The organism is Xanthomonas prunicola (genome assembly GCF_025266575.1).
GTDB classification, from domain to species: domain Bacteria; phylum Pseudomonadota; class Gammaproteobacteria; order Xanthomonadales; family Xanthomonadaceae; genus Xanthomonas; species Xanthomonas prunicola.
Map to the genome: position 1 here is coordinate 4713258 of NZ_CP096142.1, position 57671 is coordinate 4770928.

The 57671-nt window shown below is 64.0% G+C and carries 31 protein-coding genes and 4 pseudogenes (2 of these 35 cut by a window edge); 18 read left to right on the forward strand and 17 right to left on the reverse strand.

The features are described from left to right. The 3 genes in view from M0D43_RS20115 to M0D43_RS20125 are tightly spaced (at most 40 nt apart) and all read left to right on the forward strand, a layout consistent with a single transcriptional unit that may run on beyond the window. Positions 1–127 carry the 3' end of a DUF1629 domain-containing protein gene (locus tag M0D43_RS20115; RefSeq protein ID WP_227972196.1) on the forward strand. Its footprint begins 515 nt before the window's first position, so the window shows 127 of its 642 coding nt (coding positions 516–642); its start codon lies off the left edge, out of view; its stop codon occupies positions 125–127. Positions 128–159: 32 nt separating this feature from the next. Next, the gene (locus tag M0D43_RS20120; protein WP_425510706.1) at positions 160–4152 is read left to right on the forward strand and encodes a hypothetical protein; all 3993 of its coding nucleotides are present in this window, start codon (positions 160–162) and stop codon (positions 4150–4152) included. Between the two features lie 40 nt (positions 4153–4192). Next, positions 4193–4843: a hypothetical protein gene (locus tag M0D43_RS20125; protein ID WP_260807533.1), complete on the forward strand. Its 651-nt coding sequence runs from the start codon at positions 4193–4195 to the stop codon at positions 4841–4843. Between the two features lie 238 nt (positions 4844–5081). On the opposite strand, the gene M0D43_RS20130 is transcribed toward M0D43_RS20125, so the two are convergent. From M0D43_RS20130 to ptsP, 4 genes are all read right to left on the reverse strand, one after another. Further along, positions 5082–6359, reverse strand: a complete 1278-nt coding sequence (locus tag M0D43_RS20130) for a carbohydrate porin (RefSeq protein WP_260807534.1) — start codon at positions 6357–6359, stop codon at positions 5082–5084. Positions 6360–6538: 179 nt separating this feature from the next. Further along, positions 6539–8275: a PTS fructose transporter subunit IIC gene (locus M0D43_RS20135; RefSeq protein ID WP_260807535.1), complete on the reverse strand. Its 1737-nt coding sequence runs from the start codon at positions 8273–8275 to the stop codon at positions 6539–6541. A 154-nt stretch (positions 8276–8429) separates the two neighbouring features. Further along, positions 8430–9386, reverse strand: coding sequence for a 1-phosphofructokinase (gene pfkB, locus M0D43_RS20140; protein ID WP_260807536.1), 957 nt, complete (start codon positions 9384–9386; stop codon positions 8430–8432). Further along, positions 9383–11899, reverse strand: coding sequence for a phosphoenolpyruvate--protein phosphotransferase (ptsP, locus tag M0D43_RS20145; protein ID WP_260807537.1), 2517 nt, complete (start codon positions 11897–11899; stop codon positions 9383–9385). Before ptsP ends, pfkB begins: the two co-directional genes overlap by 4 nt. Positions 11900–12059: 160 nt before the next feature. Between ptsP and M0D43_RS20150 the strand changes: the two genes are divergently transcribed. Continuing rightward, positions 12060–13055, forward strand: a complete 996-nt coding sequence (locus M0D43_RS20150) for a LacI family DNA-binding transcriptional regulator (protein WP_101363787.1) — start codon at positions 12060–12062, stop codon at positions 13053–13055. Positions 13056–13455: 400 nt separating this feature from the next. Here the strand turns inward: M0D43_RS20150 and M0D43_RS20155 are convergent, their stop codons facing one another. The 3 genes and pseudogenes from M0D43_RS20155 to M0D43_RS20165 form a co-directional block, all read right to left on the reverse strand. After that, positions 13456–16626 carry a multidrug efflux RND transporter permease subunit gene (locus M0D43_RS20155; RefSeq protein WP_260807538.1) on the reverse strand — a complete coding sequence of 1057 codons (3171 nt, stop codon included), beginning with the start codon at positions 16624–16626 and terminating at the stop codon, positions 13456–13458. 12 nt (positions 16627–16638) lie between these two features. Next, positions 16639–17945, reverse strand: a pseudogene (locus M0D43_RS20160) (efflux RND transporter periplasmic adaptor subunit). Between the two features lie 14 nt (positions 17946–17959). After that, positions 17960–18619 carry a TetR/AcrR family transcriptional regulator gene (locus M0D43_RS20165; protein ID WP_252162758.1) on the reverse strand — a complete coding sequence of 220 codons (660 nt, stop codon included), beginning with the start codon at positions 18617–18619 and terminating at the stop codon, positions 17960–17962. Positions 18620–18897: 278 nt separating this feature from the next. On the opposite strand from M0D43_RS20165, the gene M0D43_RS20170 reads away from it, so the two are divergent. The 9 genes and pseudogenes from M0D43_RS20170 to M0D43_RS20210 all read left to right on the forward strand — a co-directional run bounded on the left by M0D43_RS20170 (position 18898) and on the right by M0D43_RS20210 (position 34869). Continuing rightward, entirely contained in the window at positions 18898–23907 is a 5010-nt protein-coding gene (locus tag M0D43_RS20170) for an NAD-glutamate dehydrogenase (protein ID WP_252162759.1), read from the forward strand. 502 nt (positions 23908–24409) lie between these two features. Next, positions 24410–24709: a hypothetical protein gene (locus M0D43_RS20175; RefSeq protein ID WP_252162760.1), complete on the forward strand. Its 300-nt coding sequence runs from the start codon at positions 24410–24412 to the stop codon at positions 24707–24709. 232 nt (positions 24710–24941) lie between these two features. Beyond that, on the forward strand, positions 24942–25343 hold the full coding sequence (locus tag M0D43_RS20180; protein WP_252162761.1) for a hypothetical protein: 402 nt from the start codon (positions 24942–24944) through the stop codon (positions 25341–25343). Between the two features lie 252 nt (positions 25344–25595). After that, a complete protein-coding gene (locus tag M0D43_RS20185; RefSeq protein ID WP_252165137.1) occupies positions 25596–26225 on the forward strand; it encodes an imm11 family protein in 630 nt (209 codons plus the stop codon). Positions 26226–26544: 319 nt separating this feature from the next. Further along, a pseudogene (locus tag M0D43_RS20190) lies at positions 26545–28200 on the forward strand (hypothetical protein); the annotation flags it as partial. A gap of 989 nt (positions 28201–29189) precedes the next feature. Next, positions 29190–29753, forward strand: a complete 564-nt coding sequence (locus tag M0D43_RS20195) for a hypothetical protein (RefSeq protein WP_260807539.1) — start codon at positions 29190–29192, stop codon at positions 29751–29753. A gap of 196 nt (positions 29754–29949) precedes the next feature. Further along, a pseudogene (locus tag M0D43_RS20200) lies at positions 29950–30288 on the forward strand (phospholipase effector Tle1 domain-containing protein); the annotation flags it as partial. A gap of 843 nt (positions 30289–31131) precedes the next feature. Further along, positions 31132–34205, forward strand: a pseudogene (locus M0D43_RS20205) (hypothetical protein); the annotation flags it as partial. Next, a complete protein-coding gene (locus M0D43_RS20210) occupies positions 34123–34869 on the forward strand; it encodes a hypothetical protein (protein ID WP_260808300.1) in 747 nt (248 codons plus the stop codon). The pseudogene M0D43_RS20205 and the gene M0D43_RS20210, both read left to right, overlap by 83 nt. 462 nt (positions 34870–35331) lie before the next feature. Here M0D43_RS20210 and M0D43_RS20215 read toward each other — a convergent pair whose 3' ends face one another. From M0D43_RS20215 to M0D43_RS20245, 7 genes are all read right to left on the reverse strand, one after another. Then, positions 35332–36759 (reverse strand): DHA2 family efflux MFS transporter permease subunit, encoded by a 1428-nt coding sequence (locus M0D43_RS20215; protein WP_252162765.1) that lies wholly within the window; start codon positions 36757–36759, stop codon positions 35332–35334. A gap of 532 nt (positions 36760–37291) precedes the next feature. Continuing rightward, entirely contained in the window at positions 37292–38278 is a 987-nt protein-coding gene (locus tag M0D43_RS20220; RefSeq protein WP_260807540.1) for an HD-GYP domain-containing protein, read from the reverse strand. Positions 38279–38313: 35 nt separating this feature from the next. Then, complete coding sequence (locus M0D43_RS20225; protein ID WP_260807541.1) at positions 38314–42408, reverse strand: CHASE domain-containing hybrid sensor histidine kinase/response regulator; 4095 nt, start codon at positions 42406–42408, stop codon at positions 38314–38316. 141 nt (positions 42409–42549) lie between these two features. Then, positions 42550–43854 (reverse strand): DUF445 domain-containing protein, encoded by a 1305-nt coding sequence (locus tag M0D43_RS20230; protein WP_260807542.1) that lies wholly within the window; start codon positions 43852–43854, stop codon positions 42550–42552. Positions 43855–44033: 179 nt separating this feature from the next. Continuing rightward, complete coding sequence (locus tag M0D43_RS20235; protein ID WP_260807543.1) at positions 44034–44891, reverse strand: plasmid replication/partition related protein; 858 nt, start codon at positions 44889–44891, stop codon at positions 44034–44036. A gap of 141 nt (positions 44892–45032) precedes the next feature. After that, on the reverse strand, positions 45033–46385 hold the full coding sequence (gene aptA / locus M0D43_RS20240) for an omega-aminotransferase AptA (protein WP_260807544.1): 1353 nt from the start codon (positions 46383–46385) through the stop codon (positions 45033–45035). Between the two features lie 218 nt (positions 46386–46603). Continuing rightward, a complete protein-coding gene (locus tag M0D43_RS20245; protein ID WP_260807545.1) occupies positions 46604–46771 on the reverse strand; it encodes a hypothetical protein in 168 nt (55 codons plus the stop codon). Positions 46772–46913: 142 nt separating this feature from the next. On the opposite strand from M0D43_RS20245, the gene M0D43_RS20250 reads away from it, so the two are divergent. The 5 genes from M0D43_RS20250 (at position 46914) to M0D43_RS20270 (ending at position 53848) form a co-directional block, all read left to right on the forward strand. Further along, positions 46914–48593 (forward strand): OFA family MFS transporter, encoded by a 1680-nt coding sequence (locus M0D43_RS20250; RefSeq protein WP_252162770.1) that lies wholly within the window; start codon positions 46914–46916, stop codon positions 48591–48593. A 6-nt stretch (positions 48594–48599) separates the two neighbouring features. Continuing rightward, the gene (gene fdhD / locus M0D43_RS20255; protein WP_260807546.1) at positions 48600–49445 is read left to right on the forward strand and encodes a formate dehydrogenase accessory sulfurtransferase FdhD; all 846 of its coding nucleotides are present in this window, start codon (positions 48600–48602) and stop codon (positions 49443–49445) included. Beyond that, on the forward strand, positions 49442–51790 hold the full coding sequence (locus M0D43_RS20260) for an FdhF/YdeP family oxidoreductase (RefSeq protein ID WP_260807547.1): 2349 nt from the start codon (positions 49442–49444) through the stop codon (positions 51788–51790). The genes fdhD and M0D43_RS20260 overlap by 4 nt, the downstream gene beginning before the upstream one ends. After that, a complete protein-coding gene (locus tag M0D43_RS20265) occupies positions 51780–52058 on the forward strand; it encodes a hypothetical protein (RefSeq protein WP_260807548.1) in 279 nt (92 codons plus the stop codon). The genes M0D43_RS20260 and M0D43_RS20265 overlap by 11 nt, the downstream gene beginning before the upstream one ends. A gap of 509 nt (positions 52059–52567) precedes the next feature. Next, positions 52568–53848, forward strand: coding sequence for an MFS transporter (locus tag M0D43_RS20270; RefSeq protein ID WP_252162773.1), 1281 nt, complete (start codon positions 52568–52570; stop codon positions 53846–53848). A 307-nt stretch (positions 53849–54155) separates the two neighbouring features. Here the strand turns inward: M0D43_RS20270 and M0D43_RS20275 are convergent, their stop codons facing one another. The 3 genes from M0D43_RS20275 to M0D43_RS20285 form a co-directional block, all read right to left on the reverse strand. Continuing rightward, on the reverse strand, positions 54156–55454 hold the full coding sequence (locus M0D43_RS20275) for a diguanylate cyclase (RefSeq protein WP_260807549.1): 1299 nt from the start codon (positions 55452–55454) through the stop codon (positions 54156–54158). A gap of 84 nt (positions 55455–55538) precedes the next feature. Beyond that, entirely contained in the window at positions 55539–56858 is a 1320-nt protein-coding gene (locus tag M0D43_RS20280; RefSeq protein WP_260807550.1) for an NAD(P)/FAD-dependent oxidoreductase, read from the reverse strand. Further along, positions 56855–57671, reverse strand: the 3' portion of a protein-coding gene (locus tag M0D43_RS20285) for a glutamine synthetase family protein (protein ID WP_260807551.1). 563 nt of this gene lie beyond the right edge of the window; 817 of the gene's 1380 nt are visible here — the last part of the coding sequence; the start codon falls outside the window, past its right edge; the stop codon is at positions 56855–56857. Before M0D43_RS20285 ends, M0D43_RS20280 begins: the two co-directional genes overlap by 4 nt.

Genomic DNA, 57671 nt, shown 5'->3' on the forward strand with positions numbered 1-57671 from the left:
GTTCCGGTTGCCGTTCAACCCGTCTGTTTTTTGTGACCAGGTGTTTAAGGACGCGGTTCACGAAGCCGGAATACCTGACGTGGCAGAACTAAGCGGCATCTCTTTCATTGACGCATCGGATATCTGATCCAATCAGCTGACAAAGACGGACCCTAGATCATGGCAGGCAAGCCCCTCTTTCAGCAGCACCACGGCGTCGATCAGAAGTCATTTGAGATTGATCCTTTATTACAGGTGCTTGTCGACAACGGTCGGTTAAATAAGGATGCGGCCACTAATCTGATTAATTTGCCAAACGACAAGGCTCTTGCCCGTGCCATTGGGGTTACGCCACATACAGGACGCCATATCAAGGAATATTCCCTTGGTATGAAAGATGCCCTCGAAGACTTGGCGTCCACGAAAGACGGGCAGGCGATATTGCTCCAAAAGCCTGATCCTGATGCCTTAGATCGAGTTGCGCTTAAGGTTCAGCGATTGAGCGACACCGTGCAGGTTGCGCTGATCAATGGCGACTTGCGCACCAACAAAGCGCTGGGGCAAAAGATAGACCAAACTCGAGCTGTCACCCGGGCATTCTTCGGCGGCCCGGACGGCTACGCCGCCCAGAACGCGACGCAGTTGGATGCACACGCCCAGGCCAGTGCCAATGCACGCCAATGGGGCGGAGTGACACACAACGAAAGCCGTATCGTGTCCACGTTGCAGCACTTTCACAGCTCTGGACAGCCGCTACTGGCTGGCGGCAACCTCGATCTTCAGCGCCATGGGCTATCCCAGGCCATCTCCGACGCTTACCACAATGGCCGCTTGACCATGTCACCCGGTGGCGTGGCTGTAGTGGAGAACACCTTGGGCGAGGAAGCCGCCAGACCTTTGCGAGTTCCTCGCGGTCAAAGCGGTGCCGCGTCCATGGAAGTGTTGCTCGGCAATGCCTCGGCCAGCACCCTGGTGCGTTCGGGTGGCTTGCTGGCGACGGGGGCAGACGCAGTTATTACTGCTCGCCGTTCGGCTGAGCTGCTGGAACAAGGCAACGCAACCGCCGCGCAATCCGAGGTCACCCATGCTTTGGCCCGCAACGCGGGCGGCTGGGCCGGTGGTGCGTCCACTGCGGTGGCGCTGGGCGGTAGCGGCTTCGTGCCTGCGGCCTTGGTTGTGGGCGACGCGCTGTTGATGAGCAAGGCGTTCGACAAAGGCGCCGACTTGCTGGACAACCGCGCTATCTACCACCAGACCGACAAGGCCGGGGTGGAGTGGCAGTTCAATGAGCGGGATTGGGAGCGCCAAGCCGCGTTCGACCTATCCAGTGGACATCCCACCCAGGAAGCGGTGGGTGCCAGCTACGCCAAATCCCAGGAACTGGGGGCCATGGCCAACGCCAAAGCCGCCGAGTTCGCGCTGGGCAAAGCGCCCCCGCCGCAGGACCCGTTCAACTTGCCTGCCCAGCCGGGTGACCGGATTGGGTTGGACAATCAAAATTGGCATCGCAATCCAGCCACAGAGACGTGGGAGCGCCAGGTCAAGACCGGCGTGGCGGGTGCGGATGATCGCGGCGTCTACGAGCCACAAATCGCAAGCGCGGAGCAGACACAACGCTTGAATCAGGAGGCTCTGGCCCGGATCGAGACCAACATAGGCACCGGCCGTGAGGCAATTGCGCAGGCCTACATCGAGAGCCATGCCGCCCAGCGCGGGCGAGACTATGGGGTGGGCGTTCCTGCCGCCGTGGAAAGTGCTCTTGCCAAGCCGGATCGGGTGCAAGGCCACGATGGTCAGACCTACCAGCGCAACGAGTCAGGACAGTGGGCCGGCAAGGATGGCGTCGCCAGCGGCAACCTGGCGGCGGAGCTGGAGCTCACCAACCAGATGCGCCAGTCTTCGCTGGAGCGCGCTCAGGAGACCCTGGCGGCGATTGAAGCGCGTCCGGCACCCACGGCCGCAGAGATGGAGCACAACGAGCTGCTGCACCGTTACCGGGCCGCAGGCGTTGATTTGAACGTCAACCCGCAGACCCAGCAGGCCGTGGAGCTGGCCGCGCAGCGGACCAGGGACGCCAACGGCATCACCGGGCCGACCATGCAGCAGTTGCGGCGCAACGAGGCTGGGCAATACGGCTATGACAGCCCCATCGCACACCTGCAGCAAGGGCCCGATGGCATCGCACGCGTGGTGGCTGTCACCAGCAGCGATGACATTCGGCAGGCGCTGAGTGAGACGCAAGGCAATCGGCGAGAATCGCCGACCCTTGGGCGCGTGCTTGAGGGAACGGCAGACGCGGACACCTCGACCTCCGAGTCGTCCAATCCGCAGCAAGTGCTGGATATCCAGGCACGCATGCAGGCCTCTGTCGCGGCACAGGCGCGGCAAGAGCGCGAACAGCAAGATCGCCTTGCACAGGAGCAGCATGCCGCACAGGTGCGCGAGCACCTCCATCAGGCACAGCCTGAGCACGAAGACAGGTCACAAAGCGAACAAGCGGTCCAGGCGCACGCGGTGCTGGAAGGTCAACGCCAAGCCGGGCAGCAACGCGAACAGGAAGAGCGCCAAGTGCAGGAGCGCCAAGCACAGACCAGCCAGCAACGCGAGCTGCAGGAACATGAGGAAAGGGACGTCCAGCAACGTCAGGCGCAAGAGCGCCAGGCTCAGGACAACCAAGAGCGCGAGCAGCAGCAATACCGCCAGGTTCAAGAAGCAACGCGAATTGAGGTCCAGGAACGTCAGGCTCAGCAAGCGCAGGGGCAGGACGAATTTCAGCAAGCCTCGCAGCAACCAGACACTCAGCCGAATGCTCAAGATGCCGCGCTGGCTCACCAAGTAACGAGTCCTCAGTCGCAACAGGAAAACGCGCGCCAGCGGCCAGAGACACAGAACCAACAGGCAGGCGAAAATCTGGCGCACGACACACCTGACCCACTGAAGCAGACGCCCGGTCCAGGTGACGCGCAGCCGCATCAAGCACTAGAGGCAGAGCGCGCGCTGGAAATGCAGGCAATGGAGAGCCGCGCCGCCGCCCGCGTCCAAGTGTCTTCCTCCGAAGGCCCGGAGCAGGACAGCCAACCTTCCCAGAGCGTGCAGGCCGATGCGGGGCTGTCAGCGCTGTCTCGCCACGTGCAAACGCAGCAGGTTGAGATGGAGCAAGCGTCGGTCCGCCAGCAAGATATGGCGCGTGAGCAGGAGGCAGCGCCGGTTCGGGTCATGGCCCAAGCAACGCCTGCGACAGCAGAGCCGTTGATTGCATCGCAGTCCGCAGCGTCTAGCAATCCTGAGCAAGAAACGAAGTCAGAGCAGAACCGTCCTTCGGACATGTTTCTCGCTGAGCATGACGCGCCAGCGCTATCGCCTGCATACCTCGCGCAGGCATACGGGCAATCGCTGGGAGGTAGCGTAGAGAATCGCTTTCCCAAGGAGCCAGCAGACGCGGAAAACCAGCAGGCCCAATCGATCCCGGCCCAGGATCGCAGCGCCGCAGACCCGGGTGGCGCCCTGTTCCTGGAAGAGACCATGCGGTCGTTGCGTCAACTGCAACAGGAAATTGAGGCGGCGGATCGGGAAGACGAACGTTTCCATCAAGAATGGAAGGAGTATCGCGAGCGCGGAGAACCCTATCCCTTCGTTCGCGACGGCGCGCGGGACCAGGAGAGTGGGAGCATTGATGCATTCAGCGCGCAAGAACAAGGCCAGCGCTCTCCCAGTGAAGCGGCTCAGCAAACCGATGCCTTTCCACCCCTAGCTCAGCGCTCCACCGGTCCAGGTGGAGGGGATGGGCCAGACCATTCTTCGCAAACCGAGCGGAAATCCATCACCGGCGACCCGGATGTGGACGAGGTGCTCTACGCGCTCGACAGCAAGAACGAGTTGGCGATTGAGCAGGCGCTAAATCGTGTGGCCAACAGCGCAGCCACGCAGGCGTTGTTGAAAAAAGGCAATGATTTCCTGGAAGCGCAGGCCCAGCAAGAGGCCCAGGAGCACGTCGCCACACGCCAGGCACTGGGGATGGATGTCTCACCGGAAATCAACACCAGCCGCGGACCGGTGATGGTGATGACACTGCCAGAGTTTGCCAAGGGGCCGATGCAGAGCGGTCCCCAAGGGGACGGCGGCGGCGGTGGAGACGGCGGTGGGGGCGGTGGTGGTGGAGGGGGCGGCGGTTAGTCAGAATCTCTTCCGTGACCAGCCGAGTTTAGGAGACCTCATGGACAGGCAAGACGCTGCCGCAATAGCGGAAATGATGGCGACGTTGAACGCATCCAATGCGTCTTTGCAAGAGACCATCACGGTGCTGACGACGTTGATGGCATCCATGCAGCAGCGCGAACAACGGTTGCGCGATGTGGTTGCCGAGCAACTTCAGGTAGTCCAACACGCGGCCAGCAGCGCCGATGCCAAGGTCAGCCGGGTGCTTGAGAATGCATTGCCGAGGCTGACGCAGCTGACCAATCAGGCGTTAACGCAGACGCTGGAGCCAGCCGCCAAGCGATTCAACAAAGAAATGGCCACGGCGGACGAGACGTTGCAACAGGCCACCCGGCGTTACGCGAAAGCGCAGCAGACGTTGGAGACGCGGATCACGCGCCGCATGGGAATCGCATCCGCCACGATGCTCGTGGCGGGCGTGCTAGGGCTGGGGGCGGTGGCCTACTCGGTTGGCATCATCACCGAAAAGCGAACCGAACTCGCACAGCTTCGAGCGTCCATCGACTACCTGGATCGCGTGTCGCGTGCCGACCTAGCTCCCTGTGGCGAAGGCCGGCTCTGTGCCACCTTGGAGAAGAATGGGCCGCGTTACGGCAACCAAAGACAGTACAGAGCGATCAATCTGCGCGCGATACCAGATTCGCAATGATGCGACGTCGTCATTACAGCCACTGGCTTGCGCGCGACAGGGGCGGCCGAAAAAGCCACATCGCGTGCGGTCGCGCGCCTAAGCGGCTCATCGAACTCATTGGTTATATCCGGCAATGCCCAACCCAACCGAGTCGACGAAATGCATTGCACTGTAGTCAAATGCAACGCACCCGCCACTCACTTCAGGCAGTGGTGCCCGCCAAGCATGCGCGCAACGCGCGCAGCCTCTCCGCAACTCACAGATTCCAATCGATCCGCAGGCCGGCGATCAGCGCGTTCTTCAGATCGTTGGTGCGGGTCGGTTCGTTGAACTGGTCGGGATTGATCACGTAGTGCAGGTTCGGCGCGATGCGCAGTTGCTTGGTGACCTGGATGCCGTAGCTCAGCTCCATCATGATCTGGTTGTCGGCCGGGGTGCCGGTGCCGCCGGCGGAGGCGCGCGCCAGTCGCAGGTTCTCGATCGCGGCGTCGCTGTACTTTTGCTGGGTGATCACAAACGCAATGTTGTCCTGCGGGCGGCTGGCGAAGGTGCCTTTCTGCACCAGGCCGAGCTGGATGAAATGGTCTTCGATGGCCTGGCCGCCGGTGCTTTGCAGCACGGCGCCGAAGACGGTGAGGCCGCGCGCGCTCGACGGGTCGGGGTTGGTCACCTGCTGCTCGAAGCGCGCGAACAGGCCAGAGCGGCCCTGCTTGTTTTCATACGACAGGCCGGTCAGCACGGCCGGGTTGCCGTTGCGGTCGCGCAGCGGGTCGGTGTAGTCGGAGTTGTCCTGCCAGCCGCCAAGTTCGTACATGGCCGCCATGCTGCCGTCGCCGCCCTTGTTCTTGTAGCCAACGGCATAGGGCACCACCACGCCGGTCGTGTCGTTGGTGCTCCAGTTCAAGCCATGCTGGCCGTCCTGGGCCTGCACCGGGTTCACCTCGTAGGCGCCGACGTGGACGTAGACCTTGGGCGTGACCCATGCGGTTGCATCGGCGGCCCAACTGGAGACCGGCCAGTAGGTGAAGTTGCTGGTGCGGAACACGAAGGTCGGGTTGCCGCAGGCCGAGTTGCCCTGGAAGTACTGGCACAGGTCCGAGCCGAGGAAGTGGATGTTGGCCACGCTGCGGCCGGCTTCCAGTTCCAGGCGGTCGTTGAAGAGCTTCTGCAGCAGGGTGAAGTTGGCCAGGCGCGTGCCCTGGCCGCCGTAGATTTCCTGCACCGAGGTGCTGTTGCCGATGCTGCTGTTGGCCAGGTTGGTGCCGTGGCGGTTGGTGACGTACAACTTCACCGTGGCGCCGTTCCAGCCGAACAGGCGGTCCATGTCGACATCGGTGCCGACCATCAACTGGCCGGCGTAGGCATCGCCGCTCTTGCGGCCGCCGTCGATCATCGAGGCCGCTTCGCCGGTGTAGCCCAGTTTGAGCTTGAAGGCGTCGGCGGCGTCTTGCGCGTGGGCGAGCGGGGTCAGTGCCAAGGTCAGCGTCAGGCACAACAGGCGGGGGCGGGCACGGCGGGGGGCGAGGGCGGTCATGGCAGGACTCCGGACGAAAGGGGCGTGGCCGTGGGGTGGCGAACGCGACAAGAAGGGGATGGGCAAGCCGCTGGCGGCGCACCTGGGTGCGCAGCGCAGCGGGAGAAGCAGGTCAGGGCACGCGCGGTAGAGCGCAGGCGCATCGGGTGCGGCGGCAGGTCCGTGCCGCCGTTGCTGGATCAGGCGACGACCTCGGCAACCGGCTTCTTGAGCAGGCGCAGCGCGATCGCCGTGACCACCACGCCGACCACCAGAGCCAGCACGTAATTGAGCAGGTGGGTGACGGCGTTGGGGATCAGCAGCACGAAGATGCCGCCATGCGGGGCCTTGAGTTCGGCACCGGCCGTCATCGAGATCGCGCCGGCCACGGCCGAGCCGATCACCAGTGCGGGGATGGTGCGCAACGGGTCGCGTGCGGCATAGGGGATGGCGCCTTCGGTGACGAAGGCCAGCCCGAGCACGCCGGCCGCGGTGGCCGAGCCGCGTTCTTCGGCGGTGAAGCGGTTGCGGAATACCCAGGTCGCCAGCGCGATGCCCAGCGGCGGGGTCATGCCGGCCACCATGGCAGCGGCCATCGGGGTATAGACCTGGCTGGCGATCAGGCCAGTGGAAAACGCATAGGCCGCCTTGTTGACCGGCCCGCCCATGTCGAAGGCCATCATGCCGCCGAGCAGCAGGCCGAGCAGCAACGCGCTACTGCCTTGCATGCCGCGCAACCAGGCGGTGAGCCAGGCCAACAGGTCGGCCACGGGCTGACCAAACACGTACATCATCGCCAAGCCGACCAGCAGGGTGCCCAGCACCGGCAGGATCAGCACCGGCTTGAGACCTTCCAGGTTGCGCGGCAGCTTGATGTAGCGGTTCAGCGCGGCCACGCCGTAGCCGGCGATGAAGCCGGCAATGATCCCGCCGAGGAAACCGGCGTTGAGATTGGCCGCGACCAGGCCGCCGATCATGCCGGGCGCGATGCCGGGGCGGTCGGCGATGGAGTAGGCGATGTAACCGGCCAGGGCGGGCACCATCAGGGTGAAGCCGGCCTTGGCGCCGATCTGGAACAGCGACCAGGCCAATGTGCCTTGATGCGCATCGTCGCCGGCGTAGATGCCGCCCAGCGCAAATGCCAGCGCAATCAGCAGGCCGCCGGCAGTGACGAACGGCAGCATGAAAGAGACGCCGGTCATCAGATGCCTGTAGGCGCCGGTGCGTCCGTTGCCCTTGCTCGCCGTTGTGCTGGCAGCCGTGCCGCTGGCAGGTGTCGGCCCGCCATGCACGCCGGCGTCGGCCAGTGCCTTGTTGATCAGCGCCGGGCCATCATTGATCGCCGGCTTGGTGCCGCTCTTGAAGACGCGTTTGCCGCCGAAGCGGGCCAGGTCCACTTCGCGGTCGGCGGCAATGATGACGACGTCTGCTGCGCGGATTTCATCGTCGGTCAGTGCGTCCTGCGCCCCCACCGAGCCCTGGGTTTCCACCCGCATCTGGTAGCCGAGCTTCTTGGCGGCTTGCTGCAGGCCTTCGGCAGCCATGAAGGTGTGCGCGATGCCGGTGGGGCAGGAGGTGATCGCAACGATGCGCTTGCTGCCGCTGCCGCTGGGACTGCTGGCGACGGCCGGGTCGGCGTGTGCGGCCAGCTTGCCGATCGCAGCGGCCGGGTCGTCCAGCACCGCACCCAGGCTCAGGCGCACCAGTTGCGCGTCGCCAAAGCGGGCGGTGTCGGCATCGGTGTCGCCGACCACCAATACCTGGGTGGCTGTGCTGGCGAGCTCGCCCGGCAAGGCGCCGAGCACGCCCTGGTCGCTGCGGATTTCGATCGTCACGCTGCGCCCGGCGGCGGTAGCCGCACGGCGCAGCGCTTCGGCCGCCAGGACGGCTTCGGTGCTGCGTTCGCCGGCGGCGATGACCACGATGGAAGAGGACATGGCAAAACTCCTGCTGTGTTGCGATCGCCGGTATCGCCGGCGGGGGAATTCAAGCGTTATGCGTGGCGTTGACGCGCATGAGGTGTGCCGCTGCCTGTCATTGTCACAACCCACGCACATCTGGGTGCCGGCATCGGCGGCAGCGACTGGCTGCTCATGACAGCGCTTGGATCACGACGTCGGTTGCGGCGCGGCGCACGCTCTCGGGCGTGATCCGACGCGCCTCGCCGCTTTCCAGCCGGCACATCGAAAATGCCGTGGCCAGCCGCGCGCATTGCTCTAGTGTTGTTGCCTCGTCCAGCAGCGCAGCGGCCAATCCGGCCACCATCGCATCGCCTGCGCCCACGCTGCTGCCCTGCGCCAAGCGTGGCGGGCGGGCGATCAAACGTTGGTCGCGCTGCACGAACAGGGCGCCGTCGGTGCCCATCGAAATGACCACCAACTGGACGCCACGTGCGATCAGTTCGTGCGCGGCGGCGCTCAGTGCGGCGCGGTCGTTCAACGGGCGACCGGTCCAGGCTTCGAGCTCGTGCCGGTTCGGTTTGACCGCGTACGGCAGCGCATCGCCTGCAGCATTCAGCGCCGTCACCAACGGCATGCCGCTGGTGTCCAGCAGCACGCGCGCACCGGCGGCACTGGCCTGGGCCTGCAACTGCGCCCAGCTGTCGTCCGGCAGCCCGGACGGCAGGCTGCCGGACAGCACCACCGGCAGGCCGGGGCACAGCAGCGGAGCGAGGTGGTCGGCCACGCCCTGCAGATGCGGCTGGCCCAGGCACAGGCCGGGCAGGTTGATATCGGTGGTGTCGTTGCTGCGTGCGTCGACCAGCTTGAGATTGGTGCGGGTTTCGCCGGCCACACGTTGGCAGTGATCGGTGATGCCGCGTTCGCGGAACAAGGCTTCGAACACGCCGGCATTGCCGACCCCGAGTACGCCCAGCGCGGCGACCTGGCTGCCCCAGTCGGCCAGGCAGGCGGCCACATTGATGCCTTTGCCGCCGGCATCGTTGCGCACGCTGCTGGCGCGGTGCACGGCGCCCGGCTGCAGATGATCGAGCTGGATGGTTTGGTCGATCGCCGGATTCAGCGTGACGGTGATGGCCTGCAGGCTCATGCCGCGTCCTCGCGCTTGGCTTCCAATGCGCGCACTTGTTCGGCGGTTTCGCAGTTCAGCGCCTGCTCGGCGAGCTGCTGCAATGTGCTCAGCGCAGCGCCGCGCAGGCGCGCTTTCACTGCGGGGATGTCGTTGGGCGTCATCGACAATTCCTGCACGCCCAGGCCGGCCAGCAAGCTGGCGCCGAACGCGTCGCCGGCCAGCCCGCCGCACACGCCGACCCAGCGCTCGTGCTTGCGCGCGCCTTCGATCGTGCTGCGGATCATGCGCAGCACCGCCGGGTGCAGGCTGTCGGCTTCGGCAGCCAGTTCCGGGTTCTGGCGGTCGATCGCCAGCACGTACTGGGTGAGGTCGTTGGTGCCGATCGAGAAGAAGTCTGCGTGACGCGCCAGCACGTCGGCCTGCGCGGCGGCGGCCGGCACCTCGATCATGATGCCGATCGGCACCTCCGGTGCGTCGAGGTCGGCGCGGATGCGTGCGCAGATCTCGCGCAGCGCGATCAGTTCCGGCACCGACGTGATCATCGGGAACATGATCGACAGCCGCGCACCGTCCTTGGCGGCGCGATACAGCGCACGCAGTTGCGGCTCCAGCAGGTCGGGGCGACGCAGCAGCAGGCGCGCGCCGCGCACGCCGAGGAACGGGTTTTCTTCGTGCGGCAATTCCAGATGCGCCACTTGCTTGTCGCCGCCGATGTCCAGCGCACGCACGATCAGCGGGCGGCCATCCAGCGCCTGCGCCATTGCCAGATAGGTGGCGTGTTGTTCGTCTTCGCTGGGGGTTCGGCCGCTTTCCAGGAACAGGAATTCGGTGCGCATCAGGCCGACGCCTTCGGCACCCTGGGTCAGTGCCATCGCGACCTGGTCGGGCAGATTGACGTTGGCGCCGATGTCGATGTGGTGGCCGTCGGTGGTTTCGGCCGGCAACGCGCGCTGCGCGGCTTCGCGCTCGCGGATGGCCTGCTGCTCGGCGATATGCGTGCGTGCGGCGTCCAGGTCCAGTTCGGACGGATTGATGTACAGGCGCCCGCTGCTGCCGTCGATGATGGCAGTGACGCCATCTTCGATCTCCAGCAACTGGCCGCCGGCCGCGACCAGCGCCGGCAGGCCGAGCGTGCGCGAGAGGATGGCGGTATGCGAGGTCGGCCCACCCTGCGCGGTGGCCAGGCCGAGTACGCGGGCGGTGTCCAGATTGGCGGTGTCCGACGGCGACAGGTCGCTGGCGAGCAGGATGCACGGCTGCTCGGGCAGGTCGGTGAGACCGGCACCGGCCGCGGCCGGATCGAGCTGGGCCAGCACGCGGCGGCCGACATCGCGCAGATCGGCAGCGCGACCGGCCAACACCGGGTTGCCCAACGCAGCCAGACCGGAGGCGATCTGTTCCACCGCCTGATGCCACGACCACGCCACGCCGTGGCCTTCGACCATCAGCTGGCAGGTGCGGGTGATCAGGTCGGTGTCGTTGAGCAGCTCGGCCTGGGCCTTGAAGATGGCCGCGTCCGAGGCGCCGAGGCGGCGCTGGGTGTCGTCCTGGATCGCCGCCAGCTGCTGGCGGGTGCGGGTCAGCGCGTCGTGCAGCAATGCGCCGCCATCGCCCAGGCCGACCGGTTGATCGGCCACTTCGGTCTGCGCCGCGCGCAGGCGATGCACGATGCCGATCGCCACGCCCGGGCTGGCGCCGATGCCGACGATGGCCGGCTGTGCCTGCGGCGGGGTCCAGCCGGCGACCGGGGCGGCGCGACGTTGCGCAGCACGCTCGGCATCGGCCTTTTCCTGCGCGGTGAGGCTGTCCATTACCGCCCGCAGGCGCTTGAGCAGGGCGGCGGCGTCGCTGCCTTCGGCCGAAACGGTGATGCTGTCGCCGGCACGCAGGCCGAGCTGTAGCAAGCCGACCAAGCTTTTCGCATCGGCGGCCTGGTCGCCGGCGCGCACCTGCGCACGGGCCGAAAAGCCGCGTGCGGTCTCGGCCCAACGGGTGGCCGGGCGGGCATGCAGGCCGCTGGGGTAGGCGATGGTCCACTCGAAGGATTCGGCCAGATCGGTGGCTGGCGCGGCGCTGGTGTCTGGCGCACGGTCGCCGGTGAGCGCGGCCACGATCACGCCAGGGTCGTCGGTGGTGAACAGCGCTTCCAGCTGCGCCGGGTCCTGGATCAACCGGGTCAGCCGGCGCAGCAAGGTGATGTGGGTATCGGACTGCGCGGCGATGCCCACCACCAGCCGGGTGATCTGGCCAGGATTCCATTCCACACCGTCGGGTAGCTGCAGTACCGCGATGCCGTCGCGGCGCACCAGGTGACGGTCTTCGCCGACGCCGTGCGGAATGGCAAGGCCGTGGCCCAGGAAGGTATTGGCCAGGCCTTCGCGGCGCCGCATGCTGGCGTCGTAACCCGGCGAGACGCAGCCGGCCGCGACCAGCAGCTGGGCAGCCTGCGCAATGGCGTCGTCCTTGTCGCGGGCAGACGCGCGCAGGCGCACAAGGTCGGGGGTGACGGGGGCAAGCGACGGAGAGGACAAGGCGGGCTCCGGATGAGGTCGGGCTGGGAAGTATAGTGGGAACGTTCCCACTGTTGACGTCAATGTGCACTGCACAAAACCGTTGTAGTGCTTTCGGGTTAGCATCAAAGTCGACACGGCGCCTGGGTCAAGGTGCGCAAATGGAGCGGGAACGGTCCCAGTGAGTATCAGCATCAATGACGTGGCCCGCGTGGCCGGAGTGTCCAAATCCACGGTCTCGCGTGCACTAGGCACCGGCCCGGTCAGCGACGAGGTGCGTGCCAAGGTCGAAGCCGCGGTGCGCCAGACCGGCTATCGGCCCAACCTGATGGCGCGACGATTGCGATCCCAGCAGTCCGGCATCCTGGGGGTGATCGTGGCCGACATCCGCAATCCGTACTTCACGGCGCTGATTCGTGCAGTGGAAGAGGTCGCTTACCGTGCCGGTATGCGCGTCACCCTGTGCAATACCGATGAAGATCCCGAGCGTGAGGCGCTCTACCTCGAGCTGATGCAGGAAGAACGCATCACCGGGCTGATCTTTGCGCCGACCCGCGTGACCGTGGGGCGCATGCATGAGCTGGCCCTGGATTACCCCACCGTGCTGGTGGATCGCGCCGGCCCCGGCAGCCGCTATGACAGTGTGGTGCTCGACAACGGCGCCGCCATGGCTGAGCTGGTTGCGCACTTGCAAGCACAGGGGTATCGGCGCATCGGTGGACTGTTCGGCAGCACCAGCACCACGGCCGCCGAGCGCCGCGACGGTTACCTGGCCGCGATGCGCGCGCAGGGCCTGGAGCCGGATTACCACGAAGTGGCGCCCACTGCCGAGGCGGCGATTGCCGAATTGGGTGGATGGCTCGCCAACGACAACCGGCCCGAAGCCATCGTCACCAGTAACAGCCTGCTGCTGATGGGTGCATTGAAAGCCGCGCGCACCGCCGGCCTGCGCCTGCCGCAGGACCTGGCCCTGGCGGGCTTCGATAACGAGCGCTGGACCGACCTGGTCGAGCCGGGCATCACCGTGGTCGAACAACCGGTCGAGGACATGGGCCGTGCCGCAATGTCGCTGCTGCTGGAACGGCTAAGCAATCCGCAATTGCCGATCCGCCGCTTGGTCATGACCGGGCGCTGCGTGGTGCGTGGGTCCACTGGCGCGCGCATACCGGGCATCTGACTGCTCCGGGGGAGCGTCGGCTCCTTGGCACGTCACGCCTGTTCGTTCGTGTGATGCGGTCGAAGGCGTCAGGTGAACAGCTGTTACTTAGTCGAGCGCGTGGCGTCCTCGCCACTTGCCGGACACGCCGTGAATCCATCCGTGGCGGCTCGATGGCGGTATCCATGCCGCCGAGCAGCTTGCATGGACCTACTTGCCGCGTGTCCCGCGATGACGAGCAGGCAAGGGCCCTGCAGCCATGTCGCAGATCAGCCGCTTCAGGACGATTCACCGCAGTCCATTCGAGATTCGAGTCGTAACCACTCGCCCTTGCGTGACGCCGCATCGTGGAGTGGTTCTTAGCGGAGCATAAAAAAGCCCCGGCAATGCCGGGGCTTTGGGTTCGCAGCCAATGCCTGACTTAGCGATCCGGGCGGTGGGTTCCACCTTCGTTCTGCACGGCCAGATATTCCTTGGACTGCTCGTCCAGCTTGTCGCCCAGCATGCGGCGCACCACCACGAAGAACAGCGGGATGAAGATCACGCCGAGCAAGGTGGCGAACACCATGCCGCCGATCACGCCGGTACCGATGGAGTGACGCGAGTTGGCGCCGGCACCGGTGGAGATGGCCAGCGGCAACACGCCCAGGATGAACGCGAACGAGGTCATCAGAATCGGGCGGAAACGCAGATGCGCCGCTTCCAGGGTGGCTTCGCGCAGCGTCTTGCCTGCCGCACGCTGCTCCACTGCGAATTCCACGATCAGGATTGCGTTCTTCGCCGCCAGGCCAATCACCGTGATCATGCCGATCTTGAAGTACAGATCGTTCGGCAACCCGCGCAGCATCGAGAAGGTGATCGCACCCAGCACGCCGATCGGCACCACCATCAGCACCGCCACCGGAATCGACCAGCTTTCATACAGCGCGGCCAGGCACAGGAAGACCACCACCACCGACAACGCCAGCAATAGCGTTGCGGCATTACCGGCGATGATTTCCTGGTACGACATGCCGCTCCAGTCGAAGCCGAAGCCCGGTGGCAGATCGTTTTTGACGATATCTTCCATCGCGCTCATCGCCTGGCCGGAACTGCCGCCCGGGGCCGGGTTGCCAACGATGTTCACGGCGGAGTAGCCGTTGTAGCGGTTCAACGCCGGCGACGCGTAGGTCCACTCGGCCTTGACCACGTTGCTCAGCGGAATCATTGCCGGCTGGCCGTCTGCACCGGTGGCCGTGGTGCTGGGAGTGAAGAAGTTGCGCAGCGACTCCGGGCCGGCGCGGAACTGGTCGTCAGCGCGCATGTTGACGCGCTTGATGCGCCCCTCGGCGAAGTAGTCGTTGACGTACACCGGCGCCAGCATCAGCTGGATCGAGCTATAAATGTCGCTGACATTCAGGCCCATCGATTGCGCCTGCACGCGATCCACGTGCAGCTGCAGTTGCGGCGAGTTTTCCAGACCGTTCGGGCGCACGCCCACCAGGGCGTCCTGCTTTTCCGCCGCCTTGCCAAGCACGATGTTGCGTGCCTGGATCAACGCTTCCTGGCCGGCACCGGAGCGGTCCTGCAGCCACATGTCGAAGCCGCCGAACTGGCCCAGACCCTGCACGGTGGGCAGGTTGACCACGAAGATCTGCGCGCCCTTGATGCCGTAGAAGGCGCCATTGAGTTGCTGGATCAACTGCTCTGCAGTGACATCACGTTCTTCCCACGGCTTGAGCCGGATGAAGCCCATACCGACGTTTTCGCCCGAGCCGAGGAAGCTGAAGCCTGCGATCTGCAGCATGCCTTCCACGGCCGGCTGCTTCTCCAGTACCGCACGCATTTGCGCGAACGCTTCGTTGGTGCGGATCTTGGTCGCGCCCGGCGGCAGCTGCACGATGGCCACCGCAAAGCCCTGGTCTTCTTCCGGCAGGAAGCTGCCCGGCATCCGCGTAAACAGGAAGCCGCACAGCACCACCAACGCCACGAATGCGATCATCCACGGTGGCGAGCGCTTGAGGGTGTGACCGACCACGCCGACATAGCGATGCGCCAGTTTGTCGTAGTACTTGTCGAAGGTGCGGTAGATCCAGTTCTTCTTGGTGGAGTGGGCCGACTTGAGGAACGCGCCGCACAATGCCGGGGTGAAGCTCAACGCCAGGAATGCGGAGAACCCCATCGACATCGCGATGGTCAACGCGAACTGCTTGTAGATCGCACCCGATGCGCCGGGCTGCAGCGAGGACGGGATGAACACCGCTGCCAGCACCACGGTGATGGCCACCACCGCGCCGGTGATCTGGGTCATCGCCTTCTGGGTGGCCGCCTTTGGCTCCAGATGCTCTTCACTCATGATGCGTTCGACGTTCTCGATCACCACGATCGCGTCGTCCACCACGATGCCGATCGCCAGCACCATCGCAAACAGCGTCAGCTGGTTGATCGTGAAGCCGATCATGTACATGCCGAAGAAGGTGCCCAGCAGCGCGACCGGAATCACCAGCGTGGGAATCACGGTGGCGCGGAAGTTCTGCAGGAACAGCAGCATCACCAGGAACACCAGCACGATGGCTTCCACCAGGGTGTGGATCACTTCCTCGATGGAGATGCGCACGAAGGTGGTCGATTCGTACGGCGCAAACCAGGTCACGCCCTGCGGGAAGGTCGGTTGCAGTTCGTCGAGCTTGGCGCCGACCGCCTCGGACACGTTCAATGCATTGGCGCCCGGCAACAGCTGGATACCGAAGGCACCGGTGGGCTTGCCGTTGTACTGGGTGTCGAAGCCGTAGTTGCTCGGCCCCACGGTGACGCGTGCAACGTCCTTCAAACGCACGGTGGCGCCGTTGTTATCGGTACGCAGGATGATGTTTTCGAACTGCTCGGGCGAGCTGAAGCGGCCTTCCGCCGACACCGTGGCGGTGAAGCTGATGCCTTCCGGGGTCGGGTCGGCACCGACCGAACCGGCCGCGAACTGCACGTTCTGGTTACGCACCGCGGTCAGCACCTGGGTGGCCGACAGGTTGTAGCCCTGCAGCTTCTCCGGGTTCAACCAGATGTTCATCGCGTACTCGGCGCCGAACTGGTTGGTGCTGCCCACGCCGGGCACGCGCGAGATCTGCTCGAGCACGCGCGAACCGACGATGTCGTTGAGCGCGTCGCGGTTGATCGACGGGTTGTCCGAACGCAGCGCGGCCACCATCAGGAAGCCGGCGTTGGCCTTGGCCACCACCACACCCTGCTGGGTCACTTCCGACGGCAAACGCGGCGTGGCCAGCGACACCTTGTTCTGCACCTGCACCTGCGCGATATCCGCGTCGGTGCCGGTTTCGAAGGTCAGCGTGATGGTCACGCGGCCGTTGGCGGCCGAGGACGAGTTGAAGTACAGCAGGTGATCGATACCGGTGAGCTGCTGCTCGATGACCTGGGTCACCGCTTTTTCGGCGGTGTCGGCGCTGGCGCCGGGGAAGTTGGCGGTAACGGTGACCTGCGGCGGGGCGATCGTGGGGTACGACTCGATACCCAGATTCAGGATCGAGATCACGCCCGCAAGCGAGATCAGGATCGCCACCACCCAGGCAAAGATCGGGTGTTCGATGAAAAACTTAGGCATGTCCGGGTTCCGTCACTGCTGCTTGGACTGGGAGTCGGCCGGCTGCGCCGCAGCGTCCGGCTTGACTGTTCCTGCGCGGCCGGTGCCGCTGCATCGGCCTTGTCGGCCGCCGGTGCGGCCTGCGCGTCGCCACCCTGGGCGGCGGCCGGAGCCGCGCCCGGTGCGCCCGGCTGGCCGCCTTGTGCCGGCTTGTTCGGATCCCACGGCACGCCCTTGGCCGGCTGCCCTTCCTTGGCCTTCTGCACACCATCGACGATGACCTGGTCGCCCGGGGTCATGCCGCCGGTGATGATCCACTGGCCTTTCTGCTGGCCGTCGACAGTGAGGTTCTTGCGCACCACCTTGCCGTCCTTGCCCAGCACCAGCGCATAGGCGCCGGTGGCATCACGCTGCACCGCCTGCTGCGGCAGCAGGTAGGCGTTGTTGCGCTGGCCCAGGCTGGCCTTGAAGGTCACGAACGCACCCGGCAGCAGCGATTGTTCGGGGTTGGGCAGGGTTGCGCGCAGCGATACCGCACCGGTGCTCGGGTCCACCGTCACCGCCGACACGTCCAGCGTGCCGGGGTGTTGGTACTGCGTGCCGTCGCCCAGTTCCACGTTGATGGTGGACTTGCCGTCGCCGCTGAGCTGGACGTTGCCGCTGCTCTGCGCCTGACGCAGGGCGGCCAGTTCCTCGCTGCTCATGGCGAAGTTCACGTACAGCGGGTCGATCTGGTCCACGGTGGTGAGCAGGGTGGCTTCACCCGCACCGACCAGTGCGCCTTCGGTCACGCGCTGGATACCGGCGCGGCCGGTGATCGGCGAGGTGACGCTGGCGAAGCCGAGCTGGATGCGCGCCGCTTCGACCGCACCGCGCGCCTGCTGCACGCTGGCGCCGGAAGAGCGCTCGTTGGCTTCGGCGGTGTCGATGTCGGCGCGCGAGACGTACTGCTGCGGCGCCAGGCTGCGCGCACGCGTCGCGGCGATCTTGGCATTGGTATAGGTTGCCTCGGCGGCGGCCAGCTGACCCTGTGCCTGCAGCAACGTGGCCTTCAGCTGGGATGGATCGATCTGGAACAGCGGCTGGCCTTCCTTGACGTTGGCACCTTCGGTGTACAGGCGCTTGAGCACGACGCCGTCCACGCGTGCGCGCACATCGGCCGAGCGGTACGCCGACAGGCGGCCGACCAGATCACGTTCCAGTGGCAGCGTCTGCGGCTTCATCTCCAGCACCGACACTTCCGGCGGCGGCGGTGCCTGCTGTTGTTCGGGCTTGCTGCAGGCAGCGAGCGCCACGGTAATGGCACAGGCCAGGCCGAAGGAGCGGAGTGGGGCAATCATCAGGAGGAACTCCGTTAGGGTCTTGAAGTGAAAAGAGAAGGCGGTGCCAGCGTTGGCGCGGCATGTGCCGGAGCAAACGCACGCAAGAAGGTGTCCACGGCGAACTGCGCCCACTGCTGCCTGGCGGGGAGGCCGGCGCGATGGGGAACCTGAAACCGTTGGCGGTCGAAATCCAGCCCGACGATCATGCTCAGTAACAATTCGGCCATGAAGTGCGGATCGTCATGCCGCAGCTGGCCCGCGTCGATCGCCTGCTCGAAGCGATGCGCCAGACGCTGCTGCATGCCGACCACGCCGTCGTGGAAGATCTGCTGCGACTGGTCGGGGAACCGGTGCGACTCGGCTTCGACCAGACGGCAGGTCTGTAGCACATCGGGGTTGTTCAAACGGTCAAGATGGGCCAGTGCAAAGGCCAGCAGATCGGCGTGGAGATCGCCCGAGACCGTGCCCAGCGGACCGGCCGCCAGATGCACGTGGTCTTGAAGCACATCGCGCAGCAGATTCTCCTTGCACCCGTAATAGCTGTACAGGGTCTGCTTGGAGCAGCCGGCCCGCTCGGCCACCGCGTCCATGCTCAGCCGCATGCCGCGCTCGGCCAGCAGCGCATGCACAGCCGCATGGATGCGGCGGTCGCAGTCCGAACGCCGGGCAGCACGGTGGGGACGAGGGGTCATGGCGGTAGACTATACCGTCCAGTTTAGTTTTTAAACAGGCTTGACGGGCGCGGTTTCGTCTGCACAACGCCTGATGTGCCAAGCACTCGACCGGACTTTGCCGGGTGTGGCGATCCAACTTCAGCATGGCACCGTCCGGTTCCACATATTACATAGATGTAGTGATTTTGCGCGCTGCAACGGGCCACGGCGGGCCGCATTTTTGCGCTATGCAGCAAGGCGTCGTCATCGCGCACCGGTACAATTCAGGTTTTCCACCGAGCATTCCAGCTCTACTCATGACAGCCAAGAAAGCCGCTTCGAAATCGTCCACGACGTCGGTCAAACCGGTCGCCGAACGTGCCGTCCCCGTGCTTGCCACCGAACCGCAGGCGGTCAGCCTCGAGCCGGTGTTTGCCGCGTTGCGCAAGCGCTACCCGGCCGCGCGCCAGGCCGAAGTCCAGGCGTTCGCCGCTGACTTCTACCGGCGCATGGAGGAAGACGAATTCCCGAACCATCCGCCGGAGCAATGGGCGGCGCTGGCATCGGACATGCTGGAATTTGCACGTGCGCGCAAGGCCGGCACGGTCAATGTGCGGGTGTTCAACCCCACCTTGAAGAGCCACGGCTACGAGTCGCCGCATACCTTGCTGCAAATCGTCAACGACGACATGCCGTTCCTGGTGGATTCGGTGAGCATGACGCTGGCGGACCTGGGCATTGGCGTGCATGTGCTTGGCCACCCGGTGCTGCGCATTGCGCGTGACAAGGCCGGCAAGCTCACCGCAGTGGGCGAGGGCAAGAGCGAGTCGCTGATGGTGCTGGAGATCGACCGCCAGCCGTCGGAAGAAATGCCCAAGCTGGAAGCGGCGGTGCGCAAGGTACTGGCCGAGGTGCGCGCCATCGTGCAGGACTGGGCGGCGATGCGCGAGCGCATGGTCGTGCTGGCCGACGATCTGGCGACGCGTCGTCTGCCGATCGACGACATCAACCGACATGAAGCGCAGGAATTCCTGCGTTGGGCTGCGGCCGACCACTTCACCTTCTTCGGCTACCGCGAGTACCGCGTCGAGAAGCAGGGCGGCCAGGACGTGCTGGCGCCGTTGGAAGAGACCGGTCTGGGCCTGCTGCGCGGGCGCGACACCTCGCCGGCGCGTCCGGTGACCACGCTGGCCGCGCACGGCCTGAATGCCTCGTCCAAGCGCAAGGACGCCCTGATCCTGACCAAGACCAATGCCCGTTCGCGCGTGCACCGCGTTGGTTACATGGATTACATCGGCATCCTGGAATTCGATGCCAAGGGTCGCATCGTCGGCGAGCAGCGCTTCCTGGGTCTGTTCACCTCCAGCGCCTATAACCGCCGCCCGTGGGAAATTCCGCTGGTGCGTCAGCGCCACGAATACGTGATGAGCAAGTCGGGGCTGACCCCGAGCAGCCATAGCGGCAAGGCCTTGCGCCACATCCTGGAAACGCTGCCGCGCGAGGAGCTGTTCCAGTCCAACGAGGAAGAGCTGTACCGCACCGCGATGGGTATCCTCGGGCTGCAGGAGCGCGTGCGCAGCCGCCTGTTCCTGCGTCGCGACAAGTACGGGCGCTTCATCTCGGCGCTGGTCTATATCCCGCGCGAACGTTTCAACACCGACGTGCGCTTGCGCATCGAAGCCTTGTTGAAGGACGCGCTGCACGGCGAATACATCGATTCCAGCGTGGTGCTGGGCGAATCGCCACTGGCCCAGCTGCATCTGATCGTGCGGCCCAAGAGCGGTGAGGCACTGGAATTCGACACCACCGAACTCGAATCGCGGCTGGCGCACTTGCTGCGCAACTGGCGCGATGCGCTGCGTGAGGCGCTGGTGGCACGGCACGGCGAAGCCAATGGGCTGCGTATGGCAGCCAACTTCGGTCGCGCGCTGCCGGCCGGCTATATCGAAGACTCGTCGATCGAATCGGCAGTGTCGGACGTCGAACACCTGGCATCGCTGGATGGCCCGAACGATCTGCATCTGAGCCTGCAGGAAATCCGTCGCGACGATGGCGTGCGCCTGGATGCGGGCGAAGGCCTGCGCCTGAAGCTGTATCGCCAGCTCGACGACATTCCGCTGTCCGATGCGATGCCGATGATGGAAAACATGGGCCTGCGCGTGATCTCCGAGCGGCCGTATCGGCTGCAGGTGGGCGAGACGCCGGTCTATATCCAGGATTTCGAGGTCGAATCCACGGCCGGCAAGATCAATGCCGCGCATGCTGATGCCAGTTTCGGCGAAGCCTTCGAGCGCATCTGGAACGGCGATGCCGAAAACGACGGCTTCAATCGCCTGATTCTGGCGGCCGGCCTGCATTGGCGTCAGGTCGCGCTGCTGCGCGGCTACTGCAAGTACTTGCTGCAGACGGCAGTGCCGTTCTCGCAGGCCTATGTCGAAGCCACGTTCACCCGTTACCCGTTGCTGGCGCGTTTGCTGGTGGAGTTGTTCGAAGCGCGCTTCGATGCGTCCACCGGCAGCGAAACCAAGGCACAAATCTTTGCTGGCCAGGAGCGCCTGCGCGAAGAACTGTCTGCACTGGCAGGCGACGACGACGCTACGCTCAAGGCACTGGAATCCGTGCTGGAAGCGCGCGGCGGCGACCGCGATGCACAGCAGGAGGCCACCCGCGCCACCTTGCTGAAGTTGATGGACCGCGTCTCCAGCCTGGACGAAGACCGCATCCTGCGCAGCTTCATGGATGTGATCGATGCGACCTTGCGTACCAACTACTACCAGACCGACAAGAACGGCAAGCCCCCACACTGCATCAGCTTCAAGCTGGATTCCTCGCGCGTGCCGGACCTGCCCAAGCCGCGTCCGTATCGCGAAATCTTTGTCTACGGCCCGCGCGTGGAAGGCGTGCATCTGCGCTTCGGCGCGGTGGCCCGCGGTGGCCTGCGCTGGTCGGACCGTCGCGAGGATTTCCGCACCGAGGTGCTAGGCCTGGTCAAGGCGCAGATGGTCAAAAACACCGTCATCGTGCCGGTTGGCGCCAAGGGTGGGTTTTACGTCAAGCGCTCGCCGGTGGGGGGCGACCGTGATGCGATCCAGGCAGAAGGCATCGCCTGCTACAAGCTGTTCATCCAGGGCCTGCTCGACATCACCGACAACATCGTCGGCGGCAAGATCGTGCCGCCGCCGCAGGTGGTGCGTCATGACCAGGACGACCCGTACCTGGTGGTCGCGGCCGACAAGGGCACTGCGACGTTCTCCGATATCGCCAACGGGCTGGCGCTGGACCACGGCTTCTGGCTGGGTGATGCGTTCGCCTCCGGTGGCTCGGTCGGTTACGACCACAAGGGCATGGGCATCACTGCGCGTGGCGCGTGGGAATCGGTCAAGCGTCACTTCCGCGCCATGGGCCGCGATTGCCAAAGCCAGGACTTCAGCGTGGTCGGCATCGGCGACATGTCCGGCGACGTGTTCGGCAACGGCATGCTGCTCTCAAAGCATATTCGCCTGCTGGCCGCGTTCGATCACCGCCACATCTTCCTGGATCCGAACCCGGATGCAGCGGTGTCCTTCGCCGAGCGCGATCGCTTGTTCAAGCTGTCGCGTTCCAGCTGGGCCGACTACGACGCCAAGCTGATCAGCGCCGGCGGCGGCATTTATCCACGTACGCTCAAATCCATCGACATCAGTGCACCGGTGCGAGAGGCGCTTGGGCTGGAGTCCAACCTCAAGCAGCTCTCGCCGAACGAGCTGATGAACGCCATCCTCAAGGCGCCGGTGGATTTGTTCTGGAACGGCGGCATCGGCACCTACGTCAAGGCGGCCAGCGAGTCGCATGCGGATGTGGGCGACCGCGCCAACAACGGCCTGCGCGTCAATGGTGGCGAGCTGCGCTGCAAGGTGGTGGGCGAGGGCGGCAACCTGGGCCTGACCCAGCTCGGCCGTATCGAAGCGGCGCAGACCGGCGTGCTGCTCAACACCGATTTCATCGACAACTCGGCCGGCGTGGACACCTCCGATCACGAGGTGAACATCAAGATCCTGCTCAACGACATGGTGCAGGCCAAGAAGCTCACCTACGACGCGCGCAACAAGCTGTTGGCGTCGATGACCGACGAAGTGGCCGACCTGGTGCTGTGGGACAACTATCGCCAGAACCAGGCGATCAGCTTGATGGAGCGCATGAGCGTCAAGCGCCTGGGTTCCAAGCAGCACTTCATCCGCACGCTGGAACTGCAGGGCCTGCTCGACCGTCAGATCGAGTTCCTGCCCTCCGATGCCGAGCTGTCGGCACGCAAGGCGCGTGGGCAGGGGCTGACCCGACCGGAGCTGTCGGTGCTGTTGTCGTATTCCAAGCTGGTGGCGTTCCAGCAGTTGCTGGAATCGGACATTCCCGAAGACCCGTATCTGTCCAAGGAATTGCAGCGCTACTTCCCGCAGCCGTTGCAGAAGAAGTACGCCGATGCGATGGAGCGCCATCGCCTCAAGCGCGAGATCATCGCTACCGCGGTCACCAACACCACCATCAATCGTATGGGCGCCACCTTCCTGATGCGCATGCAGGAAGACACCGGCCGCAGCATCGGCGAGGTGGCCAAGGCCTACACCATCAGCCGCGAAACACTGGATGCGCGCGCGCTGTGGACGCAGATCGATGCGCTGGACGGCAAGGTGCCCGAGTCGGTGCAGATCGATGCGCTGGAAGTGATCTGGCGCCTGCAACGCTCGTTCGTGCGTTGGTTGTTGTTGCGTCCGGGCCAGATGCCGGGCATCACCGCAGCGGTGGAGCGTTACCACGGCCCGTTCAACGACATCCGCGTGGCATCGGGCGTGTTGTCGGATGCGCAGCGCCCGCAGTACGAAGCCAGCGTGCAGGAATGGCAGGACAAGGGCCTGACGCCGGCACTCGCACAGCAGTTGTCCGAGCTGCGTTATCTGGAGCCGGCCTTCGACATCATCGAAACCGCGCGCACCCGCAAGCTCAAGCCGGTGGACGTGTCCAAGGTGCATTTCCGCCTGGGCGAAGCGCTGCGGCTGCCGTGGTTGTTCGAGCAGATCGACGCGCTGGAGGTCAACGGCCGCTGGCATGCGGTGGCACGTGGCGTGCTGCGCGACGAACTGGCCGCGCATCAACGCGCCTTGGTCGGCCAAGTGTTGACGATGTCAGGCAGCACTGCCGAAGACAAGGTGGCCACCTGGCTGGCACGCGACGACTCCAGCCTGCGCTTCACCCTGGCCATGCTGGCCGATGTGGCCGAGCAGAAGACGCTCGACTACCCGACCGTGTCGGTCGCGGTGCAGCGGTTGGGGCAGTTGGCTGCGCACGGGGTGTGAGCGCAGGCTGTACGGTGATGGCGTAGCGCAAGCTGCGCCATCACTCCGACTGCAGAAGCCATGTCGCCACTGTATGTGCAAGACGCCGCCGCCTTAGGGCGGCTTTTTTTTACATTTGTCGCACTTGACACTCTGGGCTGCTGCAATAAAGATCTCCCGGCTGCGATCACTCTCGCAGCCGGGTGTGGAAGCCCGAAATCCAAGGCGCACAAGCGCCCACGCTGTCTATGCAGGCGCTTTCTTTGCGCTTGCTAATTGATGGCGGGGCGTGCTCGTCAGCTTTATGGCGGGCGGTGCGTGGGGGCCGTAAGGCCCGCCGGCCCTTGGACCGGTCTTCCAACCGCGCACCGTCCGCCACCTCGTTTGGAAGCGAGATGACGGACTCCATCATCCAGGGAGATCCACCATGTCACGCAACAACTCTGCACGTCCGGGTAGTACTTCATCAGATTCACGTGCCACAAGCTCCGTTGCACCCAATCGCACCACGGAGCATGAAGACGTGTTCTTCCGTCGACTGTCCGAATCGCGTGGTGCGGAAGCTACCAACGGCATCCATTGGTCCGATCTGCCGATGCAATTGGGCCTGGCGCTCAAGTGCGCACATGTCGATCACTGCTTGCTAGGACTGCAGGGCGTATTGGAAATGCTGCATGCCGGAGAGGCAGCCCGCGAGGCTGGCCAATCTGGCCTTGGCGGCGAGCTGACCGATCGCTTGCTCTATGCGTCGCGTGCGCTGGCTGCGTCGGGAACGGAAACGTTATATGCGTTGCAAGCGCGTCTTGCGGCTACGCCAAAGTGAAGTGAGCAGCCGTCCAGCAATGGTGTGTAGCCTGCGGCGTGGGTGTCGAATACTGATGGATGCCGAAGGATATTGGCCAAAAACTGCATAGCTCGCATTAGTTTTACTGCAAATTTCACCGCTATGGCCAATGTGGAAGGGCCTGATGGTGATAGTATCGCTGGCATTAGCGGCTCTGTCGTAGCTTGGCGAATCTGTCAGCGCTGCGTCACGGATGTCGACTTGTAAGTGGATGACGGACAGCTCGGGAGACAGGACCGTGTCACCAGCACAAGACCACGCCTTGTTTTCCCTGCAGCTCATCATCGACTGTGTGATACGCGATCGAAGCCGATTGCTGGTTTATCTTGAAGGGCAGGGTGTGTTCGCGATCGATGCTCCGGACAATGGGCTTTACCTGCCCAATGATCAGGCCTTCGCGAAAGAGCTGGGCTGCGCGTGCTACTGCAGTGATCCTCATCCGTCCTACGTGGAAGGCATGCTTGGGGAACTGCGAAGGATCGAAGTGTCGGCCGATGGGCAGGCGGCCATGCAAGGCGACCCGGTGGCTTGCCAACGTGTGGCTGAAGCCGTGACACACCTGCAGGCGACGATCAAGGTGGCTTTGATCAACGGCGATCTGATACTTGCGTGATGTGTCGGTATGGGTGCCCGGTCGAACGGACATACGGCGCAGGCAGTTGCAGGGAGTGAGGAGCGCGCAGAACGCACCCGGCCCGAGCCACGGCGTGCCTGGAATCAGCCCGCAGTGCTGCAGGAAAGCAGGGGCAAGAAGACATCAGGCGTCGCGGTGCGACGATTGCGCGCGCTGGAGGCGGCAGCCCCGTCCGCTGATGCAAGCGCGCAGTTTGCTACTCTTGATCGAAACAGCGTCTTGGAGCAGAAGGTGTCTACCGAGAATAAACCCAAGAAAGGCGAGTTCTATCTCCTTAGGTCCGACATGCGTGGCGGCGGTCGCGGGCATGGCGTGGAGTTCGAGAACGAAGATGCTGTGCCGTTTTCCATTGCTTACAGCCGACCTGGGGAGGACGCGGGCCTTGCTGCATTGAAGGAAACCCCACGCCTGCGCTACGACAGTCGTATCGGCGATATGCCCAATGACATGCACGATGGATTCAAGGACTACTGGCTGGTCTCAGAGCCGCTGAAGCTGGTCCTTGAAACTGCGGACCCGGAGGGATTTGCTTTTGCGCTATGCGATTTCCGATTGGAAGACGGTACGCCTGGGGCACCGCACTATCTTTGCGAGGTGGTGCGGATTATTGATGCCATCGACGAGGAGGCATCTACCGTCAAGGTGTTGACTGGGTATCCAAATGGGAAATATTACAGAGTTGCTGGTGGCGCCAACTTTGCATTCAGGAAAGAAGTGGTTGGGTCAGCGCACATTTTCAGGACACCTTATACATCAGATGCTTTTTGCGATCGGTTCTTGCGCGACACCTTGATTGCGCAGGGATTTGGCAAATCGCCCAGGACGCGCGGCGTCTGGTTGATAGACGCTTTCGGTTGCTGAGCGATGAATCTTTGACCGCTTGATGGAGTGAAAGCAGATGCCGGCCAGTAACGTCATCCTTGAGAGTCATCATGTAATTGAAAATATTGTCTTTCGCGATCATAACTTGCTAAAAAGTTGGCCGATCATGGCTTGATCGACAAGGATGTATCGATCAATCGCCTGTATCTTCCGGTAGAGGGGAAGCTAGCCGACGAAATAAAAACCCCCCCACCGAGGACGTACGCGCAGCTCCTACACAAAAGCAATCGTTGGTTATCTTAATGAAATCCGTGACTCGCCAGAAGGCCGCGTAGCAATGTCCAACGACGCTGCTGCATTGAAGCGCGTCGCCGCCCAAGTCCACGACCTGCAAGACACACTCAAAGTCGCCCTGATCAATCGCGATATGTTCGCAACTACACCGGAGCACTTGACCAAGACCCAAACGAACGCGCAGAACCACAGCACTATTTCCGAATACGAGCAATACCGCGCCGCCCACGCCGACCAGTTGAAGACGCTGCGCGCCATGAGCAATGTCGAAGCCGAATGGGCCGCGATCACCCACTCCGAGCAACGGATCGCAAAGGTGATCGATGACGCACGCACAACGGGCAAAAATCTGGTCGCTGTCCCGAATGAACGCGATGCCGTCATCCGCGAGATTGCCGGCCGCGAGGAATTTCGCATGGCTATCGCGCACGCAGAGGATGCCGGGCGAATAACGCTGTCCGAGTCCAATGCGGCAGTGGTCCAGCAGGTCTTGGATGACACACCGACAACCCTCGGCGGTGCTGCGCGCAGCATTCGCCAAGGCGCAGCCGCTACACCGCATGCGCCGTACACACCAGTCTCGCAACGCGGCTTCGCCACCGCAGAGCTACTGGCCGGCGATCTATCTGCAGGCCAGGCACTGCGCACCGCCGGGCTGCTCGCCACCGCCGACACGGTGATGACCGGCCAGCGCGCCACGCAGTTCCTCGGCCAGGACAACCCGCTCGCTGCGCAGTCGGAGCTGGCACATTTCGCCGGCCGCAATGTCGGCGGCTGGGCCGGCGGCACCGCCGCTGCCTACGCGCTGGGTAGCTCGGGCGCCGGGCCGATGGTGCTGATCGCGGCCGATGCGTATTTCTTGAGTGCCGCTGGCGAGAAGGCCGCCGCGTTGCTCGACAACCGCGCCATCTACAACCAGACCGATCGCGCCGGCACGCAGTGGTCGTTCAACGGCACCGCCTGGGCGCGTGAGGGCAAGGCCGACACCACCAACGACGGGGTAGACAACCCCACCTCCACGCCCATCGTCGCCAGCTACGAGAAGGCACGCGAACTCAATTACCAGGCCACCAACGCCGCTGCAGCGCTCGCCCTCAAGGATGCGCCCGCTCCACAGGATCCGTATCGCCAGCCGGCCAATGTCACTGACCGCCCCAGCCTGAGCAGCGCCGACTGGCGACGCGATGCAGCGGACGGCCAGTGGCATCGGCTGGTCAAGGCCGAGATCTCTGGCGCCAATGATCGCGGCAGCTACGTGCAGGAAGCCGCTTCGCCGGAACGCGCTGCCGAACTGGACGCACAAGCGCAGGACGTCATCGCCCGCAACATCGCCAACAGTCCCGGCGCGATCGCCGCGCGTTACGAACTGGCGTACCACCGCAACGGCTGGGCGGCCGATGGCCTGCCGATATCGCCGGCGGTGCAGCAGGCGCTGCCCGACCCGGATGCGTTGACCGCTTCCGACGGCCAGCGCTATTACCGCGACATGGAGGGCCGGTGGACCACCAACGGCGCGCCACCCGATGGCAACCGCATGCTGGAACTGGAGACCACGCGCGCCATGCTGCAACCGGCGCTGGCCGAGCAGGCGCAGGCCATTGCCGCCATCTAGCAATCGCCGCAGGACGTACAAGGCGAGCAGACGCTCTACCGCTATCGCATCGTCGGCACCGAGTTGCAGCCGCAATGGCGTGAAGCGATCGAACTGGCGACGCAACGGCGCGTTGGCTGGATGAGGGACGAGCCGGCTTTGCTATATTCGGTCGAAAGCGCTGTAGTTGGTACTCACTCTCTTCGCGCTTGCGCCCTTCGACACGGAGTCCGCCGACATGTTCAACATCCCTAATCTGCATCTGGCAAGAAAAAAGCCGGGTGAGCCATGGCCGTTGCGGTTTGATAGCTATTCGTTTGGAGCGCGCTGCGGGGACACCTTGCGATGCAATATTAAATTTCTTAGCGTGTATGTCTATGCAAGGCATGTTGCGTTGAGCGCCCAATATTATCTCTGTTCAATAAAATGAGAAGCGACATGTTGGATCTTCTAAGGAGGTGGATGGGAGTTGGGCTGCTGATCTCAATTGCTATTGGGGTTTCGATGGACTTTGGCTTGGATTTACCTTGGTGGTCGCCCTTTGCTCCTATAATTGCTGCACTAGTGCTCTTATTAGTAATAATTATTTCAGTGATCGTAAAGTCTGGTAAAGGAAAGAACACTTGGCAGTGAGGAGGCTTTATAATTAAAGGAGTGCGGGCTTTAGTGGACTTCAAGGTCCAAGGCTCCCGGAAATATGTGTCGCTGCTATATTGCGTCGGCACTACATATGGTGTGACAGGATGTAAAGTCAATACAAGAATTTGAATTTTATTGAGATCGCAGCTGACAGTGATGAGTGTATATAAAAATTAATTATACTTTTTATTTAAAAATTTGTTCGCAGAGAGGTGCTTGTGTGAGTATGTCGGAGTTCCGTTATGCTGTAGTTGAGCATTGCTTGTAAGCAAGGTCGCCAAACTGCTAAACCAAGCCACATACAGGTAGAAGCGACGCTATACGCAATCACCGTAGCTACTTAGGCGCGATAACGTCCCACAAGATGTTCGCTTCCAACGTCAAGCGTGCAGAAGAGAAGAGCAGATGATTGATGCGCCAGAGTCCCGTTGCGTTACATTGACCTCACTTCCGCGACCTTCGACATGGAGTCCCCCGACATGTTCAACATCCCTAATCTGCATCTAGCAAGAAAAAAGCAGGGCGAGCCGTGGCCGTTGCGGTTTGATGGTTATTCGTTCGATGCTCGCTGCTATCACACCTTGCGGTGCAGCATCATCTTTGATCGGCAGCAGCATTCGGCCAGCGATTTGGATAAGCCTTCTGGTGAGCCGCATAAGCCGAATTGGAAGGACGACTGGACAGGCAGCTTCGGCAGTACAGAAGAATTCGAGGAGCGAGGATTTCCATCGACGGTGGATATCTACTGGACCGCATTGGACGGAGTAAAGCGCCATACCGAAATCGATCTTGAAGCGATCTTTCCCGGCAATGTCATCTTGCACAATGTGGCCAGGGAAGATGTCGATGAATTCTTTTTGGTTTACGGCTATTCCGCGCGCGGACGTCACTATGCGGATATTCTTTTAGAAGTCAGCGATCATACGATCAATGTCTATATGCGGGCAAGAGTATTGACCAAGCACTTGCTAAATCCAGAGCATGATGCGCTTAAAAAAGTAAGTCGTGACGAATTGATCCTGGCCTGGACCAAGACCTACTGAGAGAGCGCTGGTCATGAACAAGAAGCTCGTTTTGCAGCTAGGCGAAGATGGGCTGCCGCTGGATGATGTGTCGCACTATGCCGCGACGCCGGAGCATCTGCGCACGTACGAACAAGCAGCCGACGAACTCTATCGATTCAATGTGCCGCAGTTGCTGGATCGCGCTGACCCGCACTCGTATCTAATCGTCGGGTTGATGGACGGCACTGGCAACGACGCCGACCAAGATCCATTACACACTACCAATGTCGCGAAGTTCAGAGCCCAACTAGACGATCTGAAAAAGGCGGGCGTAGAGCGGATCGATTTCGAGTACATCAAAGGCCCTGGCACCCAAGATAATCCGCTAGAAAAAGCGATCGATGGCGCAACTGGCCGCACCAGCCTGTTTCGTGCCGAAGAAATGTATGAGCAGTTAAATAAGCAATCTCAACGTATTTTCCAGACTGACCCGCAAGCAAAAATCGCCTTGCATCTGGAAGGCTTCAGCCGTGGCGCCAGCCAGGTTCCCTTGCTGGCGCGGATGATCGATGCGCGCGGTATTCCCGATCCAGATGGTGGCATCAGCGGTATCAGCGAAGACGGTCTACCGCTCTACAACCGTTACCACCAATCGCCTGGTCTGACCCCGATTAGCGTGGGTCTGTATGACCCGGTGCCCACTGGCTACATGGAGTTGTTCGACCGTCGCCTGCCGCCATCGGTGGTGTCAGGCTTTCAGGTCAGCGCTGCGCATGAGCGGCGCGGGCTGTTTCCGGTCGATCAGATCGTTCCGCACGGCGTCTCCGAGGATGGTCGTTTTTTGCATGTCACCGTGGCCGGCGCGCACTCAGACATCGGCGGCAGCTATTTGCGCGGCGGGCTGGGCGTGCGCAGCCTTAACCTGATGACCGATTACCACAATGGCTTGCTCAGTGAGCCATTGCTGACGCGCATGCACGAGCCTACCGATGTGCGTATGAACATGATTCATCGCTCCGAAGAAGGCAATGCTCTGTTCCGCAGCGCGCCAAAGATGGACCGTGCCACGCTCGCGGGGCAGGTGCACGAACTCGCCGCCGACTATGCGCGCCATGCGCAGCCGGGCGACGTGGTGCACCAGCCGGCGCAGATGCCCGAGCCGCTGCACGGCGCATTTGCACCGATGGCAGAGACTGCTCGGCCGGTGCAGCGCACCGCGCAGGTAGCCGATGCCGCAGTAACCGAGGGTGATGCGTTGACGGCACGCCTGTTGCGCACGCCAGGTGTAGAAGTAACGCCCTATGCACCGCCGCTGCTCGAACGTCCCGGCGCAAAAACTGTCGGTGCGCTGGGTGCCGTGGGCGTAGCCGCCACGCTGTATGACGCGGCACAATCAGGCGAGAAGATCGCCACGTTGCTCTCGCAAGACAATCCGCTAGCAGCGCAGTCGGAGCTGGCGCACTTCGCCGGCCGCAACGTCGGCGGCTGGGCCGGCGGCACCGCCGCTGCCTACGCGCTGGGGAGCTCGGGCGCCGGGCCGATGGTGCTGATCGCGGCCGATGCGTATTTCTTGAGTACCGCTGGCGAGAAGGCCGCCGCGTTGCTCGACAACCGCGCCATCTACACCCAGACCGATCGCGAGGGCACGCAGTGGTCGTTCGATGGCCGCGCCTGGGCGCGTGAGGGCAAGGCCGACACTACCAACGACGGGGTGGACAACCCCACCGCGACGCCGATCGTCGCAAGCTATCAAAAAGCGCGCGAACTCAATTACCAGGCCACCAACGCCGCTGCAGCGCTAGCCCTCAAAGATGCGCCCGCTCCACAAGATCCGTATCGCCAGCCGGCCAATGCCACTGACCGCCCCAGCCTGAGCAGCGCCGACTGGCGACGCGATGCAGCGGACGGCCAGTGGCATCGGCTAGTCAAGGCCGAGATCGCTGGCGCCAATGATCGCGGCAGCTACGTGCAGGAAGCCGCCTCGCCGGAACGCGCTGCCGAACTGGACGCGCAAGCGCAGGACACCATCGCCCGCAACATCGCCAACAGTCCCGGCGCGATCGCCGCGCGCTACGAACTGGCGCACCACCGCAACGGCTGGGCGGCCGATGGCCTGCCGATGTCGCCGGCGGTGCAGCAGGCGCTGCCCGACCCGGATGCGTTGACCGCTTCAGACGGCCAGCGCTACTACCGCAACATCGAAGGCCAGTGGACAAGCAACGGCGCACCACCCGATGGCAACCGGGTGCTGGAACTTGAGACCACGCGCGCGATGCTGCAACCGGCACTGGCCGAGCAGGCGCAGGCGATTGCCGCCATCCGCCAATCGCCGCAAGACATACAGGGCGAGCAGACGCTCTACCGCTACCGCATCGTCGGCACCGAGTTGCAGCCGCCATGGCGTGAAGCGATCGAACTGGCGACGCAACGCACGCGCCAGGCAGAGGGACTTGCGGGCGATGGCGCGATGCAGTTGCAGCGCGGCCCTGGTGGAAGCTTCGGCGCCGATAGCCCGATTGCACATCTGCAACGCGGCCCCGATGGCGTAGAGCGTATTGCAGCAGTCACCAGCACCGAGCACATCCGCCAGGCACTGCAGGAGGTACAGGCGCGGCAGAACCCGGCCCTGCCGATACAGCAGCTGGCCTCTGCGCCTCGCTCATCGGACGGATCCGCAGATGCGGACACGTCGTCTTCCGCCCCCTCCAACCAGCATGCCCTCGACGTGCAGGCGCGGGGCCAGGCGGCCAGCGCCGCGCAGGAGCGTCAGGAACGACAGCAGGAGGACCGGCAAGCGCAAGACCAACAGCTGGCGCAGGCACGCGCGCACACGCTGCAGGAGCAGGCCTCGCACGAAGACCGGGCGCAGGACGCTCAGGCGCTGCAGGCGCATGCATTGCAGGAGCTTCGCCGGCAAGAGGCGCAACAACTAGAGCAGCAAGAACGCCAGACACAGGCTGCCCAGCAACGCGAACAAGCCCAGCAGCAGGCGCACGAGACCGAGCAGCGCGAACAAGCGCAGCAACAGGCCCAGGAGACGCAGCAGCGCGAGCGGGAAACACGCCAGGCACAGGACGCCCAGCAGAGCCAGCAGGAACGCCTGCAGGCGCAGACGGTGCAACATGCCGAGCAACAGCCGCTGCACGCCCAAGCGGCTCCACAACGCGAGCAGGAGCCGGCACAGGAAGCGGTCTCGCGCGAGCCGTCGTCGCTCCAGGCGCAAGACACACCGCCGCGCCAGTCCGAGCAGCGGTCTACCCCGGATGACATCGCCCAACGGCCTCAGGAGCAGCTGGCAGAGCCTGCGCAAGCACAGGCATCCGACGTAGCGCAGCAGCGGGCGCAAAGCCAGCAAGCGCAAGAAGAGCGCACGCAGGAAGTCCAGCAGCAGGCAGCACAGAGCGCAGCCATCGCGCAGACAGCACCGGCAGATCAGCAGCAGGTTGCGGACCTGCACAGCGGCCAACGGCCGATGACGGCGCAAGCCTCGGATGCGCAGCAAGGTGCACCTGCGCAGCAGCCCGAGCAGCCGGCGGACGCGCGCCTGGCCCAGGCGACGACCTCGCCTTACGCGCCATCGCTCGCCACGCCGGTCGCCGCAGAACAGCGCGACGATCAACAGGCGCGCACGCCACAGACTCAAGCACTGGAAGCGCCAGATCCCCCTGCAGCGTTGCCAGTGTCCGCGCACCTCGCGCAAGCGACAGGGCCATCGCTGGACATGCCGACCGCTGGCCGCTCCGCCGATGCACCCGAGGACGCGGCCGGTGCACGCGAGCCGCTTTCCGCGTCCCTGGCAGATGAGCACGACCGTCCTGCCGCTGTGCCCGTCGATCCGAACTCCTGGGAGGAAATAGAGCGCTCCATGCGTGAGCTGCGCATCCAACTCGAACAGGAACTCGAAACAGAAAACCGCGTCGCAGAAGCGCGGCAGGCGCGCGTGGACCGTGGTGAGCGGCCGTTTACCGAGTTGGAATTGCGTGATGGGTACGATCCGGATGGCCCCTCTGGACTGAGACCACCCCGCGCTCCGTCGGCAGACACCGCGCCACAGTCTCTTGCCGCTGGCGAGCAGGAAGATCGGCCGCAGCCCCAGCGTAAAAGCATCACCGGCGATCCGGATGTGGACGAGTTGCTGTACGCCATCGACTGCAAGAACGAACTGGCGATCGAACAGGCCTTGAAACGGGTCGCCAACAGCCCCTACAGCCAGGCCCTTGCCAAACAAGGGCATGAATTTCTGGATGCCCAGGCGATGCAGGAAGCCCAGGAGCAGGGAGTACGCGTCAGGCACTGAACATGGACGTCTCGACAGAGGTGCAGACCAGCCGTGGCCCGGTAATGGTGATGACACTGCCGCAGTTCGCCAACGGCCCGGCAATGCAAGGACCGCAGGGCGATGGAGGCGATGGAGGCGGTGGAGGAGGTGGAGGAGGTGGAGGAGGTGGAGGAGGTGGAGGCGGCGGTGGTGGCGGCGGTGGTGGTGGATAGCCGGAACACGTGCAGCAAGTTGAATCATCAAGAGAACACTATGGACATGCAGAACACCTCCGCGCTGTCCGATGTCAACGGGTCGGAACGCACCCTAAAAGAATCGATCCAGGCCCTGGCGGCGGTAATCGGGACGCTGCAGCTGCGCGAGCACGCATTGGACGATCTGGTACGGGAGCAGCTGCAGCTTCTGCAGAGCGCCGTCAACAGTGCCGATCAGCGCGTCAATCGCGTCGTGGAAAGCGCACTTCCCCGGCTGACGCAATTGAGCAATCAGGCGCTGACGCAGACGCTGGAACCGGCGGCCGAGCGATTCAACAAGAAGATGGCGACTGCGGAGCAGACGGTCCAGCAGGCGACCCAGCGTTACGCACACGCACAGCACTCCCTGGAAACAACGACAACGCGGCGCATGTGGATCGCATCGATTGCCCTACTGGTGGCGGGTGTCATCAGTGTGGTCGTCGCCGGCTATGCGCTCTACAGCACAAAAGCGGCTGTCGCTGAAGCCGCCCAACTCAGGGCGGAAATCACCTTTTTGGATCGTGTTGCTCGTGCCAACCTGGTGCCGTGCGGCGAAGACAGATTATGTGCGGAAGTCGAGAAGAAAGGAGCCCGCTACGGCGATCGCGGGCAGTATCGAGTGGTCGCTGCGCGTCGATGACGCTGCGAGAATGCACGATCAAGGAAATGAAGCGATCGACATGTCGTGCGAGATTAGATCCAGCCTTGATACCTGACCATTTTCCGTACCAGGCCTCCCGCCACGCAGGGGTTTCAAATGTGCGACGCAGATCAGGCTTGCCACGCAAGATCGCCGCAGCTCCGCGCCACTGCGACTGGATATGATCGCCTTGTTGTAGGCGTACGTTCGCGGTCTGCAGTCAGAGCAAGGACTTGGCTGCCGATGGCATGCCGTGTTGTCCGATGCGCTTGGCCAGCCGCCGTCCATGCCTGCGCGATCTGTTCGTTGCATCGAGCCATGTCGGGCCAGGCGCAGGTGCCGGCCGCCGGCTCAGAACCCCTGCCAGCTCCCCCCTTCCACGACAGCGTTCAACGCCGGGATATTGGTCTGGAGGGCTATGCCGTCGATGACGTTGATGATGCGGCGATCAGAGCCGACCCGTTACGCCCGGTGTCCGCTCATTTCCTGCCCGGCATGCTTGTCGAAGCGTACATGCCACCAGGTGGCGCTGAGCGAAATCAGGCTGACGACGCAAAATGCCAGCGAAAAATCGCTCTGATGCGGCGTTGCGTGGCCGCCGGCCAGCATCGCCAGGTTGAGGATCATCGCGCCGGCGCAGACGCCGACCGAGAGCATCAATTGCTGCAGGGTGGTGTACAGGCTGCTGGCGCGGCTCATGCGCGCGGCAGGCACGTTTTCGTAGGCGATGGTGTTGTAGGCGGCGAATTGAAACGACATGAAGCCGCCGCAGCACAGCAGTAGGCCGAACATCAATGCCGGCGGCCAATCGGGGCGGAACAACGCACACACCATGTAGCCCAGGCTGGCGAGTACGCCGTTGCCGATCAGGCTGTTGCGATACCCGAAACGACGCAGCAATTGCGGGGTGATGGTGCGCATCAACAGTGCGCCGAGCGCGGTGGCCAGGATCAGCCGGCCGCTATGCGCAGCGCTCATGCCGAAGCTGATCTGAAACAGCAGCGGCAACAGAAACGGCTGCGCGCCCTGGGTGATGCGCATCAGCGCACCGCCGATCACCGACAACCGGAACGAGTCGATGCGCAGCAAGCTCAGATCCAGCAGCGGAGCGGGATGGTGACGCGCGTGCCAGAGATATCCCAGCGCAGCGCTGCCGCCGATCGCCAGCAGCCAGCTGGCTTCACCCAGGCCGTTTTCCTGGCTGACCATCTCCAGGCCGAACAGCAGGCACCCCAGCGCGGTGCCGCACAGCACGAAGCCGCGCAGATCAAACCGCGCCGGCGCCGATTCGGTGGGAATCTCCGGAATAAAACGCCGTACCAGCAGAAAGCCGGCGATGCCGATCGGCACGTTGATGTAGAAGATCCAGCGCCAATCCAGATACGAGACGAAAAAGCCGCCCAGTGGCGGGCCGAGCATCGGGCCGATGAAGGCTGGCACCAGTGTCCAGGCCATGGCCGACACCAGATGGCGGCGCTCAACCGTACGCAGCAGGATCAGCCGGCCGAGCGGCGCCATCATTGCGCCGCCCGCACCTTGCAGCACCCGCGCGGCGACCATGGTGGGCAGGCTGTCGGCCAGCGAACACAGGATCGAGCCGCCGACGAACACCCAGATGGAGGCGCCGAACACGCGGCGCAGGCCGAAGCGGTCGGCGATGGCGCCGCTGGCCGGGATCAACACTGCCAGTGCGAGCAGATAGCTGGTCATGGCGATGCTCATGGCCGGCGCGGCCACGCCGAAGTCGCGCGCCAGGGTCGGCAGCGCGGTGGCGAGCACGGTGGCGTCCATCTGCTCCATGAAAATGGCGCAGGCCAGGATCAGCGAGATGATGCGGTAATCGGGATAACGCGGCGGCGTCACGCCGGCCTCGGACGTGCTGGAGGACATCGGACTCTCGGTTGCGGGGCCGCACGCCCTGCGCCGCAGATGGCAGCAGGGTCGGCCCGCGTCGCACGGTCTTGTGCGGCGCAACATTTGTGTATTGTCTACCTGTGTATCTTTGCGTTCAAGCCAATGGCAGCAACGCTGCGTGCGTTTGGTGGGGGTGAGGCAGATGCGGCGCGCGGCGCGGGAGAAGGCTGGCCTGGGGAGGAAGCGCAACTGCCCATTGCCAAGGGGAGGTATTCGCGCCGCATGCCCTCATTCGCCCCTTCAAGGCACCTTCTTCCCAGGCAGGACAAGGGCATGAGACGCGCGCCAAGCTCGAGTCACTCTCACCTTGATGCGCGAAAAGGCATGCTCATGCGCCACGGGCGCGTGTGGCTTTGGGCGCCCGCGCCGCAAGCGCTAGCCGGTGCGCGCCGGTGGGGGCGGGTACGGCAGACGCCAGCCAACCTCGTGTCGCGTGGGCTTGGTTCCTTACCTGCCTGTGTCGGCACATTGACCACCTGGATCTGCGCATGGACCCGCCCAGATCACGCTAAGGCGTAGGACTGTCCCAGGCGTCCTTGATCTGCAGAATCTGCGGCAATGCCGCGTGGAAATGCTGCACCAGGCGCGGTTCCAGTTGTTTGCCTGCCATGCTGTCGAGCTTGCGCATGGCGTCTTCCACTGTCCATGGCGCCTTATAGGCGCGCCGCCCGCACAGCGCGTCGAACACGTCGGCCACCGTCACGATGCGCGCCGATTCGGGAATGGCATCGCCTGACAATCCCTTGGGATAGCCGCTGCCGTCCCAGCATTCGTGATGATGCAGCGCGATTTCCGCTGCCAACTGGAATACCGGACCGCGGCCGTTGCGCAAGAGATCGTGGCCGACCTGCGGGTGCTGACGCACTACCGAGCGTTCGTGCTCGTCCAGCGAATCGGGCTTTTGCAGGATGCTGCCAGGTACCGCGATCTTGCCGACGTCGTGCAACGGGGCGGCGTCCTGCAGGGTTTGCGCCTGCTGCGGCGACCAGCCCACCGCTTCGGCCAGGATCCGCGCATACACCGCCATGCGCCAGATATGCGCGCCGGTGTCGGAGTCCTGGCCCTGGCCGGCGGTGCCGAGCAGATGGATCGCATCGCGGTACTGCTGGGCAAGACGTGCGTTTTCGGCCAGCTTCAACTGGGTGGCGATGCGTGCCTTGAGCAGCGCAGGCGAGTAGGGTTTGCTGACGTAATCGGCGGCGCCCGCTTCCAGCCCGAGACGTTCGTCGTGCTCGCTATTGCGCGAGGTCACGAACAGGATCGGGATGGCGTTGCTGGATGGCTGCTGCTTGAGCGCGCGCGCTACCGCGTAGCCGTCCATGTCCGGCAATTCGACATCCAGCAGGATCAGCTTGGGCGTGTGGCGCGTCACCGCATCCAGGGCTTCACTGCCGGATTTGGCGAAGACCAGTGCGAAGTCGTCGCGCAGCAACTGGCGCAGGGTGGCCAGATTGCTGGATTCGTCGTCGACACACAGCAGGGGACGGGACGGCATGCTGGATCCTTGCCAAGCGGCTCGGGGGAGCGCGATCAGTGCAGGTGGGTCGTCTGCCAATCGCGCAACGTGGTTTCGGCGCGACGGAAGTCGAAATCTTCGACGGCGCGTTGCAACGCTTCCTGCAGCGTGCGCGGTAAATGTGGCGCGCAGATCAGCAATGCGTGGTCGATCTGGTCGGCATCGTCGCTGGCGAAGGCCGATGTCAGGATCTGCACGCTGTCTGCATCCAATGCAACGCCATCGTCGTCGGTAGCAATCTCGGTGTCGCCATGCTGCAAAAACGCCCGGATCGCCTCAGCGGTGCGCTGCATGACGTCCCTCAACGCGATCAGCGAGGCGGTGATGTCGTGCCCTTCCTCGATGCGCGTTTCCAGATCGCCGGCCGCACCAGCCAGCGCCGGCAGCGCGAGCGAGCCGGCCGCGCCACGCAACTTGTGCGCCATCGCACCGATGGCCGGCAATTCGTTGCGGCGCAGATGCTCGGCGGCCATTTCCGCCGGGTCCGGGTTGTCGCGCAGCAGCTTGATCAGATAGCGCGCATACGGCTCGCGTTCGCGCCACAGGCTGCGCGCGCGCGCAGCGTCCAGCAGTTCCGGCTCACTATGTTCCCACTCGGTGCCGGCGTGCAGCTCGGCCTCATGCGGAAGCGACGGAATTCGCTGCATGCCAGGCTGCAGAAAATGCCGAATGGCGGTGACCAATTCTTCGACATTGAAGGGTTTGGCGATAAACCCATTCATGCCGGCTTCCAGCGCTTTTTCCTGCTGTGGACGGAATGCGCCGGCAGTCAGCGCAATCACCGGCAGGCTGGCCAGGGCCGGGATCTGGCGCAGCCGGCGGGTCGCCTCGTAGCCGTCCACCACCGGCATCTGCACATCCATCAGCACCAAGTGAAACAGGTTGGGCGCGCGCTTGAGTGTGCTGACGGCCTGTTCGCCATCGTGGGCGACGGTGACCATGGCGCCTTCGCCTTCGAGAATGCGCTGCGCCACTTCGCAATTGATTTCGCTGTCGTCGACCAGCAGCAGGTGCGCGCCTTCCAGACGACGCGCAACGAATGTGGGAGCGGCCGGGCGGGCGCCTGGGCGTTCGTCGACCAGTTGTTCGACCAACCGATGCAGGGCCGCGCCGGTCACCGGTTTGGTCATCACCGCATCCAGATCCTGTTGCTCCGGATGTTGTTCCAGCAGGCGACGCTCGTAGGCGGTGACCATGACGATCACCGGATGCGGGCCAGGCGTGGCGCGCGCACGGATCTCACGTGCGATGGCCACCCCGTCGACATCGGGCATGCGCCAGTCGAGCAGGAAAATATCGTAGGGCTCAACGGCCTCTTCGATCGCCTGTAGCGCGGCCTGTCCGCTGGCCACCGCATCCACGCGCCAGCCAAGTTCGGTGGCAATGCGCACCAGGTTGTTGAGCGCTGCATCGTGGTCGTCTGCGATCAGCACGCGCGGCATCGCTTCCGGCGGCAAGGCCGGCAATTCGCGCTGTGCCTGGGGTGGCGCGGATTTTTCCAGCGTCACCACAAAATAGAATTCGCTGCCGCGGCCGGGCACGCTTTCCACTTCCAGTTCGCCGCCCATCAATTCGACCAAGCGCCGGCTGATGGTCAGGCCCAGGCCACTGCCGCCGTAACGCCGGCTGGTGGAGGTGTCGGCCTGCAGGAACGGCGAGAAGATCAGGCTTTGCTTTTCCTTGGAAATGCCGATGCCGGTATCGCGTACCGAAAACAGCAGCTTGAGTTTGTTGGGGTCGCCGCTGGGGAAGCGCCGTACCGACAGCACCACTTCACCCTGTTCGGTGAACTTGATTGCATTGCCGACCAGATTGACCAGCACCTGATTGATGCGCAGCGCATCGCCCTGCAGCCAACGACTGTCGCGCGGCAAGGGCTCGACGATCATTTCCACCGGTTTGGCGCTGAGCGAGGAGCGCATCAGGTCGGCGATGTTGTCGAACAGCTGGTTCAGATCGAACGGTGCACGTTCCAGGTCGATGCGCCCGGCCTCGATCTTGGAGAAGTCCAGGATGTCGTTGATGATTTCCAGCAGCGTGCGTGCGGAGCGGTCGATCTTGGTGACCATTTCCTGCGCGGCGCCGGGCAGTTCGCTGCGCTGAAGCAGGTACAGCATGCCCAGGATGGCGTTCATGGGCGTGCGGATTTCGTGGCTCATATTGGCCAGAAAATCGGACTTGGACTGGTTGGCGCTCTTGGCCGCATCCATCGCCAGACGTAGCTGTTTTTCGCGCAGCTTTTGCTCGGTGAGATCCACCGCCACACCCAGGTAGCCGATCACCTGATCGTGGTCATCACGCAGGGTGCTCAAGGTCAGCAGCACTGGCAGGCGACGCCCGTCATGGCTGACGTAGGTCCACTCGTTGGTATCGCTGCGACCTAGGCTGGTGAGTGCGGCGATCGCTTCCAGCGTATGCGCCACCGGCGTACCGGTCTGATCGGCGAGCATGTGCGCGCGCTCTTGCAGTTCTTCCTGCTCGATGAACTGGCTGGCCTTGCGTCGGCCGATCACTTCTGCAGCGCTGTAACCCAACAGTTTTTCCGCAGCCGGATTGAACAGCGTGACGAAGCCGCCGGAGTCGGTGGCGATGATGGCGTAACCGGCGTGCGCCAGGATCGCGCGTTGCAGCACCGAGAACTTCACCAGCTCGCTGGTGCGTTCGGCCACCTGATGTTCGAGCGAAGCGTTGAGATCGATGATGCGTTGATGCGAGCGCACGCGGTCGGAGATGTCACGGAAAAAATGCGAATGCCCGCTGAGGGTGCCTTCGCTTTCGATGATGGGCGCTTTGCTGGCCAGCACATGCACCTGATGTCCGTCGCGATGGCGCATGGTCTGTGCAGCCGAAGCGTTGCCCGCCAGCGCAGCGTCGGCATGGTCGATCTCGTGCATTGCATAGGGCTGCGGCGCCAGTAGCATGATCAGGTCTTGGTCGATCGCCTCTTGGGCCGTGTAACCGAACATCGCCTCGGCGGCAGGATTCCAGTGCGTGATGCGCCCATCCGGAGTTTCGGCAACGATGGCTTCGCTGGAATGGCTGACCAGCGCAGCCAACTCCATTTGCTTGCGCAGCACTTCTTCGCGGCGTAGCCCATTGCTGAAATACAACACCAGCAGGGCGGCAAACAGCACCGAACCGGCCATCACCAGCCCGCCGATCAACCAGGGCGAATTCTGGTTGAGCGAGGCGATGAAGCTGGAAGTGGGATGGGCGGTGATGACCCAGGTGCGGCCATAGATCGGCAACAACCGCACGACCGGCGGACGCAGCGCACTGTCGCTGGCCGGCGTGCCGCTGCGATAGAAATTGTGGGTGGGCTCGTTGCGGTCGGACAGATCCAGCGCAACGTCGTCGCGTTCGCCCAATGCGCTTTGCACCATTTGCTCGACGCTGAAAGGCGCATACACCCAGCCGCTGGTGGCGACCATGCGCTGCTGCGGCGTCTGCAGCGGCATGCCTTCGCGATAGATTGCCAACAACACCAAAAAACCGCTTTCGCTAGGAATGCGGTAACCGGACAGCGAGATCGGCGAGGTCATGATCGGCTCGCCGCTACGCGCGGCCTGCAGGGCGGCGGCACGCCGACGCGGCTCGGAGGCGATATCGATGCCGAGCGGCCGGTTGCCTGAGGATTCCGGCTCGAAATACAACACCATGTAGCGCTCGCCATCCCACGGCGCCAAGGGTCGGCGATGGATGTCCGGCGCACCGTCGGCGCGCGCGGCCTGCAAAAACGCTTCTTCGTCGGCCGGGGCGACGCGATGGATATAGCCATAGCCCAGCACGCCGGGAAACTCGCGCGGATAATCCCGCGAGCGGCTGTACAAGGTGAAGCGTTCTCGACTGATGATGCCGCTGCCTGCGCCGATCACCGCACCGCGCGCGCCGCGCAAGCCATGCTCGAAGGTGGACATGCGTTCGCTGATGTTGCGTGCCAGCGTGCGCACCACGTATTGGAACCGTTGCTCGCGCTCGAGCTCGTTCTGCCGTTGCAGCCACACGCCGGTGGCGATGGCGGCGATCAGGCCGGCGATCAGGATCAGCAGTGCACCAAAGAATGCGCGACGCCCATATATCCTGCGCAAATCCCAGCGGCCCTTCGGCATGTTCGTTCCTTCGCCTTGCCTGTTACGTGCCCAGAATGCTGGCCGACATACATCGACCTCGTGGTACCGCCTGACGATGCTATGGCGGTGCAGTCCCCTAAGCCTGCACCTCATCCGAGTGGGCGAGTGGTGTTTCCAACATCAGAACGAGAGCCAGATCGACAACGCGTGAAGGATGAGCCCGATCAATCCTCCGACTAACGTTCCATTGAAGCGAATGTATTGCAGATCGCGCCCCACACCCAATTCCAATTGTTCGACGAGGTGACGTTCGTCCCAACTTTTCATCGTCGAGGCAATATGGTCGGTCACCGATGTGCGCAGGCGCGTGGTGAGCTTATCGGCCGCCTGCAACATATGTTGATTGAGCGCTTCGCGCAGCGAGGGATCTTGTGACAACGCCTGGCCGAGCGATTGCATGGAACGCTCCATGTGCGCGGCCATCGACGACTGCTCGCGCGCCAGGTCATTGCGCAATGCATCGCGAATTTCGCTCCAAAGACCTTGCACGTATTCCTGCAATGCCGGATGTTCGATCGCGCGCTGCTTGAGTTCTTCCACGCGTACGGCCATTTCCGGCTCGTCGCGCAGCCGCGTGATATAGCCCTGCAACCATGCCTCATAGTCGAGCCTGATTGGGTGTTCGGGCGTCTTGAGGATGTCTTGCAGTTCTTCAATCGCCGCGCGCGCCATGCGGTCGGCCAGGCTGTCGCCGATCTCTTCGATCGGCTTGACCCAGTTCACGGTGCCAACCAGCTTGGGCCATTCGCGCCGCGCGTAGCGCACGATCAATGCCGAGGCGCGCGTCTTGACCTGTTCCTGATCCAGCCATTCGCCCAGCCGCAGTAATACTTCATCCAGCAGTTTTTGATGGCGCCCGTCGGTGGTGAGCAGGGCCATGACATCGCCGATGGTGGCGGCGGCATTCCATTTGCGCAGGCGGTCGACCACAAAGCCTTGAATCGCGCGGCGCACCGCCGCTTCGTCGAGGAGTTCCAGCGCCTGCAGCATCCAGCTGCGTGCCATCTGCGCCAGCATGCGTGCCTGTTCGGGCTTTGCCAACCAATCGCCCAGGCGGCTGGCAGGATCGAACACGCGCAGTTTTTCCATCAAGGCATCGGGGGCGAGGAACTGGTCGCGCACGAACACTGCCAGGCCGTCGGCCAGCCGGTCCTTGCCGCGTGGCAGGATGGCGGTATGCGGAATCGGCAGGCCCATCGGGCGCCGGAACAGCGCGACCACCGCAAACCAGTCGGCCAATGCGCCCACCGTGGCCGCTTCGCAGAAGGCCGATACCCACGCCCAGACGCCGTGTTCGCCCATCAGGTGGCTGATGATGAAGCCAGCGAACATCGCCAGCAGCAAGGCCACCGCCAATAGCTTCATGCGCTGCAGCTGGGCACGCCGGGGATCGGTGGGGCGGGGGAGGCTAACGCTTGGTTCCATGCCCCCGAGTGTACCTAGTCGGATGCGGATGGCATGTGTCCACGGCCGACGACGACGTTGCTAACGTTGTCGTCGGAGCGCGATTGCGCGTGATGGCCTGACCAAGACACGCCCAGCGCGGCCACGGCCGCTCCTGCAGGTGACGCGCGATGCGGATGGCAGTGCGGTCAGTGCTGCACTCAGCCGCGCAGGCGTTCCAGCTGCGCCTGCAATGCGGTCACCTTGGACTGCAGCGCAGCGTTTTCGTTTTCCAGTTCGGTGACGCGGCGCTGCAGGGCCTTGATGTCGCGGCGTTCGGCTTCGCCGCCTTCGGCCTCGTCGGCTTTGGGTTTGCGCTTGGCATCGCGCACGCGCTTGGCGGCTTGTTTGAGTTCGGCCTTGCCGGCCTGCGCGGCAGCGCGTTGTTCGTCTTCGGACAGTGTGGCCACGGCGGCAGCGGCGCTGATCGAAATCTCGCCGGCCTTGACCGCTTGCACCACTTCCGGCGCGGCCTGCTTATGGATCCGTTCGATCATCACCACCTGGTTGCTGCTCAGGCGCGCTTCGCGTGCCAGTTCGGCGCGGCTGACCGGGGTGGAGGTTTCCTCCCACGGTGGGCTGTCGCTGTCATCGGCGTGTGCGCTGCTGTCGTCCAGGTCAGTGTCGGGTTGGTCGCCGACCACCACCGGCGCTTGGGCAGCGGCAACGGCGTCGGCGTCGCGCTGGGTGCGTTGGCGTGCGGCCAGGATCTCGCGCTTGCGCAACGCCAGTACGCCACGCTGGAAATCGGACACGCTGCGCCGGCCCAGGTGCTGCTCGATCATCCACAGGTGCACGTCCTGCATGGACTGGAAGCGCGGGTTCTGCACGGTCTGGAACGGCAAACCGTGCTTCTGGCAGATGCCGTAACGGTTGTGGCCATCCACCAGCACATCGCCCCACAGCACCAAGGCATCGCGGCAGCCTTCGGCCAGCAGGCTGCGTTCCAGCGCCTCGTGCTCGTCGGGCGTCAGCGGGTCGATGTAGGCCTTGAGTTCTTCTTTGACAACGATGTTCATACGGCAACTGCTGGGGTACGGGGCGGGCATTGTAGTGAGCCTGTCCCCGCTTTGCGCGGCTTGACGTGGCGCCTGCGCGCGTGACACGCGGGCGCCTGTCGGTCAGCGAAGGGTGCAGTATTTGCGTTTCGCCAACTGCCCTTAGTTCACCTGACGCAGAATCGTGCCCAGCGTCTCCACCATCTGTCCGATCTGCTCTGGCGTGACGATCAGCGGCGGTGACAGCGCGATGACATCGCCGGTGACGCGCACCAGCAGGCTGCCTTCATGGAAACAGCGCTCGAAGACCTCGTAACCGCGCGCACCCGGAGCACCGTCGCGCGGTGCCAGTTCGATTGCGCCGATCAGGCCGATGTTGCGGATATCGATGACATGCGGCAGCCCGCGCAGGCCGTGCAATGCATCCTCCCACTGCGGACCAAGCGTGATCGCGCGCGCGAACAGGTCTTCCTCGGCATAGGTGTCCAGCGTGGCAATCGCCGCTGCGCAGGCCAGCGGGTGGCCGGAATAGGTGTAGCCGTGAAAGAGCTCGATCGCGTTCTGCGGCCCGTGCATGAAGGCATCAAAGATCGCATCGGTCACCAGCACCGCCCCCATCGGCACGGTGCCACTGGTCAGGCCCTTGGCAGCGGTGATGATGTCCGGGGTGACGTCGAAGCGCTGTGCGGCGAACGCATCGCCGACGCGGCCGAAACCGGTGATCACCTCATCGAACACCAGCACGATGCCGTGGCGGTCGCAAATGGCGCGCAACCGCTGCAGATACCCTTCCGGCGGCAGGATGACGCCGGCAGAGCCGGACACCGGTTCGACGAACACCGCGGCGATGGTGGAGGCGTCATGCAGGGTGATCAGCCGTTCCAGGTCGTCGGCCAGTTCCGCGCCATGTGCGGGCAGCCCGCGTGCATACGCGTTGCGCTGCAGATCCAGCGTGTGGCGCAGATGGTCGGTACCGGCCAGCAACGGGCCGAACCACTTGCGGTTGTTGGGCAGCCCACCGATCGACATGCCGCCGAAACCGACCCCGTGATACGCCTTCTCGCGGCCGATGAATCGGGTGCGCTGGCCTTCGCCGCGCAGCCGGTGATAGGCCAGCACGATCTTCATCGCGCTATCCACCGCCTCCGAGCCGGAGTTGGTGAAGAATACGTGGCCCAGGCCGGGTGGGGCGATCGCGGCCAGCCGCTGCGCCAGCACGAACGGCAACGGCGAGCCCATCTGGAAGGTGGGGGCGAAATCCAGCGTGCCGGCCTGTTCGCGGATCGCTGCCACGATACGCTCGCGGCTGTGGCCGGCATTGCAGCACCATAGGCCGGCGGTGCCGTCCAGGATCTGACGGCCGTCGACATCGCGGTAATACATGCCTTGCGCCGAGGCTAGCAGGCGAGGACGCGCCTTGAACTGGCGATTGGCGGTGAACGGCATCCAGAAGGCATCCAGCTGCGCTGGTGCCTGCAGCGTATCGGCCGCATCGTGGGGAAGGTGGTCGGGCATGGCAGGCTCCGTCGCTCGGGATCGCCCGACTGTACGCAGCTGGCGCGTCGGCCGTCACCCTGATACCGGCAGATGCACAGCATTGGCGGGGCGCGTCACGCGTGCACCGATCGACACGTCGCCGTTATCAGGCGCTGCCGATGCCTGCGGCAGCGCTGTGCTTGCAGCCGGTGCGGGCGCGGTTTCGCGACACATTTGGCGACGCGCAAACAGACTAGTCAATTAGTCGCAGCTTCGGCCGCTAACACGCAGGAACCTTTATGCGATATGGGTGGCGCCGGCGCGTTGCAACACTGCAGGGCGCTGGCAAGCATTGCAAACAGGCAGAGATCGCCGATGATGCGCCAGACGACCGCCAGTTGGGCCTGGTCGGTGTCGCTGCTCATATCGCAACGCGTTGTTTGATTGCAGCTATCAATCGTATTCGGAACGGTCGACAGGACGTCGCCATCGCCCAGCAGGCGTTGGTGTGAGTCTTGATCAGCCGTGCTTATCGCAGTTCATCGTTGGTTTTTGGGGGGAATGAGAATGACGCAAGGGTCCACCGTGGCGACAGCCAGTGGCGCAGACGCCGGTCTGCTGTCCAAGGAGCGCATCGTTGCGCGTCCGGGGTTCAATCGTTGGTTGGTACCGCCGGCAGCATTGGCGATCCACCTGTGCATCGGCATGGCCTACGGCTTCAGCGTGTTCTGGCTGCCGTTGTCCAAGGCGCTGGGCATCACTGAGTCGATTGCGTGCCCGGCCGATATGGGCCTGTTCGCGCGCATGGTGGCCACCACCTGCGACTGGAAGATCAGCGAATTGCAGTGGATGTACACGCTGTTCTTCGTGTTGCTGGGCTGCTCGGCAGCGATCTGGGGCGGTTGGTTGGAGCGTGCCGGCCCGCGCAAGGCCGGTGTGGTCTCGGCACTGTGCTGGTGCGGCGGCCTGGTGATTTCTGCAGCCGGTATCCATTTCCATCAGATCTGGATGCTGTGGCTGGGCTCGGGTGTGATCGGCGGTATCGGTTTGGGCCTGGGCTACATCTCACCGGTGTCGACCCTGATCAAATGGTTCCCGGACCGTCGCGGCATGGCGACCGGCATGGCGATCATGGGTTTCGGCGGCGGTGCGATGATCGGCAGCCCGTTGGCCGATGCGCTGATGCGCCATTTCGCCACCCCCACCTCGGTGGGCGTGATGGAAACCTTCCTGGTGATGGCGGCGCTGTACTTCGTCTTCATGATGGCCGGTGCGTTTGGTTACCGCGTGCCGCCCAGCGGCTGGACCCCGGCCGGCTGGACCGCACCGGTGGCCAGCAGCAATGCCATGATCACCGCCAACCACGTGCACGTGAAAAAGGTCTGGGGCATTCCCCAGTTCTGGTTGCTGTGGGGCGTGCTGTGCCTGAACGTCTCGGCCGGTATCGGCGTGATCGGCATGTCCTCGCCGATGCTGCAGGAAGTGTTCGGCGGCCGTCTGATCGGCGTGGATGTGGGCTTCGGTAGCCTGGATCCGACTCAGCTGGCCAGCATCGCGGCCATCGCGGCCGGCTTCACCGGTCTGCTCAGCCTGTTCAACATCGGTGGCCGGTTCTTCTGGGCCAGCATGTCCGACAAGCTCGGCCGCAAGAATACCTACACGCTGTTCTTCGTGCTGGGTATCTGCCTGTATGCAGCGGCCCCGTCGGCTGGCGGCATTGGCGGCATTGCGCTGTTCGCGGGTATCTTCTGCATCATCCTGTCGATGTACGGCGGCGGCTTCGCCACCATTCCGGCGTATCTGGCCGACTTGTTCGGCACCCAGATGGTCGGCGCCATCCACGGCCGTCTGCTGACTGCCTGGGCCACCGCCGGCATCCTCGGTCCGGTGGTGGTGGGTTACATGCGTGAATATCAGTTGGCCCACGGCAGCCCGCCGTCACAGGTCTACAACACCACCATGTACATTCTCGCTGGCATGCTCGTGCTCGGCCTGATCTGCAATCTGTTGGTACGCCCGGTGGCCGCGCGCCACTTCATGACGCCCGACGAACTGGCGCGCGAAAAGCAGCTGGCGCACGAGAAGGTAGACCGCACCGGGCACGGCGTGATCCCGCCGGAGCAGTTGGCGCGTATCGGTCACGGCGGAAACCCGGCACTGGTCGCGTTTGCCTGGTTGGCGGTGGGCATCCCGATGCTGTTCGGTATTTGGGTCACGCTGCAAAAAGCCTTCGTGCTGTTCCATTGAGATGAGATGACCATCCCGTCTTCCCGTTCCGTGCGTCCCGGCAGTGTGGTGCGCACGGTCCGTCGCCATCGCGGCGGCCGCAGCGCCACGGTGCAGGACATGGTGGCGGCCGAAATGCCGGTCGCCTTCATCTACAACGGCGTGCCGTTCGCGGTGATGATGGCCACGCCGGAGGACCTGGAAGATTTCGCACTGGGGTTCTCGTTGAGCGAAGGCATCGTCGATCACGCGCAGGACCTGCGCGTGATCGCGGTGGAGACGTTTCTGGAAGGCGCTTCGCTACAGATCGAAATCCCGCCCGAACGAGCCGCGGCGTTGGATCAGCGGCGACGCAATCTGGACGGCCGCAGCGGCTGCGGGGTGTGCGGCAACGAATCCATCGAAGCGGTGCTGCGTGTGCCGCCGGTGCTGAACTCGTCCTTGCAGATCGACGTGGATGCCTTGGCGCATGCCTTGGACGCGCTGCACGCACGGCAGCCCATCGCTGCGCAAACCGGTGCCGTGCATGCGGCCGGTTGGGCCGACGCGCAGGGCGATGTGCAACTGGTCCGTGAAGACGTGGGCCGGCATAACGCGCTGGATAAATTGATCGGGGCATTGGCGCGTGCGCGCATCGATGCATCGCGCGGGTTTGCGGTGGTCACCAGCCGCGCCAGTTACGAAATGGCCATGAAAGCCGCGCATGCCCGAATTCCGCTGCTCGCAGCGATTTCAGCACCTACCGCGCTGGCGATCAGCCTGGCCGATAGTGCGGGACTGACCCTGATCGGGTTTGCCCGCAATCACGATTGTGTTGTTTATAGCCATCCGCAGCGCCTGGATCTGGGGGTTGCCGTGGGAGAACCCGCATGAGCAAGAAAACCATCAAGCAGTACGACAATCCCGCGGGCGGCTGGGGCGCATTGCGCTCGGTGGCCAAGCACCTGATGGAGCAGGACATCGCAGTGCAGGGCGCCAAGACGCTGCTGCACGCCAACCAGCCGGACGGCTTCGATTGCCCGGGCTGCGCCTGGCCGGATCGCGACCATACCTCCACCTTCGAATTCTGCGAAAACGGCGCCAAGGCCGTGGCCGCCGAATCCACCGCGCGCCGCGCCGGGCCGGAACTGTTCGCCTCGCACAGCGTGAGCGTGTTGTCGCAGTACAGCGACCATTGGCTGGAAGGGCAGGGTCGGTTGACCCACCCGATGCGTTACGACGCCGCCACCGACCACTACGTGCCGGTGAGCTGGGACGACGCGTTTGCGCAGATCGCCGGCCATCTCAACGGCCTGGCGACGCCGGACGAGGCGATCTTCTACACCTCCGGGCGTACCAGCAACGAAGCGGCGTTTTTGTATCAATTGTTCGTGCGCGAGTTCGGTACCAACAATTTCCCGGATTGCTCCAACATGTGCCACGAGCCCTCCGGCACCGCGCTGCGTTCGCAGATCGGCGTGGGCAAGGGCACGGTGTCGCTGCACGATTTCGAGCTCGCCGACGCCATCTTCATCTTCGGGCAGAACCCGGGCACCAATCACCCGCGCATGCTCGGTGAGCTGCGTCAGGCCTCCAAGCGCGGTGCGGCGATTGCGGCATTCAACCCGCTGCGCGAGCGCGGGCTGGAAAAGTTTGCCGACCCGCAAGACAAGCTGGAGATGCTCCACAATGGCTCCACGCGCATTGCCTCGGATTATTTTCAGCTCAAGATCGGCGGCGACCTGGCCGCAGTGAAGGGCATCATCAAGCATGTGCTGGAGCGCGATGCGCAGGCACAGCGCGATGGCGCGCCGCGCTTGCTGGATCTGGAATTCATCGAGGCGCACACCGCCAATTTCGACGCATTCGCTGCCGATGTGCATGCGGAAGGCTGGGACACGATTGTCGAGGAGTCCGGTCTGGACGAAGCGGCGCTGCGCAAGGCCGGCGAGATTTATCTCAATGCCGAGCGTGTGATTGCCTGCTGGGGCATGGGCATCACCCAGCACAAGCATTCGGTGGCAACCATCCACATGATGACCAATCTGCTGCTGCTGCGCGGCAACCTGGGCCGGCCCGGCGCTGGCGTGTGCCCGGTGCGCGGGCACAGCAACGTGCAGGGCGACCGCACGATGATGATCTATGAAAAGCCGCCGGCTGCATTCCTGGACAAGCTGCAATCGGTGTTCGGTTTCGCGCCGCCACGCGCAGACGGTTTCGATACCGTCGGTGCGATCGAGGCGATGCTGGATGGGCGCGGCAAGGTGTTCTTCGCGATGGGCGGCAATTTTGCCGCTGCCACGCCGGATACCGATGCCACGCATCGCGCGCTGCGTAACTGCGAGCTCACCGTGCATGTCACCACCAAGCTCAATCGCAGCCATCTGGTGCATGGGCGTGATGCGTTGATCCTGCCCTGCCTGGGGCGCACCGAGATCGATATCCAGGATGCCGGCTCGCAAGGCGTGACGGTGGAAGATTCGATGAGCATGGTGCACCTGTCGGCCGGTATCAATCCGCCGGCCTCGCCGGAGCTACTGTCCGAACCGGCGATCGTGGCGCGCATGGCGGAAGCCACGCTGGGCGCGCGCAGTGCGATCCGCTGGCGTTGGTTGGTGGGCGATTACGACCGCGTGCGCGATCTGATTGCGCAGGTCTTCCCGGATTTTGCCGGCTTCAATGAGCGCGTGCGTACGCCAGGTGGATTCCGTTTGTCGAACACCGCGCGTGATCGCCAGTGGGTGACGCCGGAACAACGTGCGGTATTCAAGCCGCATGCGGTGCCCACCGATAACCCGATACATCGCGCGCGTCGCAGCCACACCGAGCAGATGGTGTTTACGCTGGCCACCACGCGTTCGCACGATCAATACAACACCACCATCTACGGCTTGGACGACCGCTATCGCGGCGTGTTCGGCGAGCGCCGTGTGCTGTTTATCAATGGCGCGGATATCGCGGCGTTGAACATGAAGGCAGGCGATTGGGTGGATCTGGAAAGCCTGTGCGAAGACGGCGTGCATCGCGAGGCGCGGCGTTTCCTGCTGGTTGACTACAACATTCCGCGTGGCTGCCTGGCTGCGTATTACCCGGAAACCAACGCGCTGGTGCCGTTGTCCAGCTTCGCTGACGAAGCGCGTACGCCGACCTCCAAGTCGATTCCGGTGATCGTGCTACCGCACCGTGCAGAGGCCGCCGATGCTGCACCGCGCGACATCGGAGCGGTGCTTGTCCGCTGATCCGCAGCTCACCGCGCAGCTGTTGCATGTGCTTGCCGACGCGCCCGATGGCGTGTTGCTGGCACGGCTCTGCAAGCACCTTGGCGTGCGCATGAGCGTGTTGCTGCGCACGCTCGCGTGGTTGGGAACGGCAAACCTGGACGGTCAACCCGGCCCGGACTGGGTCCGCGTGGAAGACCGCGGCGAGCGGCAATTCGCGCTCCTCACCTCTGCTGGTTTGGCGGAGCATGCGCAGCGTTTTACGGCGCAAGCGTCGCAGAGCGATTGAGCGAAATTCTTGCTGCTTTGATAAAGATCTTGCGGTACTTGCCGCTGGGGTGCGCCACATCCAGTGCGGACGAAGGTCAAAAGGCTGGGCCAGAAGTTGCGTCGCTCTAGCGCGCGGTGTCCTCACTGCTCGCCGGACACGTCGTAAATCCGTCCCTGGGGCTCGTTGGCGGCATCCATGCTGCCAATGAGCCCGCTAGCGGTGAGGGCACCGCACCACGAGGTGACCGGCGCTCTATAAAAGCGGCTCGTGATGCGACGGCCGTGCGGCTTCGCCCTTGGGGCCCTGCAGCCAAGCCGCACAGAGGCCCGAACTGCAGGCGTCACAGTTCACGATCGCTGGCTCGGCTTTTTAGGCACCTATACGAACACAGTGGTATCAGAGCGAAAAGACATCGTCCCGCAGCACTGTCGGTCACGCATGTAACTTTTTGGAGGCTGGCTAGCCTGCGCAAAGCGGCGCTGCGATCTGCCAGAATCGGCCGTCTTGTTCCCGGATGCCGATCAACGATGACTGCCGCCGCGCCGCTCGCCACGCCCACCAATTCACCTGCGCGCGTGCTATTCGCCAGCTTGATCGGCACCACCATCGAGTTCTTCGATTTCTATATCTATGCCACCGCGGCCGTGCTGGTGTTTCCGACGTTGTTCTTTCCCGCCGGCGATGGCAGTGCAGCGATGCTGCAATCGTTGGCCACCTTCGCGGTGGCGTTTGTCGCGCGGCCGGTGGGCTCAGCGGTGTTCGGGCACTTCGGCGACCGGGTCGGGCGCAAGGCCACGCTGGTGGCAGCGCTGCTGACGATGGGCCTGTCGACAGTGGCGATCGGACTGCTGCCCAGCTACGCGCAGATCGGTGTGTTTGCACCCGCATTGCTGGTGTTGTGCCGCTTTGGCCAGGGGCTGGGCCTGGGCGGCGAATGGGGTGGGGCGGTGCTGTTGGCCACCGAGAACGCGCCGCCTGGCAAGCGCGTCTGGTACGGCATGTTTCCGCAACTGGGTGCACCGCTGGGCTTTCTGTTGTCGACCGGCACCTTTCTGGGCATGGGCGCAGTGCTGGACGATGCGCAGTTCATGCAGTGGGGCTGGCGCGTGCCGTTCCTGGCCAGCGCGTTGCTGGTACTGACAGGGTTGTGGGTGCGCTTGAGCATCACCGAGACGCCTGATTTCCAGAAGACGCTGGACCGCAAGACGCGCGTCAAGTTGCCGTTGGGCACCGTGGTCTCGCAGCATTGGCCGGCACTGATCGTCGGTACGCTGGGCGTGTTCGCCACCTTCGTGCTGTTCTATCTGATGACGGTGTTCGCACTCGGCTACGGCACCAAGACGCTGGGCTACGACAAGGAACAATTCCTGCTGTTGCAGATGGCCAGCATCGTGTTTTTTGCGCTGGGCATTCCGCTCTCGGCCAAGTTTGGCGACCGCCACGGTGCGCCGTTGGCGATGATGCTGGCCAGCATCGCGATCGTGGCCTTCGGCTTGGCATTTGCGCCGCTGTTTCAGGCCAGCCACCCGTTACAGGTGCTGGCATTCCTGTCGCTGGGATTTTTCTTCATGGGGCTGACCTATGGCCCCTGCGGCACGCTGCTGGCCGAGTTGTATCCCACCGAGGTGCGCTACACCGGCGCATCGCTGTCGTTCAATCTGGCCAGCATTCTTGGCGCGGCGCCGGCGCCCTATGTAGCGACGCAGCTGGCGGCCAGCTACGGCGTACAATCGGTGGGGTATTACCTGGGCGGTGCTGCAGTGCTGAGCCTGATCGCGCTAGTGGTGGCGCGACGCTGGCGGCGTTGATCGCAGGTAACTGTGGGCACTCCATCGTGCGGATTGCGTAGCGACGCGTTGGCGCGGGATCGAGCGGGTGCGATCGCGCATCAGGGCCCTATGGCAGTGCCGTGATCATGTTCATGCAGTCGCGGTGTTGACGATCTATGACGTCTGAGATCGTCCTGCCCAACCGGCAGTGCCATCGGAACAGCTTGCCCAATGCGACGGGCACACTGTGAACCGCACGTGTCGCCAGTGCGTCGATCTGCGTCAAGGCGTGTGGTGAAGCGCTTCGTCTGCAACGGTCTGCTTTGGCCGGCAGATGACGCAAGGATCAGCTTGCCAGACGCACTTGATTACGGCCGCCGGCCTTGGCCAGATACAGGTGCTTGTCTGCTTCGTTCAACAGGTGATGCAACGACTGGTCGCTTTCGCTGGCGATGCACACGCCAATGCTGACCGTCATGCTCAGCGTTTCCTCGCCCACGCGCACGCGCAGCGCGCTGATGCGTTCACGCAGCGTCTCGAAATAGCTGGTGGCGTTGGCCGCATCCAGGCCGGGCACCAGTAAGCAGAATTCTTCGCCGCCGAAGCGCGCCACCAGATCCTGCGGCCGTGCATGCCCGGAGACCGAGGCGGCCACCGCACGCAGCGCCTGGTCGCCAGCTTCGTGCCCCCAGGTGTCGTTGATGTGCTTGAAGTGGTCGATATCCACCATTGCCGCGGTCACCGTCTGGTCCTGCGACAACAGTGTCGGAATGACGCGCTGGCTTTGTTCCAGGAAGTAACGCCGGTTGGGCAAGCCGGTGAGGAAGTCGCGGGTTGCCAGATCCTGCAGCGTGCCGATCAGTTCCAGCTGGTCCACGTTCTGCGAAACGCGGCAGAAGAATTCTTCGCGCGAAAACGGCTTGCGCAGGAAATCGTTGGCGCCGTTCTTCAAAAAGCGCGGAATCAGCGACGAATCGCTGTTACCGGAAATACCAATCACCGCCACCTTGTCGCGCGAGCGGATCGCACGCAGCCGGCGGGTGAATTCGACGCCATCCATCCCAGGCATTTCCTGGTCGACGATGGTCAGACGAATGCCGGGGTCGCGTTCGATCGCTTCCAACCCCGCAGCGCCGTCGGCCGCCAGCACCACGCGGTAGCCGTACATCGACAGCAGCGCGCCGGCATAGGTACGTGCTGACAGCGAGTCGTCCACCACCAAGGCGGCGATTCGGCGATTGCGCTCCAGGCGCTGCACCAGCCAGGCCAGGTATTCGATGCTGCCCGGTGCGTTTTTCAGCACGTAATCGATGATCTGTTGCTGCAGCACGCGCTGGCGCAGATCTTCGTCGTACACGCCGCTGACCACCACGGTGGGCAGTTTGCGCGAGAGAAAGAATTCCACGACCTTGTCGCGGTCGCCGTCGACCAGTACCAGGCCGGTCAGAACCAGGAACCAGCCGTCCTCTTCATCGAGCACGCGCGCAGCTTCGGTCAGGGTCGAGACGACCGTGACCGGCAGTTCCACGCGTTGCTCGATGGCTTCGCGCAGCATGCTGGTGAACGTGCGCGAGTTCTCCACCAACAGCACACGCTGCGGCAGGACTGCGCTTTCACTGTTGCGATGTAGGGTACCTGGGGACATCGGCTGGCCGTGTGGATCAAACCGTCAGATCAGCTAACGGCTCTGCTCGTCAAAACTTGAGCACCGCGTTCCAAAGCGCGCCGATCACCACAGCGCATCGCGCAGCCGATACCAGCTCATCGCGGCGACCAGCAGCGGGGTGCGCAGCCGCTGCCCGCCCGGAAACGGATGGTGCGGGATGCGTTCGAACACGTCCAGGCGCTGGCTCTGGCCGGCGATGGCCTCGGCGATGACATGGCCGGCCAGGCCGGTGGCAGCCACGCCATGCCCGGAGAACCCCTGCGCGAAGTACAGGTTGGGCGCCAGCCGGCCCCAATGCGGTGCACGGTTGCGCGAGATGTCCACGTAGCCGCCCCACAGCGTTTCCAGCGGTACATCGTGCAGCTGCGGAAATATCGTGTGCATGCGCTGGGTCATCAGGCGCTGCAGGCCCGCGGGCGGGCGCGAGGAGTAGCTGGCACGCCCGCCGAACAGCAAGCGGTGGTCGGCACTGAGCCGGTAGTAATCCAGTGCCCAGTTGGTATCGGCCACCGCCATGTCGTTGGCGATCAGTGCGCGTGCGCGCGCTTGGCCCAGCGGCGGTGTCGCACCGACATAGGTACCGACCGGCATGATGCGGTGCTCCAGCGTCGGGGCGATGCCGTGCAGCAGGGCATTGCCGGCGATCACCCCGAAGCCGGCGGTGACGCTGCCGTGGGCGGTGTGCATGACCACGCGTGTGCCTGGCTGCTGCCTGGTTACCGCAGAGTCTTCATAGATGCGCACGCCGGCGGCCAGCGCGGCTCGTGCCAGGCCCAGCGCATAGGCCAGCGGATGCAGATGGCCGCTGGCAGGGTCGAACATCGCGCCCAGATACAGCGGGCTATCCAGCACCCGGCGGGTACGGGCGCGGTCCCACCATTCCAGCGGGTAGGCGTAGCGTTCGGCCATGCGCACGATGCCGTGCTGCAGCGCCCGCGCCTGACGTGGTTTCAGCGGAACATGTGCATGGCCGTCGCGCCAGTCGCAGGCGATGGCATGGCGGGCGATGCGCGCACGCAGCAGGCGCATGCCGTCCCGGGAGAAATCGAACAGCAGGCGTGCATCGTCGTTGCCGACCAGCGCTTCCAGCGTCTCCTGCTCGCAACCGTAGCCAACGATGGCCTGGCCGCCATTGCGTCCGGACGCACCCCAGCCCACGCGTCGGGCTTCCAGCACGATGACGGTGTAACCGGCCTCGGCCAGCGCCAGCGCGGCGGTCAGACCGGTATAGCCGCCGCCGAGGATGCAGACATCGGCGTGCTCGGCGCCTTGCAGGCGTGGCTGCGGGGGCAGGGCCGGCGTGCTGCGCGCGTACCAGCTGTCCGGATAGCCGGTGCCCGGTGGCTCACTGTGCGGCAGGGGCGCGTGCGGGCGAGCCATCACACGGTGCGCAGGTACCGCGCATAATCCAGGTCGGGCACCTGCACCTGGTAGTCGAGCAACTCGCGTTGTTTTTGCTGGCCGAACACATGCTGGAACTGCGTGCCGAACTGCTCACCGATGAAGGCGCTGCCAAGAAACGCATCCACCGCGCCTTGCCAGCTGCGCGGGGTGAACACCGACTGCGCGTACGCATTGCCACTGATGGGCGCAGTGGGTTCGGCTGGCTTGCGCAGGCCGTCCAGCATCGCGGCAAGCACGGCTGCAGCCGCCAGATACGGATTGGCATCGGCGCCGGCAATGCGGTGCTCGATACGGGTGTTGTGTGCATCGCTATGCGGGATGCGCAGTGCCACTGTGCGGTTGTTGAAACCCCAGCTTGCATCCAACGGCACGAAGGCATTGCTGACGAAGCGCCGATAGCTGTTGGCATGCGGGGCAAACATCAAGAGCGAGGCATCCGCATGCCGCTGCAGCCCGGCGATGGCGTGGCGCAGCGGGTCGGCAGGTGCGTCGGCTGCGCTTGCGAGCACGTTGTGTCCGGCGCCATCGAGCAGGCTCACATGCAGATGCAGCCCGCTGCCGGCCTGGCCGGGGAACGGCTTGGCCATGAAGCTGGCAAGCTTGCCCTGCTGCTGCGCAATCGCCTTGATGGTGCGCTTGAGCAGGATCGCCTCATCGCAGGCGGCGACCGCGTCGGCGCGATGTTGCAGATTGATTTCGAACTGGCCGGGCGCGTACTCGGCGACGGCGGTGTCGGCCGGAATGCCTTGCTGCCTGCAGGCCGCGGTGACTGCGTCGGTGAAGCCGCGCTGG

Coding starts and splice junctions, on each gene's coding strand:
- M0D43_RS20120 (WP_425510706.1), top strand. CDS start 160: ATGGCAGGCAAGCCCCTCTTTCAGCAGCACCACGGCGTCGATCAGAAG.
- M0D43_RS20125 (WP_260807533.1), top strand. CDS start 4,193: ATGGACAGGCAAGACGCTGCCGCAATAGCGGAAATGATGGCGACGTTG.
- M0D43_RS20130 (WP_260807534.1), bottom strand. CDS start 6,359: ATGACCGCCCTCGCCCCCCGCCGTGCCCGCCCCCGCCTGTTGTGCCTG.
- M0D43_RS20135 (WP_260807535.1), bottom strand. CDS start 8,275: ATGTCCTCTTCCATCGTGGTCATCGCCGCCGGCGAACGCAGCACCGAA.
- pfkB (WP_260807536.1), bottom strand. CDS start 9,386: ATGAGCCTGCAGGCCATCACCGTCACGCTGAATCCGGCGATCGACCAA.
- M0D43_RS20155 (WP_260807538.1), bottom strand. CDS start 16,626: ATGCCTAAGTTTTTCATCGAACACCCGATCTTTGCCTGGGTGGTGGCG.
- M0D43_RS20165 (WP_252162758.1), bottom strand. CDS start 18,619: ATGACCCCTCGTCCCCACCGTGCTGCCCGGCGTTCGGACTGCGACCGC.
- M0D43_RS20170 (WP_252162759.1), top strand. CDS start 18,898: ATGACAGCCAAGAAAGCCGCTTCGAAATCGTCCACGACGTCGGTCAAA.
- M0D43_RS20180 (WP_252162761.1), top strand. CDS start 24,942: ATGACGGACAGCTCGGGAGACAGGACCGTGTCACCAGCACAAGACCAC.
- M0D43_RS20195 (WP_260807539.1), top strand. CDS start 29,190: ATGTTCAACATCCCTAATCTGCATCTAGCAAGAAAAAAGCAGGGCGAG.
- M0D43_RS20210 (WP_260808300.1), top strand. CDS start 34,123: ATGGAGGCGGTGGAGGAGGTGGAGGAGGTGGAGGAGGTGGAGGAGGTG.
- M0D43_RS20215 (WP_252162765.1), bottom strand. CDS start 36,759: ATGTCCTCCAGCACGTCCGAGGCCGGCGTGACGCCGCCGCGTTATCCC.
- M0D43_RS20220 (WP_260807540.1), bottom strand. CDS start 38,278: ATGCCGTCCCGTCCCCTGCTGTGTGTCGACGACGAATCCAGCAATCTG.
- M0D43_RS20225 (WP_260807541.1), bottom strand. CDS start 42,408: ATGCCGAAGGGCCGCTGGGATTTGCGCAGGATATATGGGCGTCGCGCA.
- M0D43_RS20230 (WP_260807542.1), bottom strand. CDS start 43,854: ATGGAACCAAGCGTTAGCCTCCCCCGCCCCACCGATCCCCGGCGTGCC.
- M0D43_RS20235 (WP_260807543.1), bottom strand. CDS start 44,891: ATGAACATCGTTGTCAAAGAAGAACTCAAGGCCTACATCGACCCGCTG.
- aptA (WP_260807544.1), bottom strand. CDS start 46,385: ATGCCCGACCACCTTCCCCACGATGCGGCCGATACGCTGCAGGCACCA.
- M0D43_RS20245 (WP_260807545.1), bottom strand. CDS start 46,771: ATGAGCAGCGACACCGACCAGGCCCAACTGGCGGTCGTCTGGCGCATC.
- M0D43_RS20250 (WP_252162770.1), top strand. CDS start 46,914: ATGACGCAAGGGTCCACCGTGGCGACAGCCAGTGGCGCAGACGCCGGT.
- fdhD (WP_260807546.1), top strand. CDS start 48,600: ATGACCATCCCGTCTTCCCGTTCCGTGCGTCCCGGCAGTGTGGTGCGC.
- M0D43_RS20260 (WP_260807547.1), top strand. CDS start 49,442: ATGAGCAAGAAAACCATCAAGCAGTACGACAATCCCGCGGGCGGCTGG.
- M0D43_RS20270 (WP_252162773.1), top strand. CDS start 52,568: ATGACTGCCGCCGCGCCGCTCGCCACGCCCACCAATTCACCTGCGCGC.
- M0D43_RS20275 (WP_260807549.1), bottom strand. CDS start 55,454: ATGTCCCCAGGTACCCTACATCGCAACAGTGAAAGCGCAGTCCTGCCG.